This is a genomic window from Dyadobacter sp. CY326 (assembly GCF_021390515.1).
Lineage (GTDB): Bacteria > Bacteroidota > Bacteroidia > Cytophagales > Spirosomataceae > Dyadobacter.
In genome coordinates, this window is the sequence record NZ_JAJUXI010000006.1 from 230,686 (window position 1) to 288,356 (window position 57,671).

The 57,671-nt window shown below is 45.2% G+C and carries 53 protein-coding genes and 1 tRNA gene (2 of these 54 only partly in view); 38 read left to right on the forward strand and 16 right to left on the reverse strand.

The features are described 5' to 3' along the window. The 3 genes from purH to LZG73_RS13785 form a co-directional block, all read left to right on the forward strand. On the forward strand, positions 1-889 hold the 3' portion of the coding sequence (gene purH / locus LZG73_RS13775) for a bifunctional phosphoribosylaminoimidazolecarboxamide formyltransferase/IMP cyclohydrolase (RefSeq protein WP_233850449.1). It extends 647 nt beyond the left edge of the window; the window shows 889 of its 1,536 coding nt (coding positions 648-1,536); its start codon lies off the left edge, out of view; the stop codon is at positions 887-889. Positions 890-976: 87 nt separating this feature from the next. After that, the gene (locus tag LZG73_RS13780) at positions 977-1,849 is read left to right on the forward strand and encodes a hypothetical protein (protein ID WP_233850459.1); all 873 of its coding nucleotides are present in this window, start codon (positions 977-979) and stop codon (positions 1,847-1,849) included. A 162-nt stretch (positions 1,850-2,011) separates the two neighbouring features. Beyond that, entirely contained in the window at positions 2,012-3,631 is a 1,620-nt protein-coding gene (locus tag LZG73_RS13785; protein WP_233850468.1) for a sodium:solute symporter family transporter, read from the forward strand. A 70-nt stretch (positions 3,632-3,701) separates the two neighbouring features. Here the strand turns inward: LZG73_RS13785 and LZG73_RS13790 are convergent, their stop codons facing one another. Both LZG73_RS13790 and LZG73_RS13795 read right to left on the reverse strand, forming a co-directional pair. Continuing rightward, the gene (locus tag LZG73_RS13790) at positions 3,702-4,145 is read right to left on the reverse strand and encodes a peptidylprolyl isomerase (protein WP_233850470.1); all 444 of its coding nucleotides are present in this window, start codon (positions 4,143-4,145) and stop codon (positions 3,702-3,704) included. 131 nt (positions 4,146-4,276) lie between these two features. Further along, positions 4,277-5,119: a lytic transglycosylase domain-containing protein gene (locus LZG73_RS13795; RefSeq protein WP_233850472.1), complete on the reverse strand. Its 843-nt coding sequence runs from the start codon at positions 5,117-5,119 to the stop codon at positions 4,277-4,279. Positions 5,120-5,575: 456 nt separating this feature from the next. Here LZG73_RS13795 and glp point away from each other — a divergent pair, with 456 nt between their 5' ends. The 6 genes from glp to LZG73_RS13825 all read left to right on the forward strand — a co-directional run bounded on the left by glp (position 5,576) and on the right by LZG73_RS13825 (position 10,069). Next, a complete protein-coding gene (gene glp / locus LZG73_RS13800) occupies positions 5,576-6,766 on the forward strand; it encodes a gephyrin-like molybdotransferase Glp (protein WP_233850473.1) in 1,191 nt (396 codons plus the stop codon). Between the two features lie 49 nt (positions 6,767-6,815). Continuing rightward, complete coding sequence (locus tag LZG73_RS13805; protein ID WP_233850475.1) at positions 6,816-7,055, forward strand: MoaD/ThiS family protein; 240 nt, start codon at positions 6,816-6,818, stop codon at positions 7,053-7,055. Between the two features lie 30 nt (positions 7,056-7,085). Continuing rightward, positions 7,086-7,535, forward strand: coding sequence for a molybdenum cofactor biosynthesis protein MoaE (locus LZG73_RS13810; protein ID WP_233850484.1), 450 nt, complete (start codon positions 7,086-7,088; stop codon positions 7,533-7,535). Positions 7,536-7,621: 86 nt separating this feature from the next. After that, a complete protein-coding gene (moaCB, locus tag LZG73_RS13815) occupies positions 7,622-8,530 on the forward strand; it encodes a bifunctional molybdenum cofactor biosynthesis protein MoaC/MoaB (protein WP_233850486.1) in 909 nt (302 codons plus the stop codon). A 10-nt stretch (positions 8,531-8,540) separates the two neighbouring features. Then, positions 8,541-9,533: a GTP 3',8-cyclase MoaA gene (gene moaA, locus LZG73_RS13820; RefSeq protein WP_233850488.1), complete on the forward strand. Its 993-nt coding sequence runs from the start codon at positions 8,541-8,543 to the stop codon at positions 9,531-9,533. Between the two features lie 122 nt (positions 9,534-9,655). Continuing rightward, entirely contained in the window at positions 9,656-10,069 is a 414-nt protein-coding gene (locus LZG73_RS13825) for a hypothetical protein (RefSeq protein WP_233850490.1), read from the forward strand. 54 nt (positions 10,070-10,123) lie between these two features. On the opposite strand, the gene LZG73_RS13830 is transcribed toward LZG73_RS13825, so the two are convergent. The 4 genes from LZG73_RS13830 to LZG73_RS13845 are packed head-to-tail and all read right to left on the reverse strand — an operon-like array spanning position 10,124 to position 13,240. Then, positions 10,124-11,335 (reverse strand): glycosyltransferase family 87 protein, encoded by a 1,212-nt coding sequence (locus LZG73_RS13830; protein ID WP_233850492.1) that lies wholly within the window; start codon positions 11,333-11,335, stop codon positions 10,124-10,126. Positions 11,336-11,373: 38 nt separating this feature from the next. Beyond that, positions 11,374-11,823, reverse strand: coding sequence for an RES family NAD+ phosphorylase (locus LZG73_RS13835; protein ID WP_233850494.1), 450 nt, complete (start codon positions 11,821-11,823; stop codon positions 11,374-11,376). Between the two features lies 1 nt (position 11,824). Further along, positions 11,825-12,256 (reverse strand): antitoxin Xre/MbcA/ParS toxin-binding domain-containing protein, encoded by a 432-nt coding sequence (locus LZG73_RS13840; RefSeq protein WP_233850496.1) that lies wholly within the window; start codon positions 12,254-12,256, stop codon positions 11,825-11,827. A gap of 57 nt (positions 12,257-12,313) precedes the next feature. Next, positions 12,314-13,240, reverse strand: coding sequence for an alpha/beta hydrolase (locus LZG73_RS13845; RefSeq protein ID WP_233850505.1), 927 nt, complete (start codon positions 13,238-13,240; stop codon positions 12,314-12,316). Between the two features lie 218 nt (positions 13,241-13,458). Here LZG73_RS13845 and LZG73_RS13850 point away from each other — a divergent pair, with 218 nt between their 5' ends. From LZG73_RS13850 to LZG73_RS13870, 5 genes are all read left to right on the forward strand, one after another. Beyond that, positions 13,459-16,542, forward strand: coding sequence for a PVC-type heme-binding CxxCH protein (locus LZG73_RS13850; RefSeq protein ID WP_233850514.1), 3,084 nt, complete (start codon positions 13,459-13,461; stop codon positions 16,540-16,542). A gap of 51 nt (positions 16,543-16,593) precedes the next feature. Continuing rightward, positions 16,594-16,848, forward strand: coding sequence for a hypothetical protein (locus LZG73_RS13855; RefSeq protein WP_233850516.1), 255 nt, complete (start codon positions 16,594-16,596; stop codon positions 16,846-16,848). After that, complete coding sequence (locus LZG73_RS13860; RefSeq protein WP_233850518.1) at positions 16,835-17,137, forward strand: type II toxin-antitoxin system RelE/ParE family toxin; 303 nt, start codon at positions 16,835-16,837, stop codon at positions 17,135-17,137. The genes LZG73_RS13855 and LZG73_RS13860 overlap by 14 nt, the downstream gene beginning before the upstream one ends. Before the next feature lie 115 nt (positions 17,138-17,252). After that, a complete protein-coding gene (locus tag LZG73_RS13865) occupies positions 17,253-19,946 on the forward strand; it encodes a PVC-type heme-binding CxxCH protein (RefSeq protein WP_233850520.1) in 2,694 nt (897 codons plus the stop codon). Between the two features lie 83 nt (positions 19,947-20,029). Continuing rightward, positions 20,030-20,950, forward strand: a complete 921-nt coding sequence (locus LZG73_RS13870; protein ID WP_233850522.1) for a hydroxypyruvate isomerase family protein — start codon at positions 20,030-20,032, stop codon at positions 20,948-20,950. A 90-nt stretch (positions 20,951-21,040) separates the two neighbouring features. Here LZG73_RS13870 and LZG73_RS13875 read toward each other — a convergent pair whose 3' ends face one another. Then, positions 21,041-21,352, reverse strand: coding sequence for an isoamylase early set domain-containing protein (locus LZG73_RS13875; protein WP_233850524.1), 312 nt, complete (start codon positions 21,350-21,352; stop codon positions 21,041-21,043). Between the two features lie 148 nt (positions 21,353-21,500). After that, complete coding sequence (locus tag LZG73_RS13880; protein ID WP_233850526.1) at positions 21,501-23,762, reverse strand: TonB-dependent receptor; 2,262 nt, start codon at positions 23,760-23,762, stop codon at positions 21,501-21,503. A 194-nt stretch (positions 23,763-23,956) separates the two neighbouring features. Here LZG73_RS13880 and LZG73_RS13885 point away from each other — a divergent pair, with 194 nt between their 5' ends. Then, positions 23,957-24,367 (forward strand): DoxX family protein, encoded by a 411-nt coding sequence (locus LZG73_RS13885; RefSeq protein ID WP_233850528.1) that lies wholly within the window; start codon positions 23,957-23,959, stop codon positions 24,365-24,367. A 55-nt stretch (positions 24,368-24,422) separates the two neighbouring features. On the opposite strand, the gene LZG73_RS13890 is transcribed toward LZG73_RS13885, so the two are convergent. After that, positions 24,423-25,394 (reverse strand): aldo/keto reductase, encoded by a 972-nt coding sequence (locus tag LZG73_RS13890; RefSeq protein ID WP_233850530.1) that lies wholly within the window; start codon positions 25,392-25,394, stop codon positions 24,423-24,425. Positions 25,395-25,554: 160 nt separating this feature from the next. Here LZG73_RS13890 and LZG73_RS13895 point away from each other — a divergent pair, with 160 nt between their 5' ends. The 6 genes from LZG73_RS13895 to LZG73_RS13920 all read left to right on the forward strand — a co-directional run bounded on the left by LZG73_RS13895 (position 25,555) and on the right by LZG73_RS13920 (position 31,299). Then, the gene (locus LZG73_RS13895; RefSeq protein WP_233850532.1) at positions 25,555-26,319 is read left to right on the forward strand and encodes a M23 family metallopeptidase; all 765 of its coding nucleotides are present in this window, start codon (positions 25,555-25,557) and stop codon (positions 26,317-26,319) included. 68 nt (positions 26,320-26,387) lie between these two features. Then, on the forward strand, positions 26,388-27,674 hold the full coding sequence (locus LZG73_RS13900; RefSeq protein ID WP_233850534.1) for an aminotransferase class V-fold PLP-dependent enzyme: 1,287 nt from the start codon (positions 26,388-26,390) through the stop codon (positions 27,672-27,674). A gap of 207 nt (positions 27,675-27,881) precedes the next feature. Next, positions 27,882-28,499 (forward strand): hypothetical protein, encoded by a 618-nt coding sequence (locus tag LZG73_RS13905; RefSeq protein WP_233850536.1) that lies wholly within the window; start codon positions 27,882-27,884, stop codon positions 28,497-28,499. Between the two features lie 15 nt (positions 28,500-28,514). Continuing rightward, on the forward strand, positions 28,515-29,687 hold the full coding sequence (locus tag LZG73_RS13910; protein WP_233850538.1) for a glutathionylspermidine synthase family protein: 1,173 nt from the start codon (positions 28,515-28,517) through the stop codon (positions 29,685-29,687). A gap of 237 nt (positions 29,688-29,924) precedes the next feature. Then, on the forward strand, positions 29,925-30,257 hold the full coding sequence (locus tag LZG73_RS13915; protein WP_233850540.1) for a hypothetical protein: 333 nt from the start codon (positions 29,925-29,927) through the stop codon (positions 30,255-30,257). 295 nt (positions 30,258-30,552) lie between these two features. Then, complete coding sequence (locus LZG73_RS13920) at positions 30,553-31,299, forward strand: SDR family NAD(P)-dependent oxidoreductase (protein ID WP_233850542.1); 747 nt, start codon at positions 30,553-30,555, stop codon at positions 31,297-31,299. Here the strand turns inward: LZG73_RS13920 and LZG73_RS13925 are convergent. Continuing rightward, complete coding sequence (locus LZG73_RS13925; protein ID WP_233850544.1) at positions 31,293-31,631, reverse strand: cupin domain-containing protein; 339 nt, start codon at positions 31,629-31,631, stop codon at positions 31,293-31,295. The two genes, LZG73_RS13920 and LZG73_RS13925, sit on opposite strands and share 7 nt — an antisense overlap. Positions 31,632-31,751: 120 nt before the next feature. Here LZG73_RS13925 and LZG73_RS13930 point away from each other — a divergent pair, with 120 nt between their 5' ends. From LZG73_RS13930 to LZG73_RS13980, 11 genes are all read left to right on the forward strand, one after another. Further along, positions 31,752-32,306 carry a hypothetical protein gene (locus tag LZG73_RS13930; RefSeq protein ID WP_233850546.1) on the forward strand — a complete coding sequence of 185 codons (555 nt, stop codon included), beginning with the start codon at positions 31,752-31,754 and terminating at the stop codon, positions 32,304-32,306. A 140-nt stretch (positions 32,307-32,446) separates the two neighbouring features. After that, positions 32,447-33,007: a carboxymuconolactone decarboxylase family protein gene (locus LZG73_RS13935; RefSeq protein WP_233850548.1), complete on the forward strand. Its 561-nt coding sequence runs from the start codon at positions 32,447-32,449 to the stop codon at positions 33,005-33,007. Between the two features lie 26 nt (positions 33,008-33,033). Further along, complete coding sequence (locus LZG73_RS13940) at positions 33,034-33,609, forward strand: carboxymuconolactone decarboxylase family protein (protein WP_233850550.1); 576 nt, start codon at positions 33,034-33,036, stop codon at positions 33,607-33,609. A gap of 12 nt (positions 33,610-33,621) precedes the next feature. Then, positions 33,622-36,393 carry a TonB-dependent receptor gene (locus LZG73_RS13945; RefSeq protein WP_233850552.1) on the forward strand — a complete coding sequence of 924 codons (2,772 nt, stop codon included), beginning with the start codon at positions 33,622-33,624 and terminating at the stop codon, positions 36,391-36,393. Positions 36,394-36,411: 18 nt separating this feature from the next. Beyond that, complete coding sequence (locus LZG73_RS13950; RefSeq protein ID WP_233850554.1) at positions 36,412-37,629, forward strand: MFS transporter; 1,218 nt, start codon at positions 36,412-36,414, stop codon at positions 37,627-37,629. A 104-nt stretch (positions 37,630-37,733) separates the two neighbouring features. Then, a complete protein-coding gene (locus LZG73_RS13955; protein ID WP_233850556.1) occupies positions 37,734-38,876 on the forward strand; it encodes a DUF3179 domain-containing (seleno)protein in 1,143 nt (380 codons plus the stop codon). Between the two features lie 16 nt (positions 38,877-38,892). Beyond that, on the forward strand, positions 38,893-41,106 hold the full coding sequence (locus LZG73_RS13960; protein ID WP_233850558.1) for a TonB-dependent receptor domain-containing protein: 2,214 nt from the start codon (positions 38,893-38,895) through the stop codon (positions 41,104-41,106). Positions 41,107-41,174: 68 nt separating this feature from the next. Then, entirely contained in the window at positions 41,175-41,591 is a 417-nt protein-coding gene (locus tag LZG73_RS13965; protein WP_233850567.1) for a pyridoxamine 5'-phosphate oxidase family protein, read from the forward strand. A gap of 86 nt (positions 41,592-41,677) precedes the next feature. After that, positions 41,678-43,537 carry a glycoside hydrolase family 2 protein gene (locus LZG73_RS13970; RefSeq protein WP_233850569.1) on the forward strand — a complete coding sequence of 620 codons (1,860 nt, stop codon included), beginning with the start codon at positions 41,678-41,680 and terminating at the stop codon, positions 43,535-43,537. A gap of 9 nt (positions 43,538-43,546) precedes the next feature. After that, positions 43,547-44,725: an acetylxylan esterase gene (locus tag LZG73_RS13975; RefSeq protein ID WP_233850571.1), complete on the forward strand. Its 1,179-nt coding sequence runs from the start codon at positions 43,547-43,549 to the stop codon at positions 44,723-44,725. An 88-nt stretch (positions 44,726-44,813) separates the two neighbouring features. Then, positions 44,814-45,854 carry an SDR family oxidoreductase gene (locus LZG73_RS13980; protein ID WP_233850581.1) on the forward strand — a complete coding sequence of 347 codons (1,041 nt, stop codon included), beginning with the start codon at positions 44,814-44,816 and terminating at the stop codon, positions 45,852-45,854. Positions 45,855-45,876: 22 nt separating this feature from the next. On the opposite strand, the gene LZG73_RS13985 is transcribed toward LZG73_RS13980, so the two are convergent. The 4 genes from LZG73_RS13985 to LZG73_RS14000 form a co-directional block, all read right to left on the reverse strand. Continuing rightward, a complete protein-coding gene (locus LZG73_RS13985) occupies positions 45,877-46,464 on the reverse strand; it encodes a TetR/AcrR family transcriptional regulator (RefSeq protein WP_233850583.1) in 588 nt (195 codons plus the stop codon). An 8-nt stretch (positions 46,465-46,472) separates the two neighbouring features. Beyond that, entirely contained in the window at positions 46,473-46,940 is a 468-nt protein-coding gene (locus LZG73_RS13990) for a hypothetical protein (RefSeq protein WP_233850585.1), read from the reverse strand. Between the two features lie 55 nt (positions 46,941-46,995). Further along, the gene (locus LZG73_RS13995) at positions 46,996-48,576 is read right to left on the reverse strand and encodes a glycoside hydrolase family 43 protein (RefSeq protein ID WP_233850587.1); all 1,581 of its coding nucleotides are present in this window, start codon (positions 48,574-48,576) and stop codon (positions 46,996-46,998) included. 121 nt (positions 48,577-48,697) lie between these two features. Further along, positions 48,698-48,771, reverse strand: a tRNA-Ile gene (locus LZG73_RS14000). A 180-nt stretch (positions 48,772-48,951) separates the two neighbouring features. Between LZG73_RS14000 and LZG73_RS14005 the strand changes: the two genes are divergently transcribed. The 5 genes from LZG73_RS14005 (at position 48,952) to LZG73_RS14025 (ending at position 54,583) form a co-directional block, all read left to right on the forward strand. Continuing rightward, positions 48,952-50,184 (forward strand): HD domain-containing protein, encoded by a 1,233-nt coding sequence (locus LZG73_RS14005; RefSeq protein WP_233850589.1) that lies wholly within the window; start codon positions 48,952-48,954, stop codon positions 50,182-50,184. Positions 50,185-50,266: 82 nt separating this feature from the next. Continuing rightward, a complete protein-coding gene (gene lpxD / locus LZG73_RS14010) occupies positions 50,267-51,313 on the forward strand; it encodes a UDP-3-O-(3-hydroxymyristoyl)glucosamine N-acyltransferase (RefSeq protein WP_233850591.1) in 1,047 nt (348 codons plus the stop codon). Positions 51,314-51,350: 37 nt separating this feature from the next. Continuing rightward, entirely contained in the window at positions 51,351-52,742 is a 1,392-nt protein-coding gene (locus LZG73_RS14015) for a bifunctional UDP-3-O-[3-hydroxymyristoyl] N-acetylglucosamine deacetylase/3-hydroxyacyl-ACP dehydratase (RefSeq protein WP_233850593.1), read from the forward strand. Then, positions 52,739-53,551, forward strand: coding sequence for an acyl-ACP--UDP-N-acetylglucosamine O-acyltransferase (gene lpxA / locus LZG73_RS14020; RefSeq protein ID WP_233850595.1), 813 nt, complete (start codon positions 52,739-52,741; stop codon positions 53,549-53,551). The genes LZG73_RS14015 and lpxA overlap by 4 nt, the downstream gene beginning before the upstream one ends. 255 nt (positions 53,552-53,806) lie before the next feature. Further along, positions 53,807-54,583, forward strand: a complete 777-nt coding sequence (locus LZG73_RS14025; protein ID WP_233850597.1) for a hypothetical protein — start codon at positions 53,807-53,809, stop codon at positions 54,581-54,583. 46 nt (positions 54,584-54,629) lie between these two features. On the opposite strand, the gene LZG73_RS14030 is transcribed toward LZG73_RS14025, so the two are convergent. Both LZG73_RS14030 and tsaD read right to left on the reverse strand, forming a co-directional pair. After that, entirely contained in the window at positions 54,630-55,427 is a 798-nt protein-coding gene (locus LZG73_RS14030; RefSeq protein WP_233850599.1) for an MOSC domain-containing protein, read from the reverse strand. Between the two features lie 27 nt (positions 55,428-55,454). Next, a complete protein-coding gene (gene tsaD, locus LZG73_RS14035; protein ID WP_233850601.1) occupies positions 55,455-56,453 on the reverse strand; it encodes a tRNA (adenosine(37)-N6)-threonylcarbamoyltransferase complex transferase subunit TsaD in 999 nt (332 codons plus the stop codon). Between the two features lie 71 nt (positions 56,454-56,524). Here tsaD and LZG73_RS14040 point away from each other — a divergent pair, with 71 nt between their 5' ends. Next, positions 56,525-57,671, forward strand: partial view of a translocation/assembly module TamB domain-containing protein gene (locus tag LZG73_RS14040; RefSeq protein WP_233850603.1) — the 5' end (the start) only. 3,455 nt of this gene lie beyond the right edge of the window; only the first 1,147 of its 4,602 coding nucleotides appear in the window; the start codon lies at positions 56,525-56,527; the stop codon falls past the right edge of the window.

Sequence of the window (57,671 nt, forward strand, 5' to 3'; positions counted from 1 at the left end):
CTATGGTGAAAATCCGCATCAGAGTGCCACTTATTATGGTGACCTGGAAGGGATTTTTGATAAATTACATGGTAAGGAGTTGTCATACAACAATTTAGTGGACGTCGATGCTTGCGTGAATCTGATCGACGAATTCGCCGATGCTGCACCAACATTCGCCATCATTAAACACACCAATGCCTGCGGCATCGCAACTGCGCCAACTGCCAAAGAGGCTTATGACAATGCATTGGCCTGCGATCCGGTTTCGGCTTTTGGCGGTGTGGTGATCACCAACGCAAAAGTGGATTTGGCCACGGCTGAGGAACTGAACAAATTGTTTATGGAAATCCTGATTGCGCCGGAATATGACGAGGATGCGTTGCAATTATTGAAATCCAAGAAAAATAGGATTCTTCTGAAACGCAATGCGGTTGTTCTGCCGCAGATCATGTTCAAAACAATCTTAAACGGCGTTTTGGTGCAGGATAAGGATGTGTCAACTGAAGTGCAATCGCAATTTACAACCGTCACAGAAAAGGCGCCGACTGCGGGTGAGCTTACAGCATTGGAATTCGCATTGAAAGTTTGCAAGCATACGAAATCCAATACAATTGTTTTGGCAAAAGAAAACCAACTTCTGGCCAGTGGCACGGGACAAACTTCGCGCGTGGATGCGTTGCGTCAGGCTATTGATAAAGCGAATGCATTCGGTTTCGATTTAAATGGCGCTGTTATGGCTTCGGATGCGTTTTTCCCATTTGCGGATTGCGTTGAGATCGCGCATCTGGCCGGAATAACGGCTGTTGTTCAGCCAGGCGGTTCAATTCGGGATAAAGATTCCACAGATTATTGCAATGCGCATGGCCTGGCGATGGTTACGACTGGCATTCGTCATTTTAAGCATTGATTTTTTTTGCCACGGATGCACGGATGGGCACGAATGCATTCGTGCCCATCCGTGCATCCGTGGCACTCCAAAACCCAACTCATACATTTGAAAACCCGCAATCCAGCTCAGCCGTTCTACATCAAGTGGGGAAAGCTGTTGATTATAGGGTTTTTGGTGCTTACTGCCAGTCTTTTCTTCCTTTATCCCCAAATATTTTACTGTGAATTAATAGGCCTTTCGTCTTTCCGTTCAGAAGGGAAAGTCCATTTCAGCCCGGACATTCAACAGTCCGACATCAAAAAGGTCAAATCTATTATAAAGCGCTCAGAAGCCCGCGTCGATTCATTTTATTCAGGAAAAGAGTCAAAGCCCGTCATTATTGTGTGCAGCAACCCGCAGCAATATCAAAAATATTGCAGTAGCACTGAAGGAGCCGGATGCAGTCTGGGAACGCCCTGGGGCGATTCTTTCGTCATATTAAATGCGCAAGGAATGAATGTGGACGTGATCAGTCACGAGATGAGCCACACGGAATTGCTCGCAAGACTCGGCTGGTGGACCATTGCAACCGAAGTGCCTCAATGGTTTAATGAAGGCATTGCACTCATGCTCGACAGGCGGTTCGTAAACAATCCTGACATAAGAGGCCGATATTTTGAATATCTGGACGAATGGCTTTACTACACAGGTGGCGGGCAGGAAATATTGGAATTGAGCGATATCCGTTCCATCAAAGGCTTTTTCAATGCGAGTCAAAAAAAGGTGATGCTCGCCTACATGTCAGCCGGACTTGAAGTTTCTTACTGGCTTATTTTGACGGAGCAGAAAGGCTTGCAACGCCTGATATCGCAAATGCAACAGGGGAAATCTTTCCAAGACGCTTACAGTAAAGCCGAGGAAAAGCAGCGGGCGCGACTTTTTAAGAAGCTCCCGACCAATCCACTCAGATTTCAGGATTCAAAGAAAATATTGGAGTAACGACATCGCGAATATCGCCTAGTAACTATATTTATGAACATCATTTAAAAAATAGCTGCATTCATCTTCTGACCATTTTCATTTTGCACTATTTTCTGAAAATAATGTACCTTTCGATTTGAACCGACAAACCTCATTCATTCATCTATTTTATTATTTGAAATGCAACAATTACAAACCCTGGATTACATTGTTTTCTTTTTCTATTTCATTGTCGTCTCCGGTTATGGTTACTGGATTTATCAGCGGAAAAGGTCAACAGTTGAGTCAACGAAGGATTTCTTTTTAGCAGAAGGCTCGCTGACATGGTGGGCAATTGGGGCATCATTGATCGCATCCAACATCTCAGCTGAACAGTTTATTGGGATGTCCGGAAACGGTTTTTCAATGGGTCTGGGCATTTCGACCTACGAATGGATGGCGGCGGCAACATTGGTTATTGTAGCTGTTTTTTTTATGCCCATTTATCTCAAAAACAAGATTTACACGATGCCTCAGTTTTTGAGTCAGCGTTATAATCCGACGGTGAGTTTAATTATGGCCGTTTTTTGGCTGGCATTGTATATTTTGGTAAACCTCACTTCCATCCTTTATTTGGGTGCATTGGCCGTTTCCGGGATTTCAGGCTTGAATTTCCAGTTTTGTATGATCGCGTTGGCCGTTTTCGCGATCATTATCACCATTGGTGGAATGAAAGTAATCGGTTTTACAGACGTTATTCAGGTTTTCTTCCTTGTAATCGGCGGATTGGCAACAACTTATCTGGCAATCAATCTTGTTTCTGGTGAAGCGGGGATGGACGGTGTGATGAGCGGAATCAAAATGATGCGTGAAAATCATGACGACCATTTCCACATGATTTTCCCTAAAACGAGTCCGTTTTACATGCAGCTTCCTGGTTTGACGGTGTTGCTTGGTGGAATGTGGATCGTTAACCTCAATTACTGGGGTTGTAACCAATACATTACGCAGCGCGCTTTGGGGGCGGATTTGAAAACAGCACGAAACGGGATTCTGTTCGCCGCATTTTTGAAACTGTTAATGCCCGTAATTGTGGTTTTGCCTGGAATTGCAGCTTACGCATTATACAGCAAAGGCTTATTTCAAGCCGAAATGTTGGATGCCGAAGGCCAGCTTAATGCAGATAAAGCCTATCCTGTTCTACTAAATTTGCTTCCCGCCGGTCTGAAAGGACTTTCATTTGCAGCATTGACGGCCGCTGTTGTGGCTTCCCTTGCGGGTAAAGCAAATAGTATTTCAACAATTTTTACGCTCGATATTTTCAAAAACTATATTGGTAAAAATTCAGACGAAAAAACGCTTGTGCGCATTGGACGGATCGTCGTTGTGATTTCTATGATCCTGGCGATCGTCGTTTCTCCTTACATGGGCATTGACAAAAAAGGTGGTTTCCAATTCATTCAGGAAATGACCGGATTGCTTTCACCTGGAATTTTCGCCTCGTTTATAATGGGCTTTTTCTGGAAACGGACCAATTCAGCAGGAGCATTATTCGCGATCGTTGGTGGGTTTTTGATTGCATTGGCTATGCACAACAATTACTTCCCATTTGCAGACTGGTCGCAAGTTCCATTCCTCGATCGTATGGGTTTGGTGTTCCTGATCTGCGTAGTGGTGATGGTGATTTTGGGCTTGGTGTTGCCGGATGAGAAGAAAGGATTAGCAATTGACACTTCCATGTTCATCCCGCATCGCAGCTTTATCGTTGGAGCGGTTATCGTCATCAGCATTATTACATTCCTTTATGCTTACTTCTGGTAGGATTTAAAAGTAAGCGCAAAATAAAAGGCTTGGAGCGATCCAAGCCTTTTTGCATACCAAGTGAGCAGTATTATGCTTGTTCCTCGATAATAGTGATTTTTTGAATCTTGTCACCCTGACGAAGCAAGTCGACCGTGTCAACGCCTTCTACGACTTTACCAAAGCAAGTGTGGTTTCCGTCTAAATGCGCTGTGTTTCTGCGGCTGTGGCAGATGAAAAATTGCGATCCGCCAGTGTTACGACCTGCATGTGCCATTGATAGCACGCCGCGGTCATGATATTGGTTTCCACCATTCAGCTCGCAATCGATTTTATAACCCGGGCCTCCACGACCGGTTCCGGTTGGATCTCCGCCCTGAACCATGAAATCAGGAATAACCCTGTGAAAAATTAGTCCGTCGTAAAAACCTTTTTTTGAAAGATCAACAAAGTTTTTCACCGTTCCGGGAGCATCCTCATCGTAAAACTCGATCAGCATGGTGCCTTTGTCCGTGATCATTTCTGCTTTTGTCATATTGATTTTAAAAAGAATTTTGAATAAAAATTGAAGTTATGCCCGTCGGTTTTGCCGGCATTCCATAACAACACAAAGAAAAGGATAATGTATCCTTTTCTTCAAGTTTAATGCCAAAATAAATGATGGGATCAGGAGCCAGCAACTAACTTGCTCGACTCTCTTGCAAGTTGCAATTCGGCTTTTTCGAGGGATTCAATCCTTTCCAACTGCGATTCAGCCTTCTCCGATTGGATTTCAGCCTTTTTTTGCTCGACTTTGAATTCTGCCAAACGGTCAACGACATCTCCGCTTCCCCATTCTTTGCTTCGTTCGGGGTTGTTAAACCATTCCTTGACAGCCAGCAGCTTATAAATGTAACGTGTAGTTTCTGAGTTTAAACGCAGTTTAAAGTAATCATCCTTGTTCTGCGCATCCAGTTTATTCTGAATGTGCGTCGGTCCTGCATTGTATGCAGCAGCTACGAGTGTCCATGAACCAAGTTGACGATGAAGTTCGCGCAGATATTTTCCTGCCGCGTGCGTTGATTTGACGAGATGTTTGCGGTCGTCCCTGGTTTCATTGATAACCAGCCCGAGAGATTTTGCTGTCGAAGGCATTAACTGCCAGTAGCCTCCCGCGCCTCTGTGTGACTTGGCGTCATCACTCATTGCGCTCTCTATTAACGGGAGATATTTAAAATCGGCTGGTACTCCGTACTTTTTAAGAATCGGTTCTATAATCTTGATTCTTTTTTGGGTCTTTGTCATCAGCTTACGAAAGGTGGGGTTGTCGTAATTTCTGATCATGTTCTGATATCGCTCAGCAATTCGAAGCTCTGATAATGGAATGGCTTCGCCACAAAAGTCAATAGCAAGAAGATCTGAATCTATGATAGTGATTGTTTTCAGTTCCTTCTTTTCCACCCCCACCTCGCTCATTGGTGCTTTACCCATTATTGCGATTGAGAGGGCCATAAAGATAAGTTTAATCATTCATTTTAAATTTCGTGGAACATAGTTTAAGGCCCAAGGCCAGAGTGCAAAGATAACGGTATTGAATTAATAATATTTCATTTTGAGCTAAAACTTTGATTTCTAGCACATTATATATCGGAGTGTAGTATTAATTCAAGACACTGTCGTTTTGCGTATAGCATTGAAATTCTTCGTTTCCATTGCATAACGGCGGAAAATTGGAATAATAATTGGTTAGTTCTAACATTTACAAAACTCAAAAAAGCCCTAATCGTATCATTTTAGTTAGAATTAATTGTAATAACTGCTTTTCGCTGACTGATAATCAGCTCATTATAGATTTGTAGTAATCATTAACCGCTATAAACATGGTGATTTGAGCGTTTTTTGATCAAAATCTTATTGTTAATTCTACACCAGTTAAACATTGCAAATGCAGATGTATTAACTTGCATTTTCGCTTTTTCAGCCATTATGATTACAGTAAACGAGGCCAAACAAAGGATTCTTGCCAATTCGAAACCATTGCCAGTCGAAACGCTTGCTATCGAAAATGCGCTCGGCCGTGTTCTGGCGGAGCACATTAACACGCCACTGTCTTTGCCATCATTCCGGCAATCATCTATGGATGGATATGCGATCATTCACACCGATATTTCAAAAGAACGTTCCGCGCTGACACTCACAGGAGAGTCGAAGGCGGGACAAACTAACATTCAAACATTGCAAGCTGGTTCCGCAATGCGGATTTTTACAGGCGCACCGGTGCCCGAAAATGCCACTGCGGTCATCATGCAGGAGCACACTTCGGTTGAAAATGGAGTCGTTATAATTAATGAATTTCCCGTTGAAGCCGGCAAGAATGTGCGTAACATTGGTCAGCAAATAAAGGAAGGCGCCGTTGCATTGGAGAAAGGAACATTGCTTTCACCCGGCAGCATTGGTTTCTTGCAGGGAATGAATGTTTGGGAAGCAAGCGTTTATAAAAAGCCAAAAGTAGGATTACTGATAACCGGCGACGAATTGCTGAAAAAAGGCGATCCGATCGTTTTTGGGAAGATTTATGAATCCAATTCTTCCATGCTCGCGGCAGCATTGCAGCAGGAAGGAATTTTGGATCTCGAAATAAAATATTCGGATGACGATCTCGAATCGACCATCCAAGCGCTGACGGAACTTTCCGAAAAACACGATATGGTGCTTGCTTCCGGCGGCATTTCTGTGGGCGATTATGATTTCGTAGGCAAGGCGATGGAAGCCATAGGCGCTGAAACGATTTTTTATAAAGTCCGTCAAAAACCTGGGAAGCCGTTGCTTTTTGCGAAAAAAGAACAAAAACTGTTTTTCGCCTTGCCCGGTAATCCAGCCTCATCACTGGTTTGTTTTTACGAATATGTGCTTCCAGCGCTGCGAATCATGTCCGGCAGGCAAGATCCTTTTTTGCGATCATTAAAAATGTCTTCAAAATATGCTTACACTTTCAATGGTGAGCGGGATGAATTTTTGAAAGGACTTATCGAGAATGACGCCGTCATTCCGTTAGATGGGCAGGAGTCGTTTGCATTGCGTTCATTTGCCATTGCAAACGCCATCATTTATTTGCCCACAAGTCAGAATGTGGTGAAGGAAGGCGACCTGGTTGAAGTACATTTACTGCCTTTCTGAATCAGATGCGTGCAAAAGTTGTTATGCAAAAAATGAAAATCCGACAACAATGAGCATTCGAGTGATGTATTATGGCATGTTAGCCGAAATCGCCGGCCAGGCCAATGAAGTCTGGAATGCGGATAGAAGTCTGACAGTAGGGGAGTTCCGGGATCAAATCGTGGAGCGATATCCAGCATTGCGCGACAAAAAGTTCAAAATTGCAGTCGATCAAAAAATCTCCCAAGACTCAATTTTGATCGATAATGCTTCCGAAATTGCATTGTTGCCACCATTTGCTGGCGGCTGATTTTCAAAATAGAATTAAAAAGCCAGTTACATGGAAAAAGTGCATAAACCGAAAAAAGTGTTTGTTCAGGGCCCGATCAGTCCTGATTTTGTTTCAAAATCCATAGCCAGCCACCAGTCGAAAACGGAGATCGGCGCACATGCGATCTTTTTGGGACAAATCAGAGCGGACCAAAAACCAGACGGAACTGTAACTGGAATTGAATATTCGGCTTACGAAGAAATGGCGGAAAGTGCCTTTCACGACATTCGTGAAGCTGCTTTTTTAAAGTTTGAGCTTTCCTGTATGCACATTTACCACAGCTTAGGCGTCGTGCCGACGGGCGAGATCAGCCTATTTGTTTTCGTCTCCTCACCCCACCGCCGCGCAGCATTCGAAGCATCCGAATACATTGTAGAAGAAATAAAAGCCAACGTGCCCATCTTCGGAAAAGAACTAATAGGAGAATCAGGAAACTACGTCTGGAAAGAAAACAAATAGGCTAAATCCAGGAAATAGCAAACAAGTCATTCAAACCAACAATATCCATTCAGTCATTCGCTCATTCACTCATTCAAAATTAACAAGTGGTAGACATCACCCACAAAAGCAACACATTACGAATTGCGACTGCGCAGGCGATTGTCCAGGTCAGCAAGCCTGAAACGATTAAGGCGATTCAGGATCGGGCCGTTCCCAAGGGCGACGTTTTTGAAATGGCGAAAGCCGCAGGTTTTTTGGCAGTTAAAAAGACGCCTGATCTGTTGCCGGATTGTCACCCGATTCCTGTTGAATACACAGCCGTAAATTATAGAATTGAAGACTTGCGCATTGTTATTGAGATGACTGTCAAAACGATATATAAAACCGGCGTCGAAGTTGAAGCCATGCACGGCGCGTCCGTTGTGGCATTGACAATGTATGATATGCTCAAACCGATCGACAGAGGTGTTGAAATTCATAACATAAAATTGTTGGAGAAAAAAGGTGGGAAAAGCGATCGGAAAGCAATTCCTGAAAATTTGAAGACAGCCGTTATTGTTTGTTCTGACAGCATTTCCAATGGCATTGGTGAAGACAAATCAGGAAAACGCATCATTGAAAAACTGGAAGCGCTGAAACTCAAAGCAAGCGATTACAGCATCATTCCCGACGATAAAAACAGCATTCAGGAAAAGATCAAAAGCCTTTGCGAGGCACATTATCAGCTTATTTTGATAACCGGCGGAACCGGGTTATCTGACAGAGATGTTACACCAGAAGCAGTCTCTGAGTTGCTTGACAGGGAAATCCCCGGCATCGCAGAAGCAGCCAGAAAATATGGCCAGGACCGCATGCCGACAGCAATGTTATCCCGATCCGTCGGCGGATTAATCGGTGAAACATTGGTCATGGCAATGCCCGGCAGCACAGGAGGCGTAACCGAATATATGGATGCATTGTTTCCGCAGGTGCTGCATGTTTTTGGCGTCCTAGAAGGCAAAAAGCACGATTAATAAATAAAAAATGTCATTACCCATTGTTGATACATTCGGTCGCAAACACACTTATCTGCGGATTTCGCTGACGGATAAGTGCAATCTGCGTTGCACCTATTGTATGCCCCAGGAGGAAATGCAGTTTATGCCTTCCAAATGGCTGATGCAGGCCGATGAGATCAAAACGTTGGCTGAAATCTTCGTTGAAATGGGCGTCGACAAAATCCGTTTGACTGGTGGCGAGCCTCTAATTCGCAAGGATGTCGCGCAAATTGTGTCCGACCTTGGCAAATTGCCTACTTCGTTGACGTTAACGACCAATGCTGTTTTTATTGACCAATTTATTGGCAGCTTGAAAGATGCAGGCGTCAACTCTTTGAATGTCAGTCTCGATACATTGCGCGAAGATCGTTTTAGATCCATTACGAAGCGCGATCATTATGCGAAGACGCTTGGTAACATTCGTTTGCTGCTTGCCAAAGGGTTTGTTGTGAAGATTAATATGGTGGTGATGAAGGGAATTAATGAAGACGAAGTAAATGATTTCGTCCGCATGACCCTCGATGAGCCCAATCTGCATGTGCGTTTTATTGAGTTTATGCCATTTAAAGGCAATCAATGGGATATGTCGAAAATCGTGTCCTATAACGACTTGCTTTCAGACATTAACAATGAATTTGATTTCAAAAAACTGACCGGCGAGTTGCAGGATACGGCGCATCGTTTTCAGGTCGTTGGTGGTGCAGGCACTTTCGGGATCATCGGCACCGTAACGCAACCGTTCTGCTCAGGCTGCAACCGCATTCGCCTCACTGCCGACGGAAAACTTAAAAACTGCCTTTTCGACACATCCGAGGCAGATTTGTTGACTCCCTTACGCGCAGGCCAGGACGTCCGCGCCCTCATCCACGCCCACTTCTACAAAAAACATTTCGCCCACGGAGGCCACGTAAATTTCACAGAAACCCAAGCAAAATCAGATTACGAGCAAAATCGGAATATGATTGCAATTGGGGGGTGATACACACGACCATTCAACCCCATTTTCCGCCGTTTAAATAATGCGTGCAACATTGGCTGGGGTGAGGTTATCATTGGTAAAAATCTTCAAGAATTATTTACTCAAAGTAACCTTTATAAGCCATGAAAAACATGATCAAAACGCTTGCAGCCGCCGCATTCGGCCTTCTTTTACTTACTGGAAATACATTCGCAAACCCGATCGATTCGAAAGCTGAATGCAAGAACAATTCCTGCGAAAAATTTAAGGTCGGCATGTATCGAGTGAAAAATACGGTCTCGATGAATTTATTGATGGAAAAGCAAAAAGGAGAGCGCGTCGTGATCCGCCTCATGGATACGAAAGGCAACATGTTGCACGAAGAATATGTGCCAAAATATTTGACTAAATACGGCCGCAAACTGAATTTTGACGAAATCCGGGACGGCGTCTACACATTGGAGATCTCCAATGATTCCGAGAAGATCGTTAAGAGCATTTACCTGGCAACCAACGAAGTAAGAGAGGTTGAGCGCACTTTGGTAGGATCAAATTAAGGTTCAGGTTGATAGCGTTACGGGTTTGTTGCCGCAGCAAATCTGTAACGCATTTTATTTTTCAAGCACTTGCTGTCGCTCTATCCTTGGCGAAAGTTTTACAAAAAGCAGGTCATAAGTAATTTTTGCCCAAATCAGAATGCACGGAACGGCCTTGACAACATATGGCTTCATCCATTCATTTCTAATAAATTTTGGGAAAAGATCCGTTGGTGACAATGCAGTGAAAACGAACGCAAGGACCAGCAGAAAGTAATTTAATTTGTTCTCGCTTTGCGAATAATACCAAAGGGCTACCCCAGTAATTGCAATGATAAAAGTGGGCGACTCAGCCCGGTGGTTAAAAATCACAACCCAAATCATAGTCGAAGCCAGCAACACGATCCGGAAAGTGAAATTGCCATATTCCTTGATCCGCAGCAACGGAATACAAAAGAGAATTGCGCCCGCCAAGCTGACATACGTTTTGTTTAAATGGAGATTAAACCAGGTTTTGAGCCAGCCGATAACGGACAAGCCATCCGAAATCGAATGGTCATTCGCTAACAGATTAGCCCAGCTTTTGTAAAGAAATACAAACTGGTTAAAGTCAACGACCAGGAGCGGAAGCATCGTGAAAAGGATCACCCAAAAGGCCGTCGTGTAAGTCAGCTTCAACTTGTTGGGATAAAGCAGGAACAAAGCCAATGCAACAATCCCGAACAGCTTAATGAAAATCGTTGCAACAACGCAGCACGTCGCCAGCCAATATTTTCCCCTTTCCAGAAAGCCGAATGCAAACAGCAACAATCCGGCAATCAACGCGTTACTTTGCTCATTCTGAACGGAAGTAAGCAATTCCACAATCACAAAAACGAGGATCAATCCCTTGGTGCGGAGGTTAATGCGGGGCAGATAATAGACCGAGTAGAAAAGCACCGCCGCATTCAAAATATTCCAGACTGAGAGACCGAGCACATCAGGCATAATTGCCAGAATGCTGAAAATCAATGCAAATGCGGGGCTGTATTTGTATAAATCGCCTTGCTCTTCAACAAATTGCGCGTAAAGGTCCTGCCCATGAATCAAATGGAAAAACGACTGCTTAAAAATAATGTAGTTGTTGTAAGTTGTGTAAAGGTGTCCGCCTTCCACAAAACTTTTCAAACCGCCAAAGTAAGATTGCAAACTGGCAAAAATCGCCACTCCTATGAACAGGATCAGCAAATATCTTTGGTTGACTAAAAAGCGGTTTACAGCATTCATAGGCGCAGAAATATCCTTCAATTTGATTCAAAAGTCAAAACTAGGGAAATCGGAGGCATTTATTTAAGTCTGCCATCGAAATGCACATCTTCAACACGAAGAATTTTCGCAGACTTATGCTCGGTGTGAAATGGGTTCAGCAAATAGTTGAACTCCGTAAATGAATGTGCAGAAGGCACTTTCATGATCCAAAATCTGCCTTCTTCAATCCATTGTTCGGTTACTTCTGCTAACGAATCTGGATATGGGAATTTCCACCAGTTATCAGGAAGTTTAGCCAAGTCAGTTTCCAAAACAGATGCATCGGATGGAGCTTCAATGGTTACCAACGCTTGGTTTTTTGGAATAAAAGAGGAATTAGCGAGAATTTCCAGTTTCGACAGCGAAACATGCTCCGATGTGTAAACGATTTGCGTTCCCTTGAAATGCCATCGCCCGGCAGCATAAAGGCAACCTGTCCCTTGCAGATCGTTTGCATATGTGCGACTAGTGATGCGAAAAAGGAGCATATCAGGAGTAAATGCCGTGTTCTATCCTGAAAAGAACATTGAGCACTTCCTCTCTTCCAATGGACGAAGTCAGCAATTCTATCGGTTTTCTGTTGCCTAGCGCTAGAATTGGGCTGTTCAACCAGCTGTTAAAGTCATTGTCGTCGTGAAAAACATCGACGCCTTTTGCTATAATTTTCGAAAAGTCAATCACCTTTTCACTTTCGGAAGGTGTTAATATTGACTTGTTTTTTATTCTGCGCTGAAAAGTGCTTTCCGATAAGTTTAACATTTCGCCAAATTGCTTATTTGACAAATTCATTCTTTTTTGAACGGTTTGAGCAATCGCAATGGGAATTCCTTGCTGGGTGACTTCTATGAATGAAAGAAAGCTGTCAATCTTTTGCGCGAAAGCTTTTTGCCCGCCCATAACATTAATAATCTGTGTATGCATACTGTCAAATGATTAGATATCTACATTCATTTAACAGTAAATGTAACTTAATCCGTTTCACTTTACAAAACCAAACGATTTCAACCAGCCATCCATGGCTGTGGGCCAGCCTGCTAATGAGCCTTTTCCGTCGGTTCGCATGCCGTAACCGTGGCCGCCTTTTGGATAAAGATGGAGTTCTGCGGAGATTTTTTGTTTTTTCAGGGCCAGACAATATTCAATGCTGTTTTCGGGCGGAACCGCACCGTCATCCATGGCGTGAACAAGGAATGCGGGAGGCGTTTCGGGGCTTACTTGCAGTTCGTTGGAGTAATATTTAATGAGCTCGTCTGATTTTTCAGAGCCAAGTAAGTTGTCACGCGAGCCGCCATGGGCCAGGGCAGGAGTCAGGGAAATTACAGGATAAATGAGGATCGAAAAATTTGGTTTTGCTTCTGGCGAAGCTTTTTCGCCCATATTAAAATGCGTTGACAAAGTTGCAGCAAGGTGACCGCCTGCCGAAAAACCCATAACGCCGATTTTATTGACATCAATGTTCCATTTGCCAGCGCTTTGTCTGATCAGTTTCATGGCTTGCATGGCGTCCATTAAAGGCACTTCATGCTGATGCGTCATGGTTTTTTCGCTTGGTAACCTGTATTTCAGCACAAAAGCGGAGATTCCGCGATCATTAAACCATTTTGCAAAATCACTTCCTTCGTGAGAAGCAGCCAATATTCCATAGCCTCCACCCGGACAGATCATTACTGCGGCACCAGTCGCTTTCTCTTTTGGAACAATAAAAGCCGTCAATGTTGGAACAGACACGCCGCTGATTCGCAAGATGTTACTGTCGTCCGTAACCGATTTTTCCTCAACCGAATTCGTTTTATAGTTGGGGACTTTGCCTTCGGGCCACAAGTTGATGACTTCGTTTTGTGCCATGGATTTTTCAGGGATAGCATGTAAAGCCAATGCAATCAGGAGACCGGTTAATTTTTTCATTTATTGTATTTTTTAACAATAAGACGGTCTCGGCGCCAATATACCATGTGTTACAAATGGAAAGTGCTTATACTCGGATCGTCTGCAATGCAAAAAAAGTCCTGCTCATAATAGTAAATGACAGGTGGATTGGCTCTTATTATATCTAAACTAGTAATCTTTGAATTAAAAGTTACACAAATCTCCTTTCGCCTTACAGACTGTAATTTATAGACCTCATGAACTTAAAAAAATCGCTGATCCTGTTTCCTGCGGGATGTTTGCTGGCAACCGTAATGATTGCTGCTTACCAGCATGTTAACCCGAGCACTTTTCAAAGTTCAACGCTCGACAGCTTATACAAAGACCTGACAGACGCGCAAAAACGTTCGCCAAAGTATGCAGTTGCGGGATTATCAGTAACCAATGGCGTTGAAGCCACTCTTTTCGCATCAGAACCAACCATAACCAATCCTACAAACATTGACGTGGATCATTTAGGAAGGGTTTGGGTTTGTGAAGCTTATAATTATAGGCCAGCGATCAATGGCAATCCGACCAAAGATGAAGGCGACCGCATTTTGATTATGGAAGACACGGATGGGGACGGAAAATCGGATAAAACGACCGTTTTCTATCAGGGAAAAGAGATTAATTCTCCGCTTGGAATCTGGGTGATGGGCAATCGGGTTGTGGTTTCGCAAAGTCCTTATGTGTGGCTTTTTACGGATGAAAACAATGATGGAAAGGCTGATAAAAAGGAAGTTATCTTCGAAGGTGTAGGCGGTGAGCAGCACGACCACGGGATGCACGCATTCATTTTCGGACCGGATGGAAAGCTCTATTTCAACTTTGGAAACGAAGGGGGACATTTATTGGATGGAAAGGGAAATCCAGTCATTGGAAAAGATGGTCAGCCCATTGATTTCAAAAAATTAAAACAGGGAATCGTGTTCCGTTGCGATCCTGATTTCAAGAATATTGAAGTTTTGGCAAATAATTTCAGGAACAATTACGAAGTCGCTGTGGACAGTTACGGAACCATGTGGCAGTCTGATAATGATGACGACGGAAATAAAAGTGTGCGGATCAATTACGTCATGCAATATGGCAATTATGGCTACACAGATGAGGTTACCGGCGCGGGCTGGCGCGCGAATCGCACCAATATTGAAGATTCTATTCCTTATCGGCACTGGCATTTGAATGATCCGGGCGTTGTGCCAAACTTGCTGCAAACCGGCTCCGGGTCTCCTACGGGCATGGTCGTTTACGAAGGCAGGCTTTTGCCAAAAGAGTTTTGGGACCAAATGATCCATTGCGAACCGGGCCATAATGTGGTTCGCTCGTATCCCGTGGAGAAATCAGGTGCAGGCTATAAGGCTAGAATCGTAAATCTGGTTGACGGAAAAAGAGACCAATGGTTCCGTCCTTCCGACGTTTGTGTTGCTCCCGATGGCTCGTTGATCGTTTCCGACTGGTATGATCCAGGCGTGGGCGGGCACCAGGCAGGCGATCAAAATAGGGGCAGACTTTACCGCATTGCGCCGGCTAATACGCCCTACAAAGTTCCGAAAACAGATTTGACAACAGCGAGCGGCGCGGTGGAAGCATTGCAAAGCCCGAATCTTTCTGTTCGCTATCAGGCTTGGAATGCTTTGAATCAAATGGGCGAAAAGGCCATTCCTTCATTGGAAAAACTTTATACAGACAAAAAAGCAAACTATCGGATGCGCGCACGGGCGCTTTGGTTATTGAGCAAATGGCCAGCTTCAAGCAAAAAAGCAATTGATGTGGCCATAAAAGACGCCAATCCTGACATGCGCATTGCGGGTCTGCGGGCAGCAAGTGAAGTTCCTGGCGTTGAGATTACAGATTACATTGCTTTGCTGGTGAAAGATGCTGAACCACAAGTAAGACGGGAATGTGCGCTGATCCTTCACCACAACAAATCACCCAAAGCGCCTGCATTATGGGCTGAGCTTGCATTGCAATATGACGGCAAAGACCGTTGGTATTTAGAAGCGCTCGGCATCGGTGCCGATGATCAGTGGGATTCATTTTTCACGGCGTGGCAATCGAAAGTTGGAGCCAATGCAACTGCAACGCAAGCTGGAAAAGACATTGTTTGGCGTTCACGCGGCAAGGAATCGGTTCCGTTGCTGGCCTCACTGGCGGGCGATTCCAAAGCAGATTTGAAAAGCAGATTGCGTTATTTCCGGGCATTTGATTTCAATCCGGCAGCAAATGAAAAGTCGCTTGCCCTTTTGCAAATCATGAAAGGAACCGCTGCAAATCAGGCTCAGGTTAATGAATTGGCATTGCGGCATTTGGATCCGGCTTTTGTAAAACAAAATGCAGAAGCCATGTCAGGCCTCAAAAAGCTGCTTGATTCGTCATTCGGCACGCCTGCTTATCTTGAATTGGTTAGTAAATATGAGTTGGAATCAGAGAATGGCAGATTATTGGACATGGCAATATCACAGTCAGCCACCAGAAACGGACCTGCTGCTGCATTGCAATTAATGAAACAGGGCGGTGGAAAGATCGTCTGGGAGGTTATTAAAGGAAGTGATGCTGCAAAAAGTGAAGCCATTGTGGCTGCATTGCGAGGCGTGGGAAGCAAAGAGTCGCTTGAAATATTGAAGACAGTCACATTGGAAGATAAGTATTCGGCTGGCCTGCGGAAAATAGCTGCCAAGTCTCTGGGCGGAACAATGAATGGTGAAGATCAGGTGCTTGCATTGCTTAAAGACGGCAAATTGGATGGTGATTTGAAAGCCGAAGCTGTGAAGGGTTTGAGCGGCGCATGGCGCAAGTCTGTCAAAGTTGAAGCCGCGAAATATCTGGATGGAACGACCGTTGCAGCCAAAAAGCATCCGGAAGTGAAGGAATTGATCGGCATGAAGGGCGATTTGTCGAAAGGAAAGCAAGTTTTTACTTCATATTGTTCAGTATGCCATCAGGTGAATGGCGAAGGCATGGATTTCGGACCAAAACTTTCCGAAATCGGAAGCAAACTGCCGAAAGAAGCGCAATATTCTGCTATTTTCGAGCCAAGTGCTGGAATTGGATTTGGTTATGAAGGCTTTGAGGTGACATTGAAAGACGGCTCCACGGTTACAGGAATCGTTGCCAGCAAAACCGAAACCGACCTCATCCTCAAATTCCCAGGCGGCACAACCCAGGAATACAAAATGTCGCAAGTAAAATCCATCAAAAAACTCAACGATTCCATGATGCCCGCCGGCCTCCAAGACGCCATGAGCACAGAAGAGCTGGTTAGCTTGGTTGATTATTTGAGTGGGTTGAAGAAGAAGTAAGAGGATTGGAAGACACATCGACGGATCAAGAAATTTTGTTAAATTTGATCTATGACAACATTCAAAATAGAAATAGAACAGGAGAATGATGTTTCGCTGCTGAAAAGGGTTTTAACAGAACTTGGCTTCAATTTTGTTTTAGAGGATGATAAAGCTAATTCTATAACCGTAAGCGAACATGAGTTGGCAGGAATCAATGCCGGTCTTAAAGATGTGCAGGAAGGTCGTGTTTTTAGGAGTGAATATGTCAAAACACGCATCGACGATAAGATTGCGCAGCTTCGGTTAAAGTATGGAAATCAGTAGAGAGCTGGAATGGTCCGAAAGAGCAGTGCTTGACTATGAAAACTTGACTGAATATTTATTTTTCAAATGGGGCGAGAACATTACATTAAAGGTTCTCTCTGAAATTGACTATCAGATTAGCAGAGTCAAGAATAACCCCGAACAATTCCCAATAATCATTAAGCAAAACGAAATTCGTAGGTGTGTCGCTTCTCCGCAAACCTCGATATTTTTTGTAGTCAAACCTCAAAGCATTTATCTTCTTTCAATTTTTGATAACCGCCTGAACCCGGACAAATATCCGAGCTGAGGGTTAAAATTAGTTGGCAACAAATCCTTCATTTATCCCAACTAGATTTCCTATTTCAGGAAACATAAGGTATTTTTATACGTTATTTGAGTATCCTGCATCATCAAAGTTTGTTTTGAAACAATCGAATTTCCCTAAGTCTGCATTACTAATTGCCGTAAATACGCTCTTCTTTAACTTTTGCGGTTTCTGTCAACTTTCTGATTCATTAGTGGTTACTGACACGGACAGCATTTACGCTACGCTCTCGGAACCCGAAAAAAGATTTTCACGAAATGCAGTCCTCGGACTCAAAGTGGCCGACGGGTTGGAAGCTTCTCTTTTTTCGTCCGAACCCGACGTTATCAACCCCATTAACATTGATGTAGACCACCGCGGCAGGGTTTGGGCTTGCGAAGCCTATAATTATCGTCCTGCCGTTAATGGCAAGTCGGAGCTTGGGCAGGGTGATCGCATTGTGATTATGGAGGACAAAGACGGCGATGGCAAATCGGACGTTACCAAGGTTTTTTACCAAGGTCCCGAACTGAATGCGCCGCTGGGAATTTGGGTGATGGGTAACAAGGCAGTCGTTTCGCAGAGTCCATATGTCTGGCTTTTTACGGACACCAATGGCGACGATAAAGCAGATACAAAAGAGGTTTTGTTTAAAGACATTGGCGGCGCACAAAACGATGCGGGCGTCCACGCATTTGTTTTTGGTCCAGACGGTAAATTCTATTTCAACTTCGGAAATGCAGGAAGACAGCTTGTGGACGGTCAGGATCGTCCGTTGCTCGATAAATATGAGCGACCGATCGATTTCAGACAATTTAAGCAAGGAGTGGTTTTCAGATGTGATCAGGACTTTACCCATGTTGAAATATTAGCAGAAAATTTCCGGAATGGCTTTGAAGTGGCTGTCGACAGTTACGGAACCATGTGGCAATCCGATCAGGAGGAGCCTGGCAATGGTGGCGACCGCGTTTCTTATGTGATGGAAAATGGAAATTTTGGATACATTGATGAAATGACCGGTGCAAGCTGGCGTCTCAATAGGACCAATCTGGAAGATGAAATTCCGCGCAGACATTGGCATCAGAATGACCCGGGCGTTGTGCCGAATTTGATTGAAACTGGTTCGGGTTTTCCGATGGGCATGACAGTATATGAAGGCGATTTGCTTCCCCGCCAATATTGGGATCAGGTTTTACTTGCCGATGCTGGTCAACAAAATGTAAGCGGATTCCCAGTCGAAAGTGAGGGCGCAGGTTATAAATCAAAAGGAATTTTGCCGATCGTCACAGGCACGCGTGACAAATGGTTTCGTCCTACGGACGTGTGCGTTGCGCCAGACGGCTCGCTCATTGTTTCGGATTGGTATGATCCCATTGTAGGCTCTCATAAAATGAAGGATAAAAGCCGGGGCAGAATATTTCGCATCGCGCCAACCGGCACGCTTTACAAGATTCCTGTTTTTGACTTAACCATTCCTGAGCAAGCTGTTAAGGCATTGCAAAGCCCCAATTTATCAACGCGTTACATGGCCTGGAATGCTTGCGTAAAGCATGGCTGGACCGCAGAGCCTTTCCTGGAAGAGCTTTTCCGATCGGTTAGTGTAAGTCCAAAGTTACGCGCGCGCGCATTGTGGGTGCTAAACCGGATCGAAGGGTTTAATTACCGAAATCTTGACATTGCATTCAGAGAAATGAACCCGAACCTGAGGATCACAGCATTGCGTGCCGTTAGGCAGCGAAACAGCGATCCGACAGAATACATTAAAAGGCTCACTTCTGACCCTGATCCGCAGGTGCGCAGGGAATGTGCATTGGCGATCAACCATAACCATACTTACGAAGCATTGGACGTTTGGCTGCAACTGGCCAAGCAATATAAAGGAAATGACCGCTGGTCTGTGGAAGCGTTGAGTATTGGCGCTTATGATCAATGGGAGCGGATATTTCCAGCGTGGCTGGCTCGCGCAGGCGACAATCCGGTTGCCACGAGCGCCGGGAAAGACATTGTTTGGCTGGCAAGAACACGCCAGGCGATTCCTTATCTGACACAAGCGGCTGCGGATACAAGTGTTAGTTTCAAAAGCCGATTACGTTATTTCCGTGCATTTGATTTTTTCCACGCAGGTTATGAAAAATCGCAAGCCTTGCTGAATGTGATGACGGTGAATTCTTCGGATCGCATTGAAGTGAGTAAGCTGGCATTATTGCATTTGGACAAATCTTTCGTAACCAACTCACAACAAGGACTTACCGCATTGAACAAACTCCTCGACGAAACCTACGGAACAGAACATTACATTGACCTGATGACCCGCTACGAACTGGATTCTGAAATGGACAGGCTTTTCAAAATGGCTTTGGACAAATCAGGAGAAGTGGTGGGAAGGGACGCAGGCGCATTGCTGCTCGAACAGGCGGGGATTTCGTATGTCACACAAAAACTTGCGGGTTTGAGTGAAACGAAAAAATCAGCTTTGCTGGCTTCTTTGCAGACAGTCGGCAGTCCGGAGTCGGTTTATTTGTTGAGAAATACGGCATTGGATCCCAATGAGCCGGAATCTGTTCGGAAAAACGCGGCTAAATATCTGGGAGCGAGCTGGCCCGGGGAAGAAGCGGTTGTAAAATTGCTGCGTGAGGACCGCGTTGCCGGTGAAGTTAAAGAGGCAACTTTGGAAGGGGTGAAAAATGCTTTCCGTGAAGAGATTAAGGCAGAACTTGCCCCTTATTTTCCTAAACCGAAAGAAGAGCAAATTGCAGAGCCGAGCAAGTCCGATAGCAAGAAAGATAGAAAAAGAAAACGCAGAAGAAGCTAGGGAATGTAAGTTTCCGGCCTGATTTGCGGTATATTTCCCGGCAGCGCATCTTTACATTGTTAAAAACATAACGTAAAGAAAATATGCTCCGCAGAAATTTTGTAAAATCTTCACTTGGTTTGGCTGGTGCAGCGCTCGTAGCAGGAGAAGCTTTCGCTACTGCCCCAATGGCCAAGAATAAATTCAAGCTTAAATACGCGTCTCACTTCGGCATGTTCCAAAACAGTGCAGGAAAAGACGTCATTGATCAGCTAAAATTTATGGCTGACCAGGGATTTATGGCCATTGAAGATAATGGGATGATGGGCCGTCCGGTGGAGCAGCAGGAGGCGATTGCCAAAGAAATGACGCGCCTGGGCATGCAAATGGGCGTTTTTGTAGTTGATAAAGGAGGAAACGGAGCCAACACATTGGCAGCCGGCAAGCAGGAATACATTGATATTTTCTTGAATGGCTGTAAAAAAGCAGTCGAAGTTGCCAAGCGCGTGAATGCGAAATGGATGACCGTTGTGCCGGGTGATTTTGAAAGAAATCTGCCGATCGGCGTGCAAACCGGTAATGTGATCGATGCTTTGCGCCGCGGAGCTGAAATTCTTGAACCGCATGGGATGGTGATGGTTTTGGAGCCACTGAGCGATTCGCCGAACCTGTTCCTGCGCACATCCGACCAGACTTACGAGATCTGTCGCGGTGTCAATAGCAAGTCTTGTAAAATCCTATACGACATTTACCACATGCAGAAAAACGAAGGACGTTTGCTTTACAACATTGACCGCACTTGGAGTGAAATCGATTATTTCCAGATTGGAGATGAGCCGGGCCGTAAGGAGCCAACAACAGGTGAAATTAATTACAAAAACATTTTCAAATACATTTACGACCGCAGCAAAAAGGAAAACAAGTCGTTCATTATGGGCATGGAACACGGTAATTTTTCACCGGGTAAGGAAGGTGAAGAAGCGCTGATTAAGGCTTATGTTGAAAGCGATAACTTTGCAATTTAAGCAGCCTATTTTTGATTTTGATATAACAAAAAAACACCGGATCGTATTCATTACGATCCGGTGTTTTTGCTCTTAATGGCTGATAATCAGTTACAATACAACAACTGAATTTTCAACTGTCTCATCAACGCCAGCAGCTACATATTTGTCTGCTTCCCAATCATTTTCCCATTTCGCGTCATCCAAAATGTAACGGAATTGATACTCACCTGATGCAAGTTCAAGACTTGTTTTGAAAGAGCCGTCTTTCTGCTTTTTCAATGCAATTGCTTCCTCAGGATTCCATCCGTTAAACTCGCCAACAAGCGCAACTTTTTTTGCTTCAACTGCTGCTTCTGCTGGAACTGTAAATGTTACTTTGTAAACTGATTTACTTTTTACAAACTGCTTAGTTAATGCCATGATTATGTAGTGTTAAATAGTTGATGAGACAAATATACAATCAAAAAATCTTCAAATCAATGAATATCAATATCATATAGGTATTTCATCTTCGAATAATTATAGTTAACGTGCGTGCGGGCTTTTGTGTTTTCTTATCGGCTCACAATTAGCGCAACGTATATCGCAGACCGAGAAAGCCCCTGATGCCCTGATTAGGCGCAAAAACGTATGATGGATCGAATGTCAACCGATAGGGATTATCGGGCGTTGCGAGCACTTGTCCATGTTCATCAAATTTTACATTTTTATCAAAAGGGTCATTGGATCGGGCAATAGAATTGGCTGGCGGAGTAAAATTTAACAGGTTTTTGACGCCGCCGTATATTTCCAGACCATTGTCAAACTTCTTGGTAATCTGAATGTTTTGCAACGACCACACAGGTGAAATGCGTGCCCGCGGATCGTCCTCGCTAAGGATCGGCAAGCGCATGGGTCCGTAAATGTTTCCGGTATAATCCACCGACAAACCTGCCCGTTGAAACTCATAGGAGACCGACCAAACTCCCGTGTATTTTTCAGTCAAAACCGGACGAAAACGAACGCCATTCTCTTTCTGGAAATTTTCCATATAAGTCCCGCCTGCGATGATTTTTAGCGGAAAAGGAAAATTAAAATCCAGATTCAGATTAACACCTTTTGAAACCGCATAACCATCCAGATTGTCATAAATGATCTCATTCGGATTTGTATCGTAATCTGGCAGAATGCGGTTGGTGAAATGCGTGTAAAAAACCGATGCGTCAAATCCTATGAACGAGCTTCCCGTTACGATCTTTTTCACGAAATTTACATTCACATTCCAGCTTTGCTCGGGATTAAGCGCTTCCTTCAAAATCACCTGCCGCGAGCCCGTCAATGCAGCGTGATCTTCGGTAAATAAATTGACAATCCTGAATCCGCGTCCGACGTTCAGGCGAACGACGTCGGTCTGGTTGAATTTGTACTTATAAGCCAGTCGCGGTGTGAAAATGCTTCCGTGGCGGCTGTTATAGTCGTATCTCGCACCTAGCAGCACAGAATGCGCGCCTGCTTTAATTTCGTCCTGCACAAAAATCCCGGGTAAAAATATCTTATCGGGATGGTCTTTCCCGTCCACAAAGCGCGTGGCGGTTGTGTTGTCATTATAGAAAGTGTAACGCAGGGGAGTTCCAAAAAGGAGGTTATGGCTCCCAATTTCTTTGTCCCACAACAATTGCGCAAAAGCTATTTTTTGATCCGCATTGAAAAGCACGTGGCCATAAGTAGAATTCTGGTTATGCGAGCTGAATGAATATTGCAGCGTTACTTTTTCGGTCGTCGGAAGCTGATAAGTGCCCAGGACTTCAAAGCGTTTGGTGTAAATGCTTTCGCCGTAAACGTCTGTCCCGCCGCGATAGGTTTTGTTCCAATTCATCTGCCCGCCCCAGCGATCTTCATAATAATAGCGCGCAGCAATGCTCGCAAGCCGGTTATCCTTCCGGTTAAAAGACCATTTGTTAAAAATCGAAATGCGGTTTTGTAAAGTCAGGTCTGTAAAACCGTCTTTATTGTTGTCAATTGGATTTTGATAATTGAAATAACTGACGCCCAAAAGCGAGCTGGCTTTCGCTCCAGCATTGAATTTGAAACCTAAATCAACATTATAATCCAGCCAAGACGTGCTGAATGCATCCGCGGAGAATACGGGCGCTTTCGATGGATTTTTCGTAATAATATTGATGAGTCCGCCGACAGCCTCAGAGCCATAAAGTGTTGATGCTGGCCCTTTTACAATTTCAACCCGTTCAATCAAGCTGTTCGGGATTCCCGATAAGCCATAAACGGTGGATAGCCCGCTCACCATCGGCATGCCATCGATGAGCACCATTGTGTAAGGCCCTTCCAACCCGTTAATGTGAATGTCGCCCGTGCTGCAAACATTGCAATTGAGCTGCGGCCTTACGCCATTGACATAACTAAGTCCTTCAAAAATGCTTGGAACCGGGTTTTTGTAAATGAATTTTGCTGTAATAATGTCAACCGGAACGGGGCTGTCCAACTTCGAAACTTCCTTCATGGTCCCCGTCACCACAACTTCGTCCAGTGCATTGGCTCCCGGCTTCATGACGAAATTACGAATCACATCTCGCTCGATCCTGACATTCTTTTCCGTAATGGAAGGCATGGAGATGAAGCTGACCCGAAGCGTGTAACTGCCTTTCGGAATGCCGACAATGCGGTAATTGCCTGATGAGTCCGCCGTCGCACCAATTTTCAACTCATTAATATAGACCGAAGCGCCAAATCCCGGTTCCGATCCATCCGCCAAAGTGATATTTCCGGACAAGCTGTGCTGTGCAAGTAAGGACCTTGAAAGTGTGCATAAAAGAATCAGTATGAGTGTCTTCATATAAGCTTAATCTTTGTTTTAACTTTTCCTTAATAATAATTTAGGTAAATCTAAAAATATTATTCCATAAACAATAACTTATGATTCGACGCATTAAAATTTTTGGAAACTTAATGTGGACTGATTTCAGTTAGCTAGATTGCAAGCGCTGGAAGTAATTTCTTGATGTTTAAACCAGAAAAACCCACTGAACTATGCTGAAAAAATTTTTGAAACCGATAAAGCTTCCCGCTTCTGGGGATTGGGGTGTTTTGATTTTGCGGGTAGGATTTTCCCTGCTCATGATCACGCACGGGTACGCGAAACTGTCAAGACTGCTGAGCGGAGATCATTCATTTGCAGATCCTATTGGAATAGGGGAAGAACTGTCGCTCTACCTAACGATTTTTGCTGAGTTTGGCTGCTCCATTTTGCTTGTTCTTGGGCTATTTAGTCGGGCGGCGCTCGTTCCCTTGATTTTCACAATGGCAGTTGTGTTACTTGTAGTTCATGCGGAAGATCCGTTTGACAAGAAAGAACACGCATTGTCTTTCCTGATCGTCTATGTAACGCTCTTTTTGACCGGTCCCGGTCGTTTTTCAGTGGATAGCGGTTTATATAAATGAAAAGAGCGCTTCCATGGCGGAAGCGCTCTTTTTCCTATCAATATTGTGACTTAACCTATTGAGACCATTGCGTAGGCGAGCGGTCCCAGCGGTGGGTTTTCAGCTTTTCCGCAACTGCCGCATCCAATAATTTGCCATCGCTAACAGAAACGTTGGATCTCACGTGAGGCAATTTACGCATGCCCGGAATGGTCGTATGCACATCGGGATTATTCAAAATAAACCTTAAAGCCAGCTCCGGCATTGTCATTCCTTCCGGGATGTCCGCCTTCAAAGCTTCGGCATGATCGACACTCGAATTCAGGTTTTCAGGCACGAAGTAAGTCGAGCGCCAGTCGTCGGCAGGGAAAGTTGTTTCCTTTGTCAATGTTCCGGTTAATGTGCCTTCATCAAACGGCACGCGCGCGATAACGCCGATGTCCAGTTTTTTACAAAGCGGAAATAGATTGTCTTCCGGCGCCTGGTCAAAAATGTTATAAATCACCTGCACGGCGTCAATAAGCCCCGTTTCAAGCGTTTGCAGCACATTGCCTGGTTCCCAGCGGTTTACGCTGATGCCCCAGCGTTCCACTTTTCCTTCCCGGGTCAATTTTTGAATGGCTTCTTTCCACTCGTCTTCCTCTGCCCACGTATCTTCCCAAACATGGAATTGAAGCAGGTCAATACGTTCTGTGCCGAGGTTTTGAAGGCTTTTTTCTGTGTATTCGACAATGTAATCCGCAGGAAAAACGTCAGATAAAGATGAACCTGGTTTGGAAGGCCATTGACGGTTTTTTGGCGGAATTTTTGTTGCTGCATATAATTTGCGGTCCGGATAGCGGCGGATGAGGTCGCCCAAAATGCGCTCACTAAGCCCTTCTCCATAACCCCACGCAGTGTCAAAAAAATTGACGCCAGACTCAACGGCAAGGTTAAGCGAGTCATCTGTTTCCTTGCGGTCAGAGCCGGTCCAGCCCGCAAGTCCCCACATTCCGTAACCTATTTCGCTGATTTGCCAGCCACTACGCCCAAAACGACGGTTTTGCATTGTATAGTAAATTTAGTGTTCCTGTTTTAAAGCGTTTGATCGCGTCTTTTTAATGTTTAAGAAATACATTTGTAGAATTTTAAGTTCATAAAGTTGAGATAACGTTCTTCAATAAAACTTGTAAGTGAGAGACAAAGGGTTGATGGTAAAAGCATTGTTGATGACAATAAAAAGAATGGTCGGAATTGTGTTGATCCTCAGCATTTCCGGCTGGATAAATGAAAGCGAACCTTCCGAAAAATTAAGTGAATCCTGTGCCGCATTCCACCAGATCCAGATGGATATCCGGGACGATGTGATTTCGCCGGACTCCGCAAGGGCAGCCTTTCGGGCTGTTATGCAGCAGCTAAGAGCCGAATTCAAAAGAGATACATGTCACGCCATTGATTCTGCTTATTTTGTTTATCCTGTCAAAAACTACACCGCCCGAGAATCTGTCGGCGGCCGCGGAAAGGGTTATCGGGCTGATGGTTTCGACCTTTTTGATAACAATGTAAAAGGAAGCCATCCGGCGCATGATTTGTTTATCAAAGACAAAGACCAGGATAATCTCGACGATCGCACCTGGAAACCCGTTGATGTGCTTGCATTTACATCCGGCATTGTCCTGGCAACGGAAACTGGCTGGAAGTTTGACAGTGAATATCGGGGCGGGAACTGGATATGGATTTATGATCCGTGCCTCGACGGCGTCTTTTATTATGCACACAACAACATCATTGAAGTGCAACCCGGACAATGGGTGAATGCAGGCGATAAAATTGCAGAAATGGGACGTTCGGGTTATAATGCTTATCAAAAACGCTCGCCGACGCATTTGCATTTAATGTTCCTGCAACTCGACGAATATGGCATGCCGCTTCCCGTCAACACTTACGACTGGATGCTCATGGCAACTACAAAAGGGAGCTCGCCGGATGAATGATTGGGATTGATGCTATTTAATTAATAAATTGTAGCTCACTCTATTACTATCCCGAAAACCTGATTTTTATGAACAATCGCCGGTCCTTTTTCCGAAAGAGCGCGGCCATTGGCATCGGCGCCTTTGGTCTTAACAGTCTGTTCAACGAGCTCCATGCCGAAAGTTTTCATGAAGCAGAAAAGCTTTGGAATGCAAGCAGCGCCGATAATGAAGATTACTGGTCGGTGATCCAGGATGCTTACACGGCGAGCAAAGGCGACATCATCATTCTCAATAACGGAGGCGTTTCGCCTTCTCCTATTGCCGTGCAGGAAGCTTTGGAAAAATACAACAAAGCAGCCGCTCAAGGCCCTTCCTATTATATGTGGCGGATCATTGACAAAGGTCGCGAGCCGCTCAGGCAGCGTTTGGCTAAATTAGCTGGCTGCGATGCCGAGGAAATTGCGATCAACCGCAATGCTACGGAAGCGCTTAACACGATCATTTTCGGCCTGCCGCTGGAAAAAGGAGATGAAATTATCGGCACCATTCAGGATTATCCGAACATGATCCAGGCGTGGAAGCAAAGGGAAATGCGCGACGGATTGGTTTATAAACAGCTTTCTTTTGATTTTCCAATTGAAAACGATGAACAGATTGTAAAGGCTTACGCGGATGCGGTGACCCCCAAAACCAAGATCATTCACGTGACGCATATCATCAACTGGGTCGGGCAGATTATGCCGGTTAAAAAGATCTGCGACATGGCGCACAGCAAAGGAATTGAGGTCGTTGTAGACGGCGCGCACACATTCGGTTTGCTCGATTTCAAAATCCCTGATCTGGGTTGTGATTATTTTGGAACAAGTCTGCACAAATTTTTGAGTGCGCCTGTGGGAAGCGGCATGATGTGGGTTAAGAAAGAAAAAATCGAAAAACTATGGCCCTTACTCTGCAACAGTCAGCCAAAAAGCAAAGATATCCGCAAATTTGAAACCTTGGGCACACGCAGTTTTTGCATTGAGCAGGCCATTGGCGAGGCCATCAATTTCCAGGAAGGCATTGGTTCAAAAAGGAAACAGGAACGCGTGCATTATTTGAAAAAATACTGGGCCGAAAAAGCATTGCAAATACCGGGTGTCAAAATCCATACATCACTAAAACCTGAATATTCGTGCGCCATTGCGGGTGTAAGCATTGATGGCATGAAGCCGGAAGAGCTGGACAGCAAACTGATGAAAGAATATCAGATTCATACGGTGGGAATAAATTGGGAAAATATTCATTGTGTGCGTGTTACGCCCCATGTTTATACCAAAATAAGTGATCTCGACAAGTTTGTCGGCGCACTCGAAAAGATTGCAAAAAAAGCCTGACAAGCATTCCAACTTACCATTTAGAAGCATAATCTTCGCCTATCCGGCTGGGTTATGCTTTTTTGTTTACAGTATATTCCGGGTTTGACCGTTTATAGTAGTGTAGGATTTGAAAGTCGGTAAATTCAGCCACTTGAAACAATTGCATTTTGATGCGGGCTCGAAATTTTTATTTTTGATTGCATCAGCTTAAAAACCAAGTTAAATATGACCCAGTTACGAAAGGGTTCTTTCATTAAAAGAGCCAAAGATATTAGCATTAGCGGAGCGTTGGCGCTGGCCATTTTGTCCTCCGGCATTGGCATGACAGGTTGCGGTTCCAATGAAGACGAAGAAGCATACAGTTATGAAGAAAGTTCTTATTCGAAAGGCATTCGCTCGCATATTAAGGAAGTGAAGCCGGGTGAATTCAAAATAACGGACGAAGAAAGCGTCGACGCAGACAAATCCGTTGCAATTGTAACCTATCTCGACGGACACACCGATTCACTGAGCACAGCAGCAGCCAAAGCATTAATCGATGACGAAATCAAGAATAACAATGCCAATGTAGGACACCACAGCGGCCTTTCGAGCATGCTTTTGTATGGTGGAATGGGTTATATGTTGGGAAGAAGTTCGGGGAATTCTTACATGAACAACTTCCGTGGCCGGGACAACGGAAACATGGCCAGAGGCTTTTACAGTGATCCAAATGTTTATAACAGATCACAAAGCGCAGTGCAGCAAGTCAATGCTTCGCGCACAACGCGCACGGTGACTGCCCGTCCAAAAGGCGGCAGAAATGGTTTCTTTGGTCGCTCTGCGGGCAGAAGCGGAGGTTAATTTAAATTTGAAATAATGATTAAATTAAAATCGCTTTCCAATCATCCGGAAAAAGCACTTCAAAATGTAGGCTGGGACTGGATGCTGGGAGCAGACACAGCACCCTATGTCGTGAGCGATGTGGTGGTGATCAGTGAAGCGCAGGCTGTCCAGTATTATGAAGCAGCCGGGACATTGTACGAAATGATGGTGGAAGCCGGGCAATATGTGATCGACAATGGCCTTTTTAAAGATATGGGCATCCCTGAAAACCTCATTGAGCTGATCGAGCTTTCGTGGCAGGACGACCGCCAGATTCATTTATATGGAAGATTTGACCTCGCGGGAGGGATTGACGACGAGCCTGTTAAGCTTATAGAATTCAATGCCGACACCGCAACTTGCATTCCTGAAACGGCAGTGGTTCAATGGGCGCACCTGCGCATGAACGGACTGGACGACTCCCAGCAATTCAACACACTTTACGAGACGCTCGTTGGTCAGTTCAGATATTTAAAGGAAGCGAATAACGACCTCGATGCTTCCATCCTTTTCTCCACCATGCGCGGCTATCCCGAAGACGACACCAATGTTGCGTTGCTTACAGAGGCGGCACGGGAAGCCGGTTTCGACGTAGACTTTGCGTATATAGAGGAGGTTGAGTTTTCAAACGGAGAAGGGATTTTCAAAATGGTGCCCAATTCCAATGATTTTGTACGCTTCGATTTCTGGTTCAAACTCGTGCCCTGGGAATATATTGGCAACGACGAGCCGGAGCTGGCAACAATGCTCACAGACATTGTTAAGAACCGCAAAGCCGTCATTCTGAATCCCGCTTACACGCTTTTATTCCAATCGAAATACATTCTGAAAGTGTTATGGGATCTTTATCCATATCATCCTTTGCTGCTGCAAACAGAGCGCTATGCATTGCCGCATAAAAAGTCGGTGAGTAAAGTGCTTTTTGGCCGTGAAGGCGCCAATGTTTCCATTTTAGAAAAAGGCGGAGAAGTGCTGGAAAGCGTTGAAGGTGAATACGATGACCAACCAAAAATTTATCAGGAATATCTCACTTTCCCCGTAGATGCAGCCGATCATTCCTATCAGGCGGGAGTGTTTTATGCTGGTGAAGCCTGCGCGCTTGGCTTCCGGCGCGGTGGGCGCATTCTGGACAACAAAGCGCAGTTCGTTGGTCACATCGTAGACTAATTGCCTGTTTTTAATTTTAATTCAACGTGTCGTAATTGCCTGTCAATGTTGTTGATACGTCAAAATCAACCGCAGGGTAACTGAAACGACCGTTTGCTAATCTTTTTAATAAAAAACGGTTTTGAATTACAAAGTTTGTAGCGGCAGTTGAGGTTGTGTCTGGTATGCGTTTTGTCTAGCAACGCAATCAGTCAATTCAACGCCGGATCAGCCTGAAAATTCTTAAACAAAACTGTAATGATACACGAAAAAATTTTTCAATTAAAAAATGGACGAGAAGCCAAAGTCATAGTAAAAGGTTATTTCCTTCACGATAGTCCGCAACGAAGCACAGAATACGAAATATTGATCCGCGAACCCAAAGAAAAATACTTCCGGGCACCGATTGGAATCAATCATCCACAATATTGGAAATTGAAACGATTAACTTCACAACAAGCCAGATTATTAGTCATGGAATACAGTGGAGTCTCGCAACGGCAAGTCAATCAAGCCATTAACGAATTCAATACAGTTTTGAGTTTCCCCGCAGCGCACATTGGCCTGCAATACGAGACAGAATTGGTATAAACTCAATCAGATTTCATGATTTGCAAAAAAGACAACAACAGTTCCGTGCAAATCACATTCATTCGGATTTTCACTTGTAAAGCGGGCGAATAACTTTCATTAAAAATGAAGTTGTTTTGTCCGCTTTAATATTTTCTTCGCGTTTCACCCATTCGACAGACTCGCGATTCTCGCCTTTTTTACAAAATAATCCTCAATTCCAGGCTGCAATGCTAATATAGACGGTTAAAAAACGCGTAGATGATGCTTTTAACCTTGGCTTCATCGCCAAAGCACTTAACGTTATCATAAAATCATGCAAACCGGTTTCAGCGGGCAAGTTGCGATCATCACCGGAGCTGCCTCCGGCCTCGGCCTTGTTATTGCGCATAAGCTTCTGAATGAAGGCGCTTATGTTGGTCTTTTCGATTTAAATATTGCATCCCTCCAAGCAGAGTTTATTGGCAACCCCGACAAGGAAGAGTTTGTCAGCGTCGATGTCTCCAATCAGGAAATGGTGGAAAAAGGCGTGGCGCAGGTTGTTGCGCGTTTCGGGAAAGTGGACATTCTCATTAATTGTGCGGGAATAACGGGAGCAACCAATCTAAAAAGTCATGAAGTGGACCCCGCAAACCTGCGGAAAGTGTTTGACGTCAACTTCACCGGAAGTTTTTACACATCCAAAGCCGTGCTGCCGCATATGATCGCGAACCATTACGGGCGTATTTTGCACATTGCCTCCATTGCCGGAAAGGAAGGAAACGCCGGAATGCTGGCCTATTCCGCTTCAAAAGCCGCCGTTATCGGCATGACCAAAGTGCAGGGAAAAGAATATGCAGAAAGCGGAATCACGATCAATGCATTGGCTCCTGCCGTCATCGAAACGCCCCTTGTGCACGCAATGCCGGATACGCAGGTGAAATACATGACCGACAAAATTCCCATGAAACGCTGCGGAACACTCGAAGAAGCGGCCAACATGGCCACATTCATTGTATCCGCGGAAAACAGTTTTACAACAGGTTTCACATTCGACCTTTCGGGCGGAAGAGCGACTTACTGATTCTTTTCCAGTTCGATAAAATCTTCGCGGACCGGCGTAAAGCAGTCGATTACTTTACATTGCGTATGTGCAACAGCGGAGTGCAGCGCGTGCGAAGGAATATATGCGGTCATGCCTTTGGTCAAAAGCATTTTTTCGCCGTCAATAATGAATTCAAGTTCGCCTTCCAAAACATGGCACCATTGCTCGTGATGGTGACTGTGTTCGGGCAAGATTGTGCCGTTATCGATCGTGAAATGTCCAAAGGTCATTTTATCTGAATGTGAGAGCGTTCCGTGGATGCCATCCCAGATTTTGACGTGTTTATTTGTATTAAAGTTTACAAAAGGCATAAAAGCGGCTTATTTAGCTTAAATCGAAATTTAAAAGTAATGAAAACGCAATGAGCTATTTGCTATTGATGTCGCTTTTTATACATTTGCATATTCCGACGAAATTTTAATATAATAACATTGCGCAGGATTTTATCCATACTGCTTTTGGGGCTGCTGCTTTACAACATGGTAGGCTATTCGATAGTTTACCTGTCGGAAGACACGCACACCATTAGTGAGCGGGGAAAAGATCTGGTTCAACAAACTTCGGATTCGCAGGATATTGTGATCAAAGTGCCTGTGGCCGTTCCTTACCAAAACAACTGGGAAGCGCCGGAGCAAGTGGAAGGTCAGATTGTGCATGAAGGGCAATATTACCAAATGAAAAGCCGCCAGCTGATCAATGACACCATGTATGTGCATTGTGAGTTTGACCAAACCGCCAGAGAACGGTTCAGCGATCTTGCTTCGAAAATCAATGATCAGGTTACAGGCAATGCGCCTAACCCGCAAAAAGACCAGCATTCCAACATCCTGAAAAATTTCGTTAAAGAATACATGTCCCAGGACAGGAAACATGTGTTTTATTTACTCGAATGGGCGCCAGCTCAAAATGTTGCCGTTTTCTACGTGCAACTCAATTCCTTCGAAAAACATTTTACCATTCCTTCGCCGCCACCCGATCTGGCTTAGTAACATCTTCATTTCTCCTTTTTGCTCGCATGCGACAGACATGCATTTCCGGACTTGAACCGTTCCTCAGAGAATTTTACTGAAAAATGGGGCTTGCCAAAAGGAGAAAAAATCATCTTACTAACTCAGATTTTTTCAAAATGGCGCATATCGCATTGCCCGACGAATCGCTTCCTGGCATCGTTGGACTGTTTAACTTCCGGCCCGAAACGGCCAAATCACTCCGTTGGCTTGCTGACACGCTTTTACGCGGAGAGTCGCCCTTAACCAGCGGTGAGAGAGAGCTCATTGCAGCTTATGTTTCCCATTTAAACGATTGCCAGTTTTGCCACATGTCGCATGCCTCGGCTGCTATGGCGCATTTGTCCTGCGATCTGGACAAAATTGCAGACATCCGTAATGACTTCAAGGAAATTCCGGTAACGCCAAAACTGCGTGCATTGCTTGCAATCGCAGCCAAAGTGCAGAAAAGCGGAAAAGAAGTTTCTGATGAAGACGTTGCAGCCGCACGGGCAGAAGGCGCCATTGATCGTGAAATTCACGACACGGTCCTCATTGCAGCCTCATTCTGCATGTTCAATCGCTATGTGGACGGCCTGGGCACCTGGGCACCTCAGGACAATGAGGATTACCGGGAAATGGGACAACGTATGGCCTTCAAAGGTTACATTCCAGCTCCTGTGGAAGCGGTTAAGCAGTAATTTTTCAAATTCAAAATCAGTAAGCAATGCCACACATTCCATTGCCGGAACATTTGCCGGGAATAACAGGTCTGCTGGAATACAACAAAGAAACCGCAGCGCCGATCCGAGAGTTAACGCAATTTATACTGCGAGGTGAATCCACATTGACGCCGGGAGAACGTGAGCTCATAGCGACGATCGTTTCGCACAACAATGCCTGCAAATTCTGCACAGCCGCGCACACCGCCGCAGCGGATCTGCTTTTGGGCAACACCGAAACCTGCGAAATCATGAAGCAGGACATTGACGCCGCACCCGTGAGCGACAAAATGAAAGCCTTATTGAAAATCGCTAAGCAAGTTCAGATCAGCGGGAAAGCCGTGACCACCGAAGCGATTGCAGAGGCGAAAAATAACGGCGCAACCGACATTGAAATCCACGACACGGTCCTCATTGCCGCCCTGTTTTGCCTTTATAACCGCTATGTGGACGGAATGGCGACCGTCGCGCCTGCCAATCCCGAATTTTACCAAGGACTCGGCCAACGTCTGGTTGACAATGGCTACAACAGATTAACCAATGGTTACGACCATTTGAAAAAACAAGAACAACCCGCATAAACCAACTCCTCTATGAAAAGAACTTTACTTTTTTTGCTTTCGCTCCTTTGCGTTTTTTGCACGGAAAATGCTTTTGCGCAATCCACGCAATTATCAGGGCACATCATTGATAATGACAGCCAGAAGCCGCTTTCAGGCGTTTCTGTTTCGGTTAAGGGAAAAAACACGGGCACCATTACGAATGCCGAAGGATATTTTGAATTGAAAACCAATGTGCCTGCTGTTCTGGTGGTTTCGCTCATTGGTTACACCAGGCAAGAAGCAGAGGTTGCCTCAGCCGGCGATCTGAAAATCAATTTGGTTGCGTCTGCGGAAGAGCTTAATCAGGTCGTGATTTCGGCTTCGCGGGTGGAAGAAAGCATTCTCCGTTCGCCGGTTAGCATTGAAAAAATGGATGCGAGGGCGGTTCAGCAGACGCCTTCGGCCAATTATTTTGATGGATTAGTGAATATGAAATCGCTGGATATGGTGACCAGCAGCCTCACTTACAAGCAAATCAACACAAGAGGATTTAACACAACGGGCAACAGCCGGTTTCTGCAATTGGTGGATGGCGTTGATAACCAGCCTTCCGGACTCGGTTTTGCGATGGGAAATCTCTTTGGTCCGCACGACATTGATGTGGAAAGTGCAGAACTTATTCCTGGCGCAGCGTCCGCATTATACGGTCCGATTGCTTTCAATGGCATGCTTAACACACGCACCAAAAATCCATTCGAATATCAGGGATTAAGTGCACAGACCAAGTTTGGCGTCAACCACATTGGCGATGGAACGGACCTTGGTGCAAAACCAATGTATGATCTGGCAGTGCGTTATGCCAAAGCATTTAATAACAAGCTTGCTTTTAAAGTCGCAGGATCATATCTCAAAGGAACTGACTGGTATGCAAACGATTACACAGACATTGACCCGAACACACCAGCAGCCAACCGCGGCCCCAACAACCCGGGAAAAAACGCATTAAACATTTACGGTGACGAGGTTGCGCAAACAATCCCGAGCATTGGCCGCGTTTCAAGAACCGGTTATGAAGAAAAGGATCTGGCGACTTACGGTGTTTACAGCCTCAAACTGCTCGGCGCATTGCATTACCGCATCACGGACAAGCTGGAAGCCATTTATCAAGGCAATTTTAACCAGGGGACAGCACAATATACAGGCAGTAACCGCTTCGTAATCAACGATTTCAAATTCATTCAGCACAGGCTTGAACTGAGAGGAAGCAATTTTTACATTCGCGCTTATTCCAACCAGGAGCGCTCTACAAATTCATACAACACCCGCGCACTGGGGCAGCAAATTAACCGGACCTGGGTAAAAGATTTGGCAGGAAATACAGTTTCGCCGGATAAAGCCGATGCAACCTGGTTTGAAAGATATACGGCAGCCTATAATGGTGCGGTGGCCTCAGTCGGCAGCAAGGACCACGCCTTAGCACGTGCTTTTGCCGATCAAGGCCGGATTTTACCAGGATCTAGTGAATATAACTCAGCCAAAGATCGCCTGATCCAGACGCGCGGACTAGCCGGAGCGGGCATTCTCAGCGAATGCAGCCTGCGTCATGTGGAAGGAATGTATGATTTCAGTTCCGCATTGAAATTTATCAATTTCCAGGTTGGAGGCAATTATCGCAAATATTATCTCAACACAGGCGGGACGCTTTTTGATGACAAAGACAAAAACCTCACTAATGAAGAATACGGCGTTTTCGCACAAGCTTCGAAGTCGTTCTGGAAAGATGTTTTGAAACTGACCGTTTCGGGTCGTTATGATAAAAATGAGAATTTTGACGGTCGTTTTACGCCGCGTGCTTCGGCAGTAATTTCTCCAAACGAAAACCACCATTTCCGCGCATCCTATCAAACCGGTTTCCGCAACCCAACCATTGGCGATCAATATATTAAGCTCAATGTTGGCCCAATCATCATTCTGGGCGGTGCGCCGGTTAATTCGGCTGGGCTTAATGCTTACGAAAACTCGGTGACAATTGCTTCTTTCGGTGCATTTGCAAGTGCATTTGGTGCTGATATGGCCAAAGGAACGCCATTCCCGCAGGCTGTTGCCAACAACAAAGACAAGCTTGTGAAATCCAATGTTCCTTACATTAAATCGGAAAAAGTAAAGAGCTATGAAATTGGTTATAAAGGCATTATTAGCAAGAAGTTGCTGTTCGACGTCAATTATTATTACAGCCAATACACAGATTTTATGATCAACACGGTTGTGGCAAGAGCAAAATCAAACATTCTTTTGCCTGATGGAAAGGTGAATCCCGCTGCCGCTGCCGAACTGCTTGGTGCGGACAGACAACTTTTTCAACTTTACACCAATGCCGCTGACCAGGTTTCAATTCAGGGCGTAAGCGCGGGCCTAACTTATTCGCTTCCAAAAAATTACAAAATTGGCGCCAATGCCACCTGGATCGACTTTAACATTGGCGAGGCTGATAAAAACAATGTTCCTGCATTCAACACACCGGAATGGAAAACCAACCTGATTTTTGGGAACGCAAGACTTACCGACAAAATCGGATTCAATATTGCTTGGCACTGGCAGCAGCGTTTTGACTGGTATGGCACATTTACAGAAATGCAACCTGGCAGAGTGAAAAGTTACAATCTGCTGGATGCGCAGGTTAGTTATCGCATTCCAAGCATGAAAACGATCGTTAAGCTCGGCGCTTCAAACCTTACAAATAAATATATCGTGCAAGCTTACGGTTCACCGGCAGTGGGCGGACTATATTATGTAAGCCTCAATTTTGATCAACTTTTCAGATAATCAGGATTCTTGAAAAACATGGAAACATTGGAATTAACGAGTCTGGAAGCAAAAGGAACAAGCTCTAAATGGCTTGCATTCGCCTTATGCGTTGTGAGTTACATGTTTAGCGGCACGGTTTCCACTTTAATGTCGGTTTACCTGCCCGTTGCCATTCCTGAGCTGAAAGGGCAACCCGTTTCCGAAGCGGAGCTTGGGGAAATCGGGGCTTACGTGAGTGCAGTGTTTCTTTATGGCTGGATGTGCGGCGGATTATTGTTCGGTTTTGTGAGTGACCGCATTGGTCGCGTGAAGTCGCTTGCATTGGTGACTGCGCTTTATGGCGTATGCACTTGCCTTGTTGCGCTTGTGCCGGACTGGTACAGCCTGCTCGCATTGCGTTTTGTAGCGGGCATGGGCGTGGGCGGCGTGCTGCTGATCACCACAGTTTATATTTCAGAAATTTGGCAAGAAAAAAGTAAGGCGGTGATCCTTGGAATCCTCGCCGTGTTCTTTCCAGTGGGCATTGTTACAACAGGCAGTTTGAATCTGATCTTTTCTGATTGGAGAAGTGCTTTCGCTGTTGGCTTCATTCCGGTAATTGCAGCGGTGCTAATCTATATTTTCCTTCCCGAATCCGACAAATGGCGGGTGACCAAAAGTCCAAGCAAAAAGCCGGAAGGCCTGTTTGCTGAAACAAACAGAGCAAATCTGCTTTCAGGATCGCTCATATTTGGCTCCGTGTTAATTGGACTTTGGGGGATTTTTTCATGGCTTCCAACCTGGGTGCAAACATTGCTGGCAGTGGGCGAAAACGGCCAGAAGGAACGTGGATTAATCATGATCCTTTTGGGTGTAGGCGGAATTTCGGGTGGAATTTTCTCAGGAATGCTGATCAATAGATTTGGCAAGAAAAAAACATTGATGTTCACATTCGCCACGTGCCTTGTCATGTGCTGCGTCCTTTTTTTGACGAACAAGACTTTTTCCAGCATTATTTACGTCGAAACAGCCATGCTTTCCTTTTGTTTCGGGATCAGTCAGGGAGCATTATCCAGCTACATTCCTGAGCTTTTCCCCGTGGCCATCCGTGCAACAGCAACCGGATTCTGTTTCAATGTTGGAAGATTTTTTACTGCCACCGCGGTCTTCTTTATCGGATCGCTCGTGGCAGTTTTAGGTGGTTTCGGGAATGCGTTACTCGTGTTCACCATCCCATTTCTGGTGGCTTTCGTAATCACCGCCAGAAGCAAATGACTCGCATATTATCATAGGTTAATAATTGGGCAAACGGATTTGCCGTATGGCGAATCCGTTTCTTTTTTTTCTAATTTATCGAAGATCGTAAGCATTAAAAATATATGAGAAAACTTTTTTACGCAGGCGTTGCAGGCATCATCATTTATGAGATTGCAAAGGTTTACTTCATCATGCCCATGCCTGGCAGTCAGCAGATGAACAGCATTGATTTGGCTTACTTTCTGCACTCCTGGCGCTGGCTTTTTCGGATTGTCTTTTGGTCAATGATCATTCTGGGCAGCTTTGCTGCATGGTCGGGCAAGCAAAAATGGATTACGCTTATTCTGCTTGTGATTTCGGGGGCAGTAACTTACGGAACCAATTATGAAATGGCCGCAGACACGATGTTTTACCAGCCATCGGCAGTTATTTTATACAATGCTTCGCAAAATAAAGTGAAGGACGACCGGCTCGTGATCGGTGTCGAAGTGAATGGTGAGGCCAAAGCTTATCCCATTCAATACATTGGTTATCATCACCAGGTGCGCGATGTCCTCGGCGGCAAGCCGATCATTGTCACTTACTGCACCGTTTGCCGGACCGGACGCGTTTTTGAGCCCATTGTCCAGGGAGAGCAAGACCGGTTCCGATTGGTGGGCATGGACCATTTCAATGCCATGTTTGAAGATGAAAAAACCGGAAGCTGGTGGCGTCAGGCCAACGGCGAGGCCATAGCCGGACCATTGAAAGGCCAAATGCTGCCCGAACTTCCCATTGCGCAAACGACAGTGTCCCAATGGTTTGCTTTGCATCCCAATAGTAAAATCATGCAGCCCGACCCGACATATCAGGCCAAATACGATTCCATGAGCCGCTACGAATCAGGAAAAGGGCGATCCACACTCACCAAGACAGACACAACCGCCTGGAAAGACAAATCCTGGGTCGTGGGCATAAAGGCAGGAAACAGCAGCAAAGCATATGACTGGCAGGCATTGCAAAAAAAGCGGATAATCAATGATCGAGTGGGCGACACGCCCGTTGCCGTGGTGCTGGCAGCCGATAACAAGAGCTTTTTTGCATTTCAAAAGGAACTGGGCCAGGAATTTACTATCAAAAATGACACATTGTTCGCGCAAAATGCAGCCTATAATCTGCTTGGGAAATCTGTTTCCGGAGATGAAGCGGATTTGAAACGCATCAATGCTTACCAGGAATTTTGGCACAGCTGGCGCACTTTCCATCCCGACACGCAGCAATATTGATTTTGAATAAAATATAATGAATAGTAAAATTACAGTTATTGCATGGTTCGTCCTTTCCGTTTCTCTTGGACATGCGGCGTTTGCGCAGGATGGATCGGTAAAAAAGGATGCTGATAAAGTGCTGGATCTGGATGAAGTGACGATTGAGGAACGTAAAAATGTGATCCACACCGAGCGCCTTCCCGACGTGCAAAACACTTACATTCATGCAGGAAAAAAGAATGAAGTAATCCAGCTCGGAGGCGTCAATGGCAATATTGTTGAGAAAACGGGCAGGCAGATTTTCGCCAAAATTCCAGGCGTTTTTGTCTATGATATGGACGGCAGCGGCAACCAGATCAACATTTCAACACGCGGCCTCGACCCGCACCGATCTTGGGAATATAACATTCGGCAAAACGGCGTCATCACCAATTCTGATATGTATGGATATCCGGCGAGCCATTACAGTCCCGCAATGGAGTCGATCGAGCGCATTGAACTCGTTTGCGGAACGTCATCATTGCAATATGGCGCACAGTTTGGCGGCATGATCAATTACGTGACCAAAGCACCCGACACAACTAAGGCTTTCTCATTTGAAACAATCGGCTCGGCAGGTTCTTTCGGACTTTTCAGCTCGTACAATTCCATTGGAGGCAAAGTTGGCAAGCTGGTTTATTCGGCATATTACCAAACGCGACATTCCAATGGTTACCGAAAAAACGCCAAGTCTGACGCGCAGTCGCAGTTTATAAGTCTAGCTTATGAATTCAATAGATCGCTGCGGATTAAGGTAGAATTAGGGCGATCATCTTATGTTTATCAGATCCCTGGGCCGCTAACCGATCAAATGTTCGCAGCAGATCCAAGGCAATCCACGCGTTCGCGCAATTATTTTAACCCTGATATTTACATTCCTTCCATCGTTTTAGATTGGCAAATTAGTCCTGCAACTCAGCTTAAATGGACAAATTCAGGCGTTTATGGCTCACGCAACAGTGTCATGCTCGATGCATTCGCCAATGTTCCGGATACAATCAATGCCGCCACCAAATCTTATAAAAATCGCCAAGTGGACATTGATAATTTCAAAAGCTTCACTTCCGAGCTTCGGATCTTGCACCATTATGACATTGCGGGGTTTAAGAATGTGCTTTCCGGAGGAGTTCAGCTGATGCATAACACACTGCGCAGGAGGCAATTGGGTAAAGGAACAACCGGCAGCGACTTTGACCTGTCACTTGCAGAGCCAGGCTTCGGTCGGGACCTTTATATGAAAACCGATAATATTGCCCTTTTTCTTGAAAACCTCATTTATCTGACACCCAAACTCTCCATTTCGCCCGGTGTGCGATTGGAGCGCGGACAAACCGCAATGAACGGCACGATCAGTTATTACGATCCGGGGCAGCTTCCAAACAAGATCAAGCATCATTTTCCGCTGTTCGGCATCAGCACACAATATCGCATCGATGCGCAAAACAAAGTTTATGCAGGAATTTCGCAAGCATATCGTCCGGTCGTTTTCAAGGACATTATTCCAGGTTCCGTGCTCGAACGCGTGGATAAGAATCTGAAAGACGCATATGGCTATAATTTCGAAGCTGGCATAAGCGGAAATGCCGGCAAGCTTCGCTATGATATCGGCGTTTTCCAGGTTATGATCAATAACCGAATGGGCACCGTTTCCATGCAGGAAGGCGGTAAAGCCTACATTTTGAGAACGATAACTGGCGACACGCGAACACGCGGCGTGGAAGCTTATATTGAATACATCGCGTTCAAGCAAGAGACAAATTCTACACCAACAGAACTTTCGTTTTTTACTTCATCCTCTTATTTCGATGCCACTTATGTGAAAGGAAACGCGGTTTTGAATGGTGAAAATAAGAGCGTCATTGGAAACAAAGTGGAAGGCGTTCCCACATGGATTTCCCGGAACGGGGCGCAGCTTTTGTACAAAAAACTTTCGGTAACTTGCCAATACAGCTATGTGAGCGCCAATTTTGCAAATGCATTGAACACAGTTGAGCCCTCTGCAAACGGCACCATTGGAAAAGTGCCCGGTTATGGTTTGCTTGATATCAATGCGACGCTTCATATGCCTAACGGCTTCACCATAAGAGCCGGTGTCAACAATGTAACCGACAAACAATATTTTACAAAAAGGCCCACCATGTATCCCGGAGCCGGCATATGGAGTTCCGACGGCCGCAGTTTTGGCGTTTCTGTCGGGGTGAAGATTTAAACCCACAGGTTGTAAGTCTTTTTGTGTGGCATTATTTTAATGTCTGTTATCACAAAAGGACAAAAATTATGGCGGATAAAACATTAAAGGACGTAAGCGAGATCATGAGAAACATTGATCTTTGCATGCTAACAACAACCACTTCCGACGGCGCACTGGCTTCCAGACCCATGAGCAATAACGGCGATGTGGAATATGACGGAAATTCCTATTTCTTCACATGGGAAGGTTCTCGCACAGTGAGCGACATTGAATTGGACAACGGTGTAAATCTTACTTTCCAGGGCGACAACGGCATTTTTATTTCTGTAACGGGCAAAGGCGAGGTAAGCCGCTCACGGGAGGAAATGGAAGAACATTGGGTGAGTGACCTGGATAAATGGTTTGAAAACGGCCTTGACACACCCGGCATTGCCATGGTCACTGTAAAGGCAAAAAGGATAAAATATTGGCAAGGAGAAGAAGATGGCGAAGTAAAGCTGTAAATTCTTTCCATGCAATTGGAGCAGATCACATCGGAATCCGGTGTGATTTTTTATTTTAGATGAGATTATCACAAAACGGCATATTTATGACCAATAAACCGGTTCATCCGAATTACGGATCTTCAAAGAGTAAAGAAGAATCTTTTGATGATGAAAACTTCCTGGATGCATTGCCAAGGGCTGTGCTCCGCCCCAATGAATATGTGCTGCTAGACGGAGAATGGAAGTTTGCGATTGACCCGGATGATAAAGGCGTTCACCAAAGATGGTATGTCGAGCATACTTTTAAAGACCAGGCCCATTGGCCTGGAAGCGTGGAAACGCATCTTGCCGCGCTGCATCTTGACACGCCATCATGGCAGGACAATGTCGTTGTGTGGTACGAGAGGGAGTTTAATTCGCCCGAAAAGTCCAGTGAACCCATTTCCGACAATAAGATATTGCAATTGACATTCGGCGCTTGCGGATATGAAACGCAGGTGTGGTTGAATGGGATTTTGCTGCACACCATTGAAGGTGAAAACAAGCATATGGGCGAATACACGTCTTTTTCCTATGAGCTCGAAGAAAAAATACTTCGGCCCGTTAACCGCATTACGGTGCGTGTGGCGAGTTCGATGGACGCCGACACGACGCGCGGAAAGCAGGAGTCGCACGTCTACAAGCGTGGCGGCATTTGGTATCAAACCTTTACCGGGGCAGTAAGGAGCGTCTGGCTTGAAACCGTTGAGCGTAACCGACTGAGGAGCAGGGTGGGCGTGGTCAGTATCATCGAGGATAACCTTGTTCGTTTCAATCTCACAACGCGTATCCATGATCCGGGTTCTTACACCATTTGTCTCAAAGTTTTCAATGTTGACAGTGATCCGGCGAAGATAAGGCAAGTTGCCCAAGATGAATATCCGATTGTTTTGGAAGCAGGTCAAAAGTCGCAGCGGCTTGTGGTGGAAGTGCCTGATGCAAAATTGTGGTCGCCAGAAAGTCCGGTGTTGTATCGCCTGGTGGCACAGCTAATTGATGAAAAAGGTTATGTTTCGGAAATTGAGACAAAGTTCGGGATCAGAAAATTTGAAGCGAGGGGAAACCGGCTTTTTCTAAATCATCGCCAGACTTATTTGGATGGGATTCTGTATCAGCCTGGTAATGCGTCTTACCGGCAGATCCAGCAGCATTTGTATGCGATGAAAAAACTGGGATGCAACCTCGTTCGCATTCACATTGCCGGTGTTGATCCGCGTATTTACAAACTGGCGGATAAAATTGGAATGCTGCTTTGGGTGGAAGTGCCAAGTCCGCACCGATCAAGTGCGAAGAGCCGGGAAAATCACAAGGATGAATTGCTGCGCATGCTGGCGCTCATTGGAACGCATCCTTCTGTGGTCATATGGAGCCTGTATAATGAAGATTGGGGCGCACAGGACATTGCCTCCAATCCCGAAACGCGTGAATATATTGTGGCCATGTATCATTTCATGCAAATAGCCTATCCTCAATTTTTGGTTGTGGATAACGACGGGTGGCAGCATATTTCATCCGAAGGCAGGCTGAAATCAGATTTGTTAACCGCACATTTTTACACGCCCGAGCTTGCACATTGGGCAGAAATGCTCGATGATTTTACTGCGGGTAAATTGCAAAATGTCGCTGCTTTTCCACTTGTGGTGGGCGATCCGTTCTTTTATAGAAAACAGGTTCCGCTGGTCGTAAGCGAATGGGGTGGATTTGGTTTTGCCGATTATGGCGGACCAAAAGACGACTCCGACAGAGCTTCGCAGATTGCGCTTTTCAAAAAGGAGCTTCGAAAACGCCCGATTTGCGGAGACGTTTACACGCAAGCAACCAACATTGAAGATGAAAAAAACGGCTTGATCGACTTTGAAACTGGGGAATTGAAAGTTCCAGCCGGCTTGCTGGCTTCCGCTCGCCCTACCCAGACTGACATATAAAAACGCGATATGAAATCATTTTTGACTGCACTTACATGTGTTTTGGTTTTTGCGCATGCTGAGGCTCAGAACTATGACGAATCTAAAGTTCCGGCTTACACGCTGCCTCAGATTCTTAAAACCGAAGACGGTAAGGCGGTCAAAAATAGGAAAGCATGGGAGGAAACCAGACGACCTGAGATCCTCCGGCTTTTTGAAAACAATGTTTATGGGCAGTTGCCACAGACTTATGACAGCATTTCGTATGCTGTAACCGAGGCATCAAAAACTGCCATGGACGGTCGTGCGACATTGAAAGAAGTTGTTATCAAAGTTTTTAAGAATAAAAAGCCCGTCACAATAAACCTGACTTTGTTCGTGCCCAAGCAGGCCAAAAACCCTGTTGCGGCATTTGTTTTGATTAATAATCGCGGGAAGGACAACACGGACCCGGCGCGAAAAACCAAAAGCGAATTCTGGCCAGCCGAAATGGTAATTGACAGCGGTTATGCCATCGCCGCCTTCCATGTGAGTGATCTGGCGCCAGACGATAAAGACAATTTCATGACTGGCGTGCTGCAATTATATCCCGAACAGCTGACTACCGACAACGGCATGCGCGCGATTGGCGCATGGGCATGGGGCGCGTCAAGAGTGATGGATTATTTTGAAACAGACAAAGACATTGACTCAAAAAAAGTGACGGTTGTGGGCCATTCACGCGGCGGAAAAGCTTCGTTATGGGCTGCGGCGCAGGATGAGCGCTTTGCAATGTGCGTCACAAACTGTTCGGGAAATACAGGCGCAGCATTGGCAAGAAGGCAATTCGGCGAGCGCATTTCACGCATTAACACAACATTCCCGCATTGGTTTAGCAATAATTACAAGAAATTCATGGACCAGGAAAATCAGCTTCCCGTGGATCAGCATATGCTCATTGCGCTGATTGCCCCGCGGCCCATTTATGCAACCAATGCTTCCAAAGATCTGTGGGCTGATCCTACCGGAACGTTTCTGGCCCTGAAAGCCGCTGAGCAAACTTATGGTTTGTATAACTTGAAATCCAACCTTCCTACAAAGCCACCCGGCATCAATGAACCTATTTACAAGTCGATCATCGCTTATCACAACCGCGAAGGCGAGCACGATATGACTCTTTTTGACTGGGGGAATTTTGTAAAATTTGCCAATTATCATTTCAAAAAGTGATGCAGGCAAATGTGGCTTCTTTTGATTGCATCAGCTTCACGGCATAAAATTTTTAGCGGTGCAAGCAACATCAAAGAACAAACTGATTATGAACAATAACAGCAATCAGAGCCTGTTTTCGGGAAAATTGGCCTTGTGGGCCGCTGCGGGGTTGGGAGCTTACGCCGCTGCCAAACATTTTTATCGTGAGATGATCAAGTTTGATTTTCAGGATAAAGTGGTTGTCATTACAGGCGGGGCACGCGGACTAGGCTTGCTGCTGGCTCGGGAGCTCGCTGCAAAAGGAGCGAATCTGGTGATTTGTTCACGCAATGCAGAACAGCTTTTCGTAGCTGAGCAGGAACTTCGTCGCATGGGCTCCACTGTGCTGGGCCTTAAAGCCGATGTAAGCGATCCACGCGATGCAAATCGGGTGATCGAAGCTGCAATTTCACAGTTTGGCCAGGTTGATGTGCTGATCAATAATGCCGGCGTAATGCTTGTAGGGCCGGAAAATGTGATGGATGTGGAAGATTACAAAACGGCCATGGACAGCAATTTCTGGGCGGCACTTTACATGATCAAGGCGGTGCTGCCGCATTTCCATGAGCGAGGCGAAGGCAGGATTGCGAATGTTTGTTCCATCGGTGGAAAAGTTGCAGTGCCGCATTTGCTTCCTTATAGTGTGAGCAAATTTGCCATGGTCGCATTGTCGGAAGGGCTGCACGCCGAGCTCAAAAAGGATAACATTCACATTACAACCGTTATTCCAAATCTCATGCGGACCGGAAGTCCGAGAAATGTTTCGCTGAAAGGCGATCATGAGGCTGAATATGCGTGGTTTAAATTAGCCGATTCGTCGCCATTGCTTTCGCAAAATGCTTCGGACGCAGCAGCGCAGATCGTGAATGCAATCGTTTATCGTGAAGCAGAAGTTATTTTGACCAAAACTGCGAAATTGGCGGTGGCTGTGCAAGGCATTAGTCCGGCGCTCGTGTCCCTGGTGATGTCCACAGCCAATCGGTTTTTGCCCAAATCGGGTCCCGAAGGAGCCATTATCAGGAAAGGTTACGAAAGCGAATCAAAAAAGACCGCAGGGCCGGTTGCATCGAAAAGCGATCGCGCTGCATTGGAGAATAATGAACTTTAATGTTGGGATGGAAATGTTAGGATTATTTAAGTGTGCTTAAATAATGCTTAAAAGCCTTTAAATAGGTCAAATAGCAATTTTTCCCAAGGATTTTACCCATATTACGAACACCACCGTAACCAGCTGTTATAAAAAGCGCGGCCTGTTGCGGACTGGTGTTTTTTGCTATCCGCCCTGATTCTTGCGCCTCGTAAAGTGATTTTTGAATCGCTTCCTGCCATTGCAAAACGATTTTCCGTAAAGCGTCAGCAAAAGCTTCATTCAGCGGGCCCATTTCTTCAATCAGATTGATTGCCGGGCAGCCATAGGCAATGTTGAAAAATGGATTGTCGATCAGCAAGCCTTCCATCATTTGATAAATCGCCTCTAAAATGTCTTCCGAAGTTTCGAGCGGACGAACCATCGATGCATACATGCCGGGCGAGAGCACTTCTTCAATCAATGCCAGGCCCATTGATTCCTTGTTTTTGAAATGATAAAAAAAAGCACCCTTGGTTACATTCGTAGAGGCAATGATGACATCAATGCTTGTTGCCTGGTAACCATTTTTGTAAATCAGCTCAAAAGCTTTCTGCAGAATGTCCAACCTTGTCGACGCAGATTTGTTCATGACTTTTATCAAAACAGTCGGATATAAGGGCGCTGCGCCAAAGGTGAAAACGGCCAGGGAATGGCTATAAGAATGATAATCAATGCAATGCTATAAAAAATGGCAACGGTTTTGAACTTGTCCCGGCTATCTGTCTTCCGCTTTGCCAGGGCAGAGCCGATCGTGATCAGCGCAATCGCAGTGAGCATCAGACTGCCGTGAATGATGGAAAAGAATGAAATATCGGTCAGCGTTGCAGACTTTGCATTGGTAAAAAAATATTGCACCAATGGGCTCTGCGTGTAAAGTGTAAAACCAACCATAAGTTGGAAATGCGACATTGTCGCCGTCCAATGCCGAAGCGCATTGTGGCTTTTGGAAAATGCTAGTCCTGAAAAGTAACCCCTAATGGCAACAAATATGGACCAGAGCAAGCCCAGCAGCAAAAGCCATCGGATAATAGAATGCAGAAATATTAAAATAGAATACAAGCTCATCTTCGCAGCTGTAAAAACATACTAACTAGTATGTTCTGCGAATGTAATGCTTTTTCTAGTCATATTTCATTTGAACAGCTTTAATCTCACCTTTGCCCGCGCCATCGCCAGAAACATTTATCCCAACTCTTGGTGCGCGGTCCCAGCGAGGCAGCCATGGCGTTTCGATTTGAACGGAACTGGTGAGTGAATCGATTTTCTGACCTTTGACATCCCAACTAAATTCGTAAAACCGGCCATAACGGCTTTTCAGGCTGAGCTTAATGTCTTTGTCTTTATATTTCTCCGGAATTTCCTGCGATTTAATGACTTCATGCACACCGTCTTTCATTTGCCATAATGCAATCTGACTGTCGCGCACGCCATAGCCGATTGCGTTGTTTGCATCGCCGTAAATAATAATGTTTTGGCTCAAATCTTTCTTGGCGCCAACTTCTGTGGTAAATGTATAATTGCCGTTTTTAATGGTCAGGCCAAGGAAATTGCCGGTTTTGATGTGGTTAATGTTTTCAATTTGCAATGCGCCATGCTGCACTTCGAAATTTGGCTTTGGAAAACTTACATCGTAGACCCACGGCGCTTTGAGCGTATCGGAATTGTAGTTGATGGAGAAATTGTGATTAATAACCGCACCCAGAGCCAGCGGCGCTTCGGCCTGTGCGGGTGTGGTTTTCCCATATCGGAAAGCGGGCCATTTTGTGGCCTCATCCCACACCAGCTCACTCAACACACCTTGTCGGCCCGAGAATGTGAAATCGACGCCGTTGTAGGCATGATGCAAATAGAAATAACGGTCATCGGGAGTCACCACGACCGTTCCATGGCCAGGGCATTTCCATGTTTGATCACCAAATAGGGCGGGGTTTCCAGCGTATTTGGTCCAGGGCCCTTGGAGCTTCTCGGCTCGCGCAAATCCGACCTGGTAATCACATTCCGCCCCACAACAAGCATTGCCCGAATAGAGCATATACCAATAATTTCCGCGCTTGAAAATAGATTGTCCTTCCGCACCGCCCGACTCCCAGCCCTTGGCATCGGCTTTGATCAGCGTAAACTCTTTCCCAACGACTTTGAGGCCATCGGGAGCCAGCTCCGCACCAAGAATTTCAATGCCGCGATCTTTGTCAAGGCCATAAGCTTTCCAGGTGATGAACAATTTCCCATTGTCCTCGACTACAAATGCGTCAATCGCTTCCTTTGTCCATTCAATGATAATGCCATGGTCTTTGAAACCTCTTTTCAAATCTTTGGTGCTCGCCACACCGATAAAAGATTGCTTGTCTGATTTGCGGCGTGCGGTGTAATAACAATAAAAAGTGCCATCGCGAAAATACAATTCCGGCGCCCAGTAACTGCCCATGGTCCATTCAGGCAAATCTGAAAATACAGGTCCGACATATTCCCAGTTCGTCAGATTTTTGGAGCTATAAATAGGATAAGCCGGCCCCCATTCAGAAGAAGTCCCCACAGCATAATAAGTGTCACCCACCCGTATTACCGAAGGATCCGCGAAATCACCCGCGATCACCGGGTTCCGATAAGTCACAACGAGGCTCGGATTCGCCTTTTGCTTTTGAGCAATCGCTTGAAAAGAAATAACAAGAAATAAGCTGAACAGGCAGGATAAAGACTTCATAAAGTAATGCATTGGTTTAGGCATAAAAAAGGCCTAACAGACGCCTGTTAAGCCTTTTACTGTGGGCCCACTTGGAATCGAACCGCCCGGCGGCCCGGCAAGCACCTACTGATTGTTGTTGTGGGCCCACTTGGAATCGAACCAAGCACCTACTGATTATGAGTCAGTTGCTCTAACCGAATGAGCTATAGGCCCTAATTTTTGAGCGGCCGCCGCGCGGTCAATTCCTTTAACCGAATCACAAACGCTTTGCAAGCAATCAACCCTGTTACAGAGTGCAAAATTACTTAATAGCACCAATTCTCCAAATGATAATGACAAGAATAAGTTCTTTTGTCCGTTGCTTGTTTATTACTTTTGCCAAAAAATTGAGCTTTGAATAAAAGGAAAATCATCAATGACCCCGTCTACGGGTTTATCTCCATTCCCTCCGATTTACTCTATGATCTGGTTGAGCATCCTTATTTCCAACGCCTGAGACGCATTAAGCAGCTTGGTTTGGCGGACGTTGTTTACCCAGGCGCGTTGCATACGCGTTTTCACCACGCACTCGGCGCCATGCATTTGATGAGCCAGGCATTGAAGGTTTTGCAGGAAAAAGGGCATTCCATTTCCGAGGCGGAGATTGAGGCTGCGCAGGCCGCCATTTTGCTGCACGATCTTGGGCATGGCCCGTTTTCGCACGTTTTGGAAAGCGTTTTGCTCGAACATGTAGCGCACGAATCAGTTACATTGGTGATGATGAAAGCGCTTAATGAGCAGCTTTCGGGCAGGCTCGATATGGCGATTCAGATGTTTGAGGGCACATATGCAAGAAAATTCTTTCATCAGATGGTTTCCAGCCAACTGGATATGGATCGCATGGATTATCTCAACCGTGACAGCTTTTACACGGGCGTGATTGAAGGTTCCATAGGAGCAGATCGATTGATTAAAATGCTGGATGTGGCTGATGACCAATTGGTTGTGGAAGAAAAAGGATTGCTTAGCATTGAAAATTTTCTGCATGCCAGGAGATTAATGTATTGGCAAGTCTATCTGCATAAAACATTGCTGAGCGCCCAGGCCATGATGACGCAAATCTTATACAGGGCAAGAGCGTTGGCAGAAAACGGCTCAGAACTGTTCGCTACGCCCGATTTTGCACGATTTTTGAAAAGGAGCTTCACATTAGAGGACTTCGATATTCACAAGGATCTGCTCGAATCTTTCAACGGTTTGGACGATAACGACGTATGGGCTTCTGTTAAGGGTTGGCGAACGCATAGTGATCTGGTGTTGTCGACGCTTTGCAACATGCTTTTAAACAGGAATTTATTCAAGATCAGTTTTTACGATTCGCCGCCGGAAGAGGCATTGCTTCACGGGTTTCGGAAGCAGCTTTCAGCGCTCGGAATTGCGGACAATGAAATGAAATATTTTCTTGTGGAAGGTGAAACAACGAACTGGGCATATGCGAAGGAACTGGACCCTATTCGTGTGAAAATGAAGAATGGCAAGCTGCTCGATATTGCCGATGCATCCGACATCCCTACTATAAAGGCACTGACTAAGATTGTACGCAAGTACTATGTATGTTGGGCTAAAAATGTATCTTTGCGTGGTTAGTCAGGATCATTATAAGATGAAGTCTTTTTAAAAATCCATAGTTAGTACTCGAAATTCGTTACCCGAAATTAGCCGAAAATATATGAAATTTACTGTCAGCGAGATTGCTCAAATGCTTGATGGAAACATTGTTGGAGATGAAAAAATTACAATTGATTCGGCTGCTAAGATAGAAGAAGGGCGTCCGGGATGCATATCGTTTTTGGCCAACAGCAAATACGAATCCTACATATACACTACACAATCCTCTGCTGTAATAGTTAACAAGGACTTTGTTCCAAAAAAGGAAGTCGCCGCTACACTTATATATGTAGAGAACGCTTACACTGCATTTACAATCCTCCTGGAAGAATATCAAAAACGCATTGCCAATGCGAAATCGGGAGTAGAACAGCCAAGTTTTATTGGAGAAAACAGTCAGGTTGGTGACAATTGTTACCGAGGTGCATTTTCCTATATTGGTAAAAACTGCGTCATTGGAGATGGCGTGAAAATTTACCCAAACACTTACTTGGGAGACAACATTGAGATCGGCGATTATTCTGTAATTCATCCGGGTGTGCGCATTTATGACAACACGATCATTGGTAAAAACTGTGTGATTTTTGCGAATACGGTTATCGGAAGCGATGGCTTCGGCTTTGCTCCGCAGGCTGACGGCACTTATAAAACAATTCCGCAACTTGGCAATGTGATCCTGGAAGACAATGTGAGCGTTGGTTCCAACTCCACAATTGATTGTGCAACAATGGGTTCTACAATTATCAGAACAGGCGTGAAAATAGACAACCTCGTTCAAATTGCGCATAACGTAGAGATTGGAAAAAATACCGTTATTGCAGCCCAATCCGGAATCTCAGGCTCTACAACAGTCGGAGAGCAGTGCATTGTTGCGGGTCAGGTTGGCATTGTTGGACATATTACCATTGCCAACAAAACCAAGATAGGCGCCCAAAGCGGATTAGGAAAATCAATTAAAAAAGAAGGACTTTCATTGTCAGGTTCGCCAGCCAGGGATTTGAACGAACATTTACGCTCAATGGCACTGGTAAGAAGGCTTCCGGAAATGGAGGAAAGATTAAAAGATCTTGAAAACAAACACGAAACATCTGATTTTCAGGGTCAATAGCACAACGCGCCTTTAAGAAGAAAAGGATATTATTATAATGAACGAAAAACAACAAACCATTTCCAAGTCTGTATCCGTAACAGGAGTGGGTTTACATACGGGTGTAGTGGCGACAATGACATTTGTGCCAGCCGCAGCCAACCACGGTTATAAATTTCAACGCATTGACTTACCCAATCAGCCCATCGTAGACGCAGATGTTGACAATGTGGTCGATTTGTCCCGCGGAACGACCATCGAGCAGAACGGCGCACGGATTCACACGGTTGAGCATACGCTTGCTGCCCTGGTTGGTTTACAAATCGATAACGTGCTTATTCAGCTTGACGGCCCTGAGCCGCCGATCATGGACGGAAGCTCGATCAAATTTGTTGACGCATTGCTGGACGCTGGGATCGAGGAACAAAATGCATACAGAAATTACTTCGAAGTGCCTGAGTATGTGCATTATATCAATAAAGAAAATGACACTGAACTTGCCGCATTGCCACTCTCTGATTATCGCCTGACCGTAATGGTCGACTATAATTCGACGGTAATCAGCAGCCAGCACGCTTCTTTGAACGACATTACATTGTTTAAAGATGACATCGCAGAATGCCGCACTTTCGTTTTCTTGCACGAGCTCGAAGCATTGTACAGACAAAATCTGATCAAAGGCGGTGACTTAACCAATGCGATCGTGATTGTGGACAGAGAAGTGCAGGATGGCGAATTGGACCATCTTTCGCAGCTTTTGAGCAAACCAAAGGTCAGCGTTAACAAATCAAAAGGCATATTAAACAATGTGGATCTGCATTATCCAAACGAAATGGCGAGGCATAAGCTGCTGGACCTGATCGGGGATCTTGCGTTGGTCGGCCGTCCGATTAAGGCGCAGATTTTGGCTGCACGCCCGGGACATGCAGCGAATGTTGCTTTGGCCAAAAAAATAAAAAAACTGATTAAATCGGGAAAAGGAGACATTCCGCAATACGATCCGAACAAAGCGCCCGTTTTTGATATTAACCAGATTGGACAACTGCTCGCACATCGTTATCCATTCCAAATGATTGATAAGATCATTGCGCTGGACGAAAATAGCGTTGTAGGCGTAAAAAATGTAACGATCAACGAGCAGTTTTTCCTTGGTCACTTTCCGGGAAATCCGGTTATGCCAGGCGTTTTACAATTGGAAGCAATGGCACAGACCGGCGGCATTCTGGTCCTGACCAGCGTTCCGGATCCTGACAATTACTGGCCTTATTTGATCGGAATCGACGCATGTCGCTTCCGGCGCAATGTGTTTCCCGGGGATACGGTAATTTTTAAATGTGAATTTACGTCTCCAATGAAGCGGGGAATTGTAAAAATGAGTGGCCGGGGATACGTAGCCGGACAATTGGTGTGTGAAGCGGACATGATAGCAAGCCTGGTAAAGAAAAAATGACTCAATCATTAGCATATATTCATCCTGACGCTAAGATCGCTCAGAATGTGGAAATTGAACCATTCGCAATGATACATTCCGATGTTGAAATTGGCGAGGGTTCATGGATAGGATCACACGCTATTATCAATTCAGGTGCAAGAATTGGAAAGAACTGCCGTATTTTTCCGGGTGCGGTAATTGCTTCTACGCCGCAAGATCTCAAATACAACAACGAATATACATTCACAATCATCGGTGACAACACGACCATCCGGGAATACGCGACCATCAGCCGCGGCACCGAGGAGCATTGGAAAACGGTGGTTGGTGCTGACTGCCTGATCATGGCTTACGCGCACGTCGCGCATGATTGCAGGGTTGGAAACAGCTGTATAATTGGAAACAATGTGCAAATGGCCGGTCACGTGCATGTGGGTGATTGGGCGATAGTAAGTGCATTAAGTGCTGTGCATCAGTTTGTTAAAATCGGTTCTCACGCCTTCGTTTCAGGCGCGACATTGGTTCGTAAGGACGTTCCGCCATTCACAAAAGCAGCGCGCGAGCCCATATCTTACGCAGGCATTAATTCGGTGGGGTTGAGGAGAAGGGGTTTTAGCAATGAGAAAATCGTCGAAATCCAGAATATTTACCGTTACATCTACATGAGAGGCCTTAACAATGCAGAGGCCTTGCAAAAAATAGAACTCGAATTGCCGCCGTCCAATGAACGGGATGTGGTCATTAATTTTATCCGGAATTCAGAAAGAGGCATTATGAAAAGCCCTTTTCAAACAAACGGAACAACGGAAACAGAAGCGCAACCATAGGATTTCTTTATTGAAATTCCTTTCAAGATATCGGAAGCCTGGGATTATCTCCCGGGCTTTTTTAGTGTTTTTCTAGAAAATATCGATTTGCGTTGGTCGTAAATTTCACAAATGTTTTGACCGTTAACTCATAAAGTTTCCTTAGAATAATTGAAGCCGGACTTTAAATAATTGGGCGTTTCGCGTGTGCTTTTCGCAAGAATTGTTTGCCGTAATATTGTGACCGAACAAAACACAGCTAAACAAATTCAAATCATGAAGCGAATCACACTTCAGTTTTCATCCCTGCTCGCAGCACTATTTCTGTTTGCTTTTTCTTGCCAGGATCACAGAACTCCGGAGCCACAACAAGAGCCGGTTGCAGAGGACGCGCAGATCAGGACGTTGGAAATTACAAACCCGGGTCAGGTTATTAATGACCTTAATTTTAGAATGTCTTTTGAAAAGCTTGGCACACGTCCAATTTCCGAATATGGCGTTTTGCTATCATTCAAATCCACAAATAGCGACGAGTTTTCAGCGAACCCTACGCTTGCCGACGAATACAGCAGTCCATTAAAATTTGACAATGCGGCCGCAGTTGGCGAGCACATTAAACTCCAAAAGTCTGTTGGTTTTGATGATTTTAAAACGCTCTATTATCGTGCTTATGCAAAGCTTGGTGATGGTAAAGTCATTTATGGTGCAGCACTAGAATACACGCCGATTGATGTTCCCAAGTTTGGATCATTTACGTTATCGAAAAGCCAGAATGTGCCGGCAACTGCTAAATTGGAGATCATTGGCTTAGGAACGGTTGGCGTGGCAGAATACGGCGTCGCTTATTCATACAGAACAACAGCAAATGGAGCCATTAATGATGATCCGAAATTGGCTGACAAAACTGTATCTTATCCTTTGCCTATCACCGTTAAAGAGCAGTCAATAAGTCTGCCAATTCAGGGAGGTCAATTTAACAAACTATACGCACGACCATTTATGAGATTGCAAAACGCAAAGATCTATTACGGAAGCGTTCAAAGTCTGCAATAGAAATGTTGAAATGCAAAAAAAGCTCCTTATGGAGCTTTTTTTGTTGCTATTCAATCACATTCAATGGATCGCCTTCCCTTATCATTCCATAACTGGTGGCGACCAGATTTTGTCCAAACAAGACTTTATTATTAACCCGCCGATAACCTGCTAATGTTTTCAATGGTTCTGCACCCTTTTGACCAGTTGCCGGATCGACCGTGGTGAGCACGCAGCGAGCGCAGGGTTTTACAATTTCGAAACCCAGCCCGCCAATTGCAATGCGCTTCCATTGATCTTCCGCAAAAGGCTGCGTTTCGGCGATCACAAAGTTTGGGCGGAAGCGGATCATCGATATCGGCGATTCAAGACGGGTGTTAAGCTCGTCCAGCGAAGCCTGAGAGATGACCAGAAATGGATATCCGTCTGCAAAACTCACATTCTCACCGTTTTTGGCATAGCGAGGATCTGCTTTTCGCTGCGTTGATTCTGGCATCATGACCAGTCTGACCGGCTGGCCCAATTGAGCGGAAAGCCACGAGTCAGCTTCATTGCTAACAGTTACTGCTTCTGCGATGTCATCCCAGATTTTAACCGACAACTTTTCAGCAGAAACAGGCTCGTATGGCACCAGAATGCTGTTTTTAGGATTGTTCCTCTGAAATATTTTGAGACCTTCTTGTTCCAACGACACATCGATCAATGCCATTTGATGAAAAACGCGCTGGGTAATGAAGGTGTTCGTTTCATCAATAATCAGCCAGCGCCGATCATATTGCAATCCCTTTTCTTCGGTTTTTGCCTCTTTTAACCTAATCCCGCCCAGCGATTTCACCGGATAAATCCAAATTTCTGATAAATGCATTCGTCAGATGTTTTACATGACTATTTCTCAAAACTCCATCCGCGCCAGCGGACTAGCGGTTTGGTCCGTAAAATCATTGGCTTCGAACTTGTAATGCGCCGCCATAGCAATCATTGCCGCATTATCCGTACAATATTCGAAGGCAGGAATATACACTTTCCAGCCCAGTTTTTCTCCCAGTTCCAGCAGCGATTTCCTTAAACCCGAATTGGCAGAAACGCCGCCTGCAATCGCAATCTCGCGTATGCCTGTTTCTCTGGACGCTTTTTTGAGCTTTTTCAATAGAATGTCCACAAGCGTAAATTGAATGCTGGCGCAAATGTCATTCAGGTTTTCAGCGATGAAATCAGGATTCTGGCGCACCTGTTTTTGCAGAAAATACATAAATGAAGTTTTTATTCCGCTAAATGAGAAGTCAAGCCCCGGCATTTCCGGAAGGGGAAACGGGAATGCTTCCGGATCTCCGAGCGTGGCATATTTATCGATCAGCGGACCGCCGGGATAAGGCAGGTCAAGCAATTTGGCAGTTTTATCAAAAGCTTCACCTACTGCATCGTCTTTCGTTTCACCAATAATCTCCATTTCAAGCGGAGCGGTCACCTTTACAATTTGTGTGTGCCCGCCGCTGACGGTGAGACAAAGGAAAGGAAACGACGGCTTGGGATCTTCAATGAAATGCGCCAGGACATGCGCCTGCATGTGATTAATCTCAATAAGCGGAATATTGAGTCCAAGTGCCATTGATTTTGCAAAGGAAGTGCCCACCAGCAGCGCGCCTAATAAACCGGGACCTTTGGTAAAAGCAATAGCATCCAGGTCTTTTTTTGTTACTTTTGCATCATTCAGTGCATTAGCCACCACGGGTAGAATGTGTTGCTGATGCGCTCTCGAAGCCAGTTCGGGAACAACTCCGCCATATTGCGTGTGAATGAGCTGCGTAGCAACAACATTGGAGCGGATTTTCCCGTTAGTGATTACGGCCGCGGAGGTTTCGTCGCAGGACGATTCTATGGCGAGGATATTCATGATTTCTTGAAAATAATCGCAAAATTAAGCATTAACAATAAGATAAGCGGTATTTCTCCGCGAAGCTGTATATGTTAAAATTCCTGAAGGCGTTTGGTAATGGTCTGATCGTAGTAATCATCTTCGCGCTGCTGGCGCTCGGGATTATGACCATTGCACTTCAACTTCCTTCGGTTCAGACTTGGGCGGTTCAACGCGTTACGAGCAACATTTCAGAAAAGCTCGGCTATCCCATCACCATTCAAAAAGTTAATATCAAATGGTTCGACGTTGTTTCGCTGGAAGGAATTTCAGTGAAGGACAAGGGGCAGAAAGATATGATCGATGTCGGCAGGATTGATGTCAATCTGGATTTGAACAACATCATTGAAAATTCAAAAAAGCAGATTTTTCTGGATGAGGTCAATGTCTTTCAGCCTGACGTTCATCTGGTTGTAAATCCGAGGACAGGTTCGCTCAACATTGACGGCTTTATTGAACGCATTAATCAACTCACCGCACCGGCAGTTCCTCGGCCTGCGAATGCCCCTGAAAATAACACGCCGTTTATCATTGGAAAATCTAAAATAATCGACGGCACTTTCCGATATGATGATCCGCGTCAAGCCCGCGAAAGGGGGAGACGGGTTTTTGATTATTCCCATTTTGAGCTCCATAAATTAAACGGAGATCTTAAAAATTTTCTCGTTCAGGGCGATACGATTTCGTTTTTGGCCAGAAACCTGGAAACGGTCGACAAGCAGACCGGACTGACGATGCATGATCTGGACACGCGCTTTATGTTCAGCCAGAAAAAAATGGAATTGAAGGAGCTGGATGCGCACATCGGCAACTCGTATCTGAAAGACGAAATCATTTTATTTTACAACAGATCCGGCGAATTAGGCGACTTTAATCACAAGGTCCGGATGAAGGGACATTTGGTCGGCAGTTATGTCGACTCGCGCGACCTTGGATTGTTTTCCGAATATGTGGACAATTTGAATGAAAAATGGCGGTTCTCGGGCGATTTTAATGGTAAGGTTGACAATTTCATGGTTTCCAACATGGATCTGCATTTTGGAAAAGGCAGCCGAATGATTGGAAATGTAGGATTCGAGGGGCTGCCAAAAATTGAAGGCGTAAAAATGGACATTCAATTGTCGCTCTCAAAGGTGCAGCCAGCCGATTTGATCCAATATTATCCAGAATGGGATATGCATCCGAAACTGGAAAAAT

Bases quoted from the DNA above. Each gene is read 5' to 3' on its own strand.
- LZG73_RS13880 (WP_233850526.1), bottom strand. From the start codon at position 23,762: ATGAAGACACTCATACTGATTCTTTTATGCACACTTTCAAGGTCCTTA.
- LZG73_RS14015 (WP_233850593.1), top strand. From the start codon at position 51,351: ATGAACGAAAAACAACAAACCATTTCCAAGTCTGTATCCGTAACAGGA.
- LZG73_RS13965 (WP_233850567.1), top strand. From the start codon at position 41,175: ATGGCGGATAAAACATTAAAGGACGTAAGCGAGATCATGAGAAACATT.
- LZG73_RS13920 (WP_233850542.1), top strand. From the start codon at position 30,553: ATGCAAACCGGTTTCAGCGGGCAAGTTGCGATCATCACCGGAGCTGCC.
- LZG73_RS13875 (WP_233850524.1), bottom strand. From the start codon at position 21,352: ATGGCATTAACTAAGCAGTTTGTAAAAAGTAAATCAGTTTACAAAGTA.
- LZG73_RS13855 (WP_233850516.1), top strand. From the start codon at position 16,594: ATGACAACATTCAAAATAGAAATAGAACAGGAGAATGATGTTTCGCTG.
- LZG73_RS13870 (WP_233850522.1), top strand. From the start codon at position 20,030: ATGCTCCGCAGAAATTTTGTAAAATCTTCACTTGGTTTGGCTGGTGCA.
- LZG73_RS13945 (WP_233850552.1), top strand. From the start codon at position 33,622: ATGAAAAGAACTTTACTTTTTTTGCTTTCGCTCCTTTGCGTTTTTTGC.
- LZG73_RS14025 (WP_233850597.1), top strand. From the start codon at position 53,807: ATGAAGCGAATCACACTTCAGTTTTCATCCCTGCTCGCAGCACTATTT.
- LZG73_RS13895 (WP_233850532.1), top strand. From the start codon at position 25,555: ATGACAATAAAAAGAATGGTCGGAATTGTGTTGATCCTCAGCATTTCC.
- glp (WP_233850473.1), top strand. From the start codon at position 5,576: ATGATTACAGTAAACGAGGCCAAACAAAGGATTCTTGCCAATTCGAAA.
- LZG73_RS13850 (WP_233850514.1), top strand. From the start codon at position 13,459: ATGAACTTAAAAAAATCGCTGATCCTGTTTCCTGCGGGATGTTTGCTG.
- LZG73_RS13825 (WP_233850490.1), top strand. From the start codon at position 9,656: ATGAAAAACATGATCAAAACGCTTGCAGCCGCCGCATTCGGCCTTCTT.
- LZG73_RS13995 (WP_233850587.1), bottom strand. From the start codon at position 48,576: ATGAAGTCTTTATCCTGCCTGTTCAGCTTATTTCTTGTTATTTCTTTT.
- LZG73_RS13785 (WP_233850468.1), top strand. From the start codon at position 2,012: ATGCAACAATTACAAACCCTGGATTACATTGTTTTCTTTTTCTATTTC.
- LZG73_RS13900 (WP_233850534.1), top strand. From the start codon at position 26,388: ATGAACAATCGCCGGTCCTTTTTCCGAAAGAGCGCGGCCATTGGCATC.
- LZG73_RS13960 (WP_233850558.1), top strand. From the start codon at position 38,893: ATGAATAGTAAAATTACAGTTATTGCATGGTTCGTCCTTTCCGTTTCT.
- LZG73_RS13910 (WP_233850538.1), top strand. From the start codon at position 28,515: ATGATTAAATTAAAATCGCTTTCCAATCATCCGGAAAAAGCACTTCAA.
- LZG73_RS13985 (WP_233850583.1), bottom strand. From the start codon at position 46,464: ATGAACAAATCTGCGTCGACAAGGTTGGACATTCTGCAGAAAGCTTTT.
- LZG73_RS14030 (WP_233850599.1), bottom strand. From the start codon at position 55,427: ATGCATTTATCAGAAATTTGGATTTATCCGGTGAAATCGCTGGGCGGG.
- LZG73_RS13790 (WP_233850470.1), bottom strand. From the start codon at position 4,145: ATGACAAAAGCAGAAATGATCACGGACAAAGGCACCATGCTGATCGAG.
- LZG73_RS13885 (WP_233850528.1), top strand. From the start codon at position 23,957: ATGCTGAAAAAATTTTTGAAACCGATAAAGCTTCCCGCTTCTGGGGAT.
- LZG73_RS13950 (WP_233850554.1), top strand. From the start codon at position 36,412: ATGGAAACATTGGAATTAACGAGTCTGGAAGCAAAAGGAACAAGCTCT.
- LZG73_RS13940 (WP_233850550.1), top strand. From the start codon at position 33,034: ATGCCACACATTCCATTGCCGGAACATTTGCCGGGAATAACAGGTCTG.
- lpxD (WP_233850591.1), top strand. From the start codon at position 50,267: ATGAAATTTACTGTCAGCGAGATTGCTCAAATGCTTGATGGAAACATT.
- LZG73_RS13905 (WP_233850536.1), top strand. From the start codon at position 27,882: ATGACCCAGTTACGAAAGGGTTCTTTCATTAAAAGAGCCAAAGATATT.
- LZG73_RS13890 (WP_233850530.1), bottom strand. From the start codon at position 25,394: ATGCAAAACCGTCGTTTTGGGCGTAGTGGCTGGCAAATCAGCGAAATA.
- LZG73_RS13925 (WP_233850544.1), bottom strand. From the start codon at position 31,631: ATGCCTTTTGTAAACTTTAATACAAATAAACACGTCAAAATCTGGGAT.
- LZG73_RS13990 (WP_233850585.1), bottom strand. From the start codon at position 46,940: ATGAGCTTGTATTCTATTTTAATATTTCTGCATTCTATTATCCGATGG.
- LZG73_RS13935 (WP_233850548.1), top strand. From the start codon at position 32,447: ATGGCGCATATCGCATTGCCCGACGAATCGCTTCCTGGCATCGTTGGA.
- LZG73_RS13970 (WP_233850569.1), top strand. From the start codon at position 41,678: ATGACCAATAAACCGGTTCATCCGAATTACGGATCTTCAAAGAGTAAA.
- LZG73_RS13915 (WP_233850540.1), top strand. From the start codon at position 29,925: ATGATACACGAAAAAATTTTTCAATTAAAAAATGGACGAGAAGCCAAA.
- LZG73_RS13955 (WP_233850556.1), top strand. From the start codon at position 37,734: ATGAGAAAACTTTTTTACGCAGGCGTTGCAGGCATCATCATTTATGAG.
- LZG73_RS13845 (WP_233850505.1), bottom strand. From the start codon at position 13,240: ATGAAAAAATTAACCGGTCTCCTGATTGCATTGGCTTTACATGCTATC.
- moaA (WP_233850488.1), top strand. From the start codon at position 8,541: ATGTCATTACCCATTGTTGATACATTCGGTCGCAAACACACTTATCTG.
- LZG73_RS13805 (WP_233850475.1), top strand. From the start codon at position 6,816: ATGAGCATTCGAGTGATGTATTATGGCATGTTAGCCGAAATCGCCGGC.
- LZG73_RS13810 (WP_233850484.1), top strand. From the start codon at position 7,086: ATGGAAAAAGTGCATAAACCGAAAAAAGTGTTTGTTCAGGGCCCGATC.
- LZG73_RS13980 (WP_233850581.1), top strand. From the start codon at position 44,814: ATGAACAATAACAGCAATCAGAGCCTGTTTTCGGGAAAATTGGCCTTG.
- LZG73_RS13860 (WP_233850518.1), top strand. From the start codon at position 16,835: ATGGAAATCAGTAGAGAGCTGGAATGGTCCGAAAGAGCAGTGCTTGAC.
- LZG73_RS13835 (WP_233850494.1), bottom strand. From the start codon at position 11,823: ATGCTCCTTTTTCGCATCACTAGTCGCACATATGCAAACGATCTGCAA.
- lpxA (WP_233850595.1), top strand. From the start codon at position 52,739: ATGACTCAATCATTAGCATATATTCATCCTGACGCTAAGATCGCTCAG.
- LZG73_RS13975 (WP_233850571.1), top strand. From the start codon at position 43,547: ATGAAATCATTTTTGACTGCACTTACATGTGTTTTGGTTTTTGCGCAT.
- tsaD (WP_233850601.1), bottom strand. From the start codon at position 56,453: ATGAATATCCTCGCCATAGAATCGTCCTGCGACGAAACCTCCGCGGCC.
- LZG73_RS13840 (WP_233850496.1), bottom strand. From the start codon at position 12,256: ATGCATACACAGATTATTAATGTTATGGGCGGGCAAAAAGCTTTCGCG.
- LZG73_RS13795 (WP_233850472.1), bottom strand. From the start codon at position 5,119: ATGATTAAACTTATCTTTATGGCCCTCTCAATCGCAATAATGGGTAAA.